This is a genomic window from Nocardiopsis sp. NPDC006938 (assembly GCF_042869555.1).
Lineage (GTDB): Bacteria > Actinomycetota > Actinomycetes > Streptosporangiales > Streptosporangiaceae > Nocardiopsis.
This window is the reverse complement of sequence record NZ_JBIAGA010000027.1, coordinates 1-45,226: the sequence shown is the minus strand read 5'-3', so window position 1 is coordinate 45,226 and position 45,226 is coordinate 1. Positions and strand designations below refer to the sequence as shown.

Genomic DNA, 45,226 nt, shown 5'->3' with positions numbered 1-45,226 from the left:
GAGCGCGACCGGGCGGCCGGCACCGCGCGCCTCGAGGACGAGCCCGTTCGCGAACTCGTCGAGCGCACGGTGGTGCGGACCCGTGCGGTGCGGGCCGCCCCGTGGGAGAGGCCCGGCATGCGGGTCGGCGGCCAGGCCTACCCCACCCCCGAGTCCGTCCTCCAGGACCACGAGGAAGACAAGGACGGCGAGGTTCGCCCCCGGGAACTCCAGCAGCTCCTGGTGCGCACCGCGGCCGCCATCGCCCAGGGCAAGTTGTCCCGTCGGGAGGTCGAGCGGATCACCCGGGGCATCGAGGCCGTGCAGACGGCGACGCACCGAGCCCGCAGCGCCGGGAAGCTCTGAGAGCGCCAGAGAGCCCCGTCCGGCCGTGCGGGCTTTTGTCCATGGAGACCGACCCCCACGGCGCGACAGAGGGCACCCAGGGAGGCGGGGTGCGGGGTCACTCCCCCCCCGGGGGTCCAGACCACCGAGACGGTGCTGCCGCTAGCTCCGTGTACGGGTCTGGGGATCTTGAGGAGCGGCGACCTTGACGCTGTACAGGTTCCTGACCTGGTCTGATCTCAAGAGAAGCACCGGGGGTGAGTCAACCCCGGTGCTTCTCTTGAGATCGGGAGGGGAGTGGTGGATTACCAGCGGAAGTAATCCACCACTCCTGACCTGCTAAAACGTGCAGTAATCCACCACTAATCCACCATGGCGATACGTACTCTGACCTGCGAATATGCATGGAGGTGGTGGAGTGGTGGATTACTTCTAGGTACTCATACGCACACAGGCACGCACACGAGTGATTCCCTAGGTGCTGAGAAGTGATCCACCACTCCACCATATGGACTATTTTCCCAGTTCAAGTGTGGTGGGTTAGGTGGTGGGTTAGTGGTGGAGTGGTGGTGGAGTACAGGCCGTGCAACCCACCACTTGGCCACGAGAAAGCCCCGGTGGTGGATTACGATCCACCACCGGGGCTCCGAAGTCTTTACCTGTTGTCCTCGGTGTCCGAGGCCGCTTCGAGATGGTAGTAGGTTCGCCCGCGGCTGATACTTCCCACGATCCGGTACCCGCCGATCCATCGACCTTCGTTAGCGGACAGGACACTACCGAGCTTACGTGGCGACGGCTGGCCTGATGCCGTGGTGGCGCCAGGGGGCAGAGCTTCGGAGGGGAACGCGGTGAGCATCTCCCTCGCGGTGACCTTCTTGTCCCCGATGGTCTTCTCCCACATGTCGAAGACCTCAGCCCACTCGCTGTCCTCTTGACTCACGGAGTCACCCCAGGAGTCTGGGAACCCCACGATTCCAGCCCAGTCCAAGAGACCTGCGGTAGCCGACGCCCACCGGCCGAACGAGGCCATCCTCACCGGGCGCTTGGGAGCCCCATCCCCGATCCAGCCTCGAATGATCGTAAGGAAGGCAGCCATGAGGCGCTGCACGTTCTCAGGAGAGTCGAGCCAGGTCTCCAGGTCCCCCACCGCGTAGGCATCAGGATCGCGCTTTTCAGGGTGCCGTTCTTCGTAGCGAAGGGTGATCGGGAGTGCCCGCCGCTTCATGTCCTCCGTGGGTTTGATGTTGTTCCCGTTCAGTACGACGACCTTTGTGATGGGTACCGAGATCCCGCTGTTCGTGCCGAGAATCCGTGCCATCCAGGTCTCCAGGGTCAGGAACTGGGCGAGGATGCCGCTTGCGATACTGAGCCCGTTGGGCACGTTGTCGAACATGATCACGGGCTCGACGGCTTCGCGCATCGCGGTGGTCAGCCGCTTCTCCAGCTCTTCCTCGGAGTAGGACGGCCAGCTTGCGTTGTGCTGGCCGTACAGCGCCGCGAACACCTTGCACAGCGCGCTCTTTCCGACTCCGGCCTGGTTCGCGCTGATGAACGGTGCGGGGACTCGCCAGCCGCCCCCTCCCATCCATCGCAAGGCAGGTGCCACGAGAGCTCCGATGTAGGCCGCGAAGCTGGCCTGATCAAGCCACGGGAAGTCACCGAACACGCTGGTGACCAGGGTGACGGCGTCGGTGACCTGCTCCTGGGTGGGATTTTCGGGAACGGTGACACCGGGCACGTGGGGTGTGATGAAGAGGCCGGTTTCGTCGTGGTAGCCGGAATCTGTCACGATCTCGCCAGTGGGCATGACAAGCGGGTGTGTCGCGGTGCCGGTGAGCTCTGGGACGAGTTTCTCTGTGTCCCCGCAGAGCATCCCCGCAACAGTTCCTGGCGTCAGTTCCCTGTAGGACTGCCGACCGTGCTTGTCGGGCTTGTCCCTGTAGGCCACTACATCGATGCGGTTGTGGAGGAAAGCCTTGAGGGCGTCGGTGCTGAGGTCTCGGATACGGGCCTTGGTCACGCCTCGTTTGGTCGTGACAGCGACAGTGCAGAACACGTCGTCTCGGTGGTAGATGTCACCGAGACGCGGCAGCAGCCTCCGCAGTTCTTCGAACAGCTCCACGTCGTTGGTGTGAGCGATCTCAGGACGGACGGGGGGGAACTGGACCACGTTGTTGGTCGAGTTCGTAGGGTCAGACACTGTGTGGTCTCTCTCTAGGTAGAGGAGAGTCACCGTGGCTAGAGTCCTCAGGTCAGTGCAGGTGGCTACACTGTGCGTGTATCGGTTGAGGTTCTTCCGCCAGGTCGACTCTCGATTGGGTTCCGGGGTTGCAGCCCCGGGATCGTGACCGCCGATCTGCTGAGAACGTCGAGATCTCAGCAGGTCGGCGGTCTTCTTGTTCTACAGGACGACCACGCCAAACCTGCCAACTCTCGGGCTCGGGGAGCGGCGGGGCGTCATCTCACGGTCCGAGTCCCGAACCGGACCGGGAGACCGGACTCCACCAGGGCGTTGTCCCAGGCTCGCTCGAAGTCCCCCGGCCGCTCCCCGAGACGCCCCGCGGCTTCGGCCAGGGCGTGGAGCTGTTCCCCGGTGGCGCAGTCGCGGCCGCATGTCCCGGCGTGGCGCCGGACGATCCCTCGCAGGACGCCGTACACCTGGGCGTGCACTCCGCCGCCGGAGGGGTCGAGGTGGGAGAGCTGCTCCACCGCCATCTGCACGCCCCGGTCGAGGTAGCCGGGAGCGTGCGTGCACCGCCCGGTTGCGGCCGGGGCCGGGCCGGTCGGCTCCGGCCGCCGCGTGGAGGCGTCGAGTCGGGCCTGGCGGGCCTGGAGCTCGTCCTCCAGGGCGACGGGGACCGGGGCGAGTGGCCGGTCGGTGGCGACCGTCCCGGTCCAGCGGACGTAGGACCCCTGCGACTTGATGTCCACCGGGATGTCGTCGGCGGTCCCGGCGAGCGGGTGGGTGGGGGCGAGACGGAGCGGCCGGGATCGCAGGGTGCCCTCGTAGTAGAGGTGGTAGCCCTCCCCGGAGGACGACCTCATCATCAGGGTGGGGGGGAGCACGCCGCGTCGGGCCAGGCCGGTGACCCACTCGTGCCCCTGGGGGCCGTCGACGTCGACCACCACCAGGTTCGACGCGCCGGTCGCGATGCCGACGCCGTCAGCGGCGTGCGGCCAGTGTCGCTCCAGGACCTCGACGTCGACGATCGCGGAGTAGAACCCGTGGCACCACCGCCCCGGCGTCCTCGTGCACTCGCAGTCCGCTCCGTGGTGCCGATCCCGTCGGCAGGGCGAGCAGTTCCTCACCGGCCCCTTCCCCGTGAGCGGCATGACCGCCCACCCACACCGGGCGACACCCACCGCCACCTCGGACGCCGTCATTGTGTCTGTCATGCTGGTCAGGACCTCTCTCGTAGAGCCGGGGTGGTCATCTGCCCGGGGCGCTGCACACGCCCCGGGTGCTTTTCTTCATGGAGCCGGTCGTTTTCCTGCGGTAGAGCAGGAGTCACGGGGAGGGTGTCGCCGAAGGCGTCCTTCTTGCTCTTGAGCCACATCCCTGCGCAGAAAGAAACCCGGGCGCGGCCCGGGCTTCCTCCTGCTATTCGGGGACGGGGAACTGGTAGTCAAAGGCGGCCATGTCTCCCCTGATCACGAACTTGGTGACGTCCATCGGTCCGTCCTCGCAGTGATACGTCCGGATGACGTCGAAGACCGGTGTCCCGGTTGGGATCTGGAGTCGACTGGCCTCAGGCCCGGACGGCATCCGTGTGGTGATCTCCTCCTGGATCTCCAGCACAGGGGAGAGCGCATTGATCCTGGCGATGTGCCCGCCAGGACCCTCGCCCGCCACGATGGCCGGTGACCGCTCACCCGTGTTCAGGCTGAAGTATGAGTCGGCGGACTGGTTGATGACGCCGTCGAGCTTCGTGATGCGACGCCGGGTGTAGACCAGGTCGCCCTCGTTCACGTCCGGAAGTCGGTCGACCACGAACTTCGGAGCAGAAGTTTGCTCGGTAGAGGACTCCTGTCCCACACCCTTGCCCTGCCTCTCACCTTCGGCCTTGAGCAGCGGCTTCGGGCTCTTCCCGCCCCACACGGACCGGCTGTACCGCTGGAGACCATGGCGCCGGATCGGAACCGCTTCGCGGACGAACGTTCCGCTCCCCTTCCGACTGATGACGGCACCCTCCTGCCGGAGCAGCTCGACTGCGCGTCGGGCCACCATCTCACTCACTCCGTGCTGACTGGCTAGGGCTGCGAGAGTCGGCAGCTTTTCGCCCGGAGCGAGGTTCCCTCGGTTGATCTGGTTTCGCAGGTCATCAGCTATGCGGACCTGCATCGGTCGCGCGTCAGTGGTGTCGTTGTCCATGCCGCCACCATACACAAACTTCGTGAGTTCGTATACGAGATCCTTGCCATGTTCCGAGTTCTGTGTTCTTATGTTCGTAGCCGAAGATACGAGCTTCGGGAACACGAAGAAGGCCCCGACGGATTCCGCCCGTCGAGGCCATACGGATCACCTGTGTGGAGGAGACCCGCATGACCATGATGCCCGCCCCGAGCAGCGGCTACGCCGCCCCGGCGCCGCCCCCCGACGTGTTCGACCTCACCGTCCTGGCCCTGCTCTTGGAGGCCACTGAGCCCGAGCTCCACGCCCCCGGCCAGCTCCCCGGCGAGACCCTCGCCGAGACCGCCGCTCGCCGCCAGGCCGCCGCCGACATCGTCGAGGACCTCCTCAACGAGCTGAGGAGCGCCGCCTGATGCTGGAGTTCCTGTTCATCGCCGCTCTCGGAGCGCTCGCCCTCCTGGTCGGCCAGCGCCTCGCCGCGAAGGCCCGCCGCACCCGCAAGGCCGTGGCTGCCAAGGCCACCGCGTCCGTCCGCCGGACCCGTGCCGCTCTCGGCACGCAGACCGTCGCCACCACCCGCCGCAAGAAGAACAGCCGGGGAGGTGCCCGCCGATGATGACCTTCACCTTCCTGATGCTCACCGTCATCCCGATCGGCCTCATCGCCGCCGCGATCCTGCTCTGCCGCCTGCCCGACGAGGCCGGGGACCTGGCCCGCCTCCAGCAGATCCGGGACCGCCAGCAGGCCCGTCAGGGCGGTGAGTCCTGATGACCACCACACACCTGATCCAGACCGCCGGCGTGCTCACCGTGCTCACCGTTCTGGCGCTCACCCTGGCCGTCACCCTGCTGCGCCTGGCCGCCCTGCCGCTGGCCGCCGCAGCGCTGGCCCTGGACGCCGCCGCGAACCTGGCGGCCACCCCGCTGTCCCTGCCCGCCACCGCTGACGAGGAGGCCACCCGATGACCAACACCGACCTGGGCACTGCTGCCCTGTTCCTGCTCATCCTCCCCGCGGGGACCGTTCTCGCGGGCGGCTTGCTCCTGGACTCCTGGGTCGCGGGCGGTTTGGCCGGGTTCTTCGTCTTCCTCCTGGGCATCGCGTTCGCTCAGGTCTTGGACCTGGGCACCAGCGCGGGACAGGAGGAGAACTGATGACGACCACCACCACGACGGTGACTCCCGTCGAGGACACAGACCCGACCGGCGACAAGCTCTCCACCCGCCTGGCCAGCCGCCGCACCACCCGCAAGATCAAGCAGAAGCACCGCCAGACCGCGTTGAAGGAGAGCATCGCTCACCAGGGCGAGCTGGCCCGCATCATGCGCAGCGGCAACGCGGTCGCGCTCCGGTTGGAGTCGACCCGCCGACTGGTCCTGCGGGTCCTGCTTCCGGCCCTGCTGGCCTTCGGGGCCTGGTCCACGGCCGGTGTCCAGGCCGGTGCCACGGCGATGACCGGAGCCGAAGACGGAAGCCCGATGTGGTGGGCGCTGTGGGCGATGGAGCCCGCGCTCATCGCGATCGTCGCGGTCGTCATCCTGGTCCGCTGCCGAGTCCTGGGAGTGGTGGAGGAGGACAGCAAGCCCAAGATCCGCGCACTGCTGACTGTGGCCGAGTACCTGATGTGGGGGGCTCTCCTGGTCTCCCTCGTGCTCAACACGGTGGGGCACTGGCCGGACTCTTGGGAGGGTGCGGGAGGTCTGCTCTTCCACGCTCTCGGACCGATCGGAGCGGCCGCGACGGTCCACCTGATCGGAGTCCTCCTTGAGGCTCTCGAAGCGGTTCCCGTGCCGAAGACGGAAGAGTCCCCGGCCCCGACTCAGGAGCCGGTTCAGGAGTCGCCTGCGCCGACTCCCGAGGAAGCTCCCGAACTGCCGGTTGTCGACTTCTCGCGGAGCCCGGACCGCGCGTTCGAGATCCCGGCCGGGGCGATCCGTCTGGCGGTCGTGCGCTGCTGCTCCGAGCCGGTCCGCAAGACGGCTCCGAAGTCCTCGCGTTCGACCGATGACCAGGCCAAACCCCAGATTCAGAAGTCGCCTGCCAGCGACTCCCGAAAGGGCCGTGCGGACAAGGGCACCAAGGTCCCGGCAGCCGCGAAGGCGACTCCCGAGCCCGTCTCTCCGCGCCGCCTCACCGACGCCGACCTGGCCGTGCTGCTCACCGAGCGGATCGACTCCCGCGAGGTCGACTCCGACCCCACGGTGAAGGCCGTTCAGGAGTCGCTGAGCATCGGGTTCGAGAGGGCCAAGAGGGTCCTGGCGATCCACCAGGAGCGCACCGAGACTGTGCTCCTGAGCGTGGTCGAGGACGACTCTCAGGAGGTGGCCGCATGACCCGCCTCAGCTCTTGGTCCCGCCCGACCCCGCCGACCTTCGACCACGACTCCTGGACCCGCCGGAACTCTTCGCTCTCCCCCCAGCAGTGCGAGTCCATGGGCCTCTGCCCGGCCTGCGGAGGCCGGGGCGGCTGCTGGTGGAGCTTCGGGGACGAGTACGGCTACACGCCCTGCCGCCACTGCCAGCACCAGCGGCTCTGACCAGCTGACCTAAGAACCTAGCTAGGAGTGTCATGACCACGTTCACCACCACCGCTCTCCGGATCCTCCACGGCGGCTACCACGTCTCCGCTCGCGACGGCATCCTCCGCGCGGCCGTCCTGATGTTCTGCCTGGCCACGACCCTCGTCATCGAGGACCAGACCTTCGCCCTCCTGGCCGGACTCCTCACCGGGGTGATGGCGATCACCGCCCTGTGGGAGCTCCACGACGCCGGGGTTGAGTGCGAGCGCCTGGACGACGAGGACCAGGACGACGAGGGCGAGACCGGCTTCGGGACGGCGGCCTGACATGGGACTCAAGAGCCTCTTCGGCTTCGGCAAGACCCACGACGCCGCCACCGACTCCGCCTGGACCCAGGCCTACGCCCTCGCGGACGGCAGCTACCTCTACCAGGCCCGATGCTCCTGCGGCTGGCACACCGACGTCTACGTCGAGGAGCAGCAGTTCGTCCGTGACCTGCGCCAGCACCACGCCGACACCGGCCAGTAGCCCACCACCACCCATCGGGGCGGCGGCCTCACCACCACAGATCCGCCGCCGCCCCTCCCCAGCCAGACCAGCTCGACCAGGAGAAACCAGCATGACGCACCCCAACCCGACCGAGAACAGCCCCGAGACCGCGTCCGAGGAGACCGCGACCAGCGGAACCGGTGGTCAGGTGCTGGAGTTCCCCAACGTCATCGGCGCCCCGACCGCTCCCGCCGCCCGCGAGGAGGCCGCTCCCCAGCAGGGCGAGATCGAGCACGTCGACCCCGCCGACGTCGAGCTCCTGGACGAGGAGGACCGGCCCGCCCGCGTCGACACCCAGGTCGAGAAGTGGGCCGACCAGTCCCAGTGGCTCTCCCGGATCGCGACCGCCAAGGACACCGCCCAGCCCGTCGTCCCGCTCTGGCTCCGCGACCGCCAGGAGGCGGAGCAGGTCGCCCGCTGGGTCGCCTCCTACTACGCGCACGTGGCCCTCTACCAGGCCACCCGCTCCCCCATCTACATGCTTCGCCTCATGGGCCGCTCCCCCCGCGGCTTGGGCCGTCTGGTCGGGGCCTGGGGCAAGTGGGCCTTCGACACCGAGTCCAACGCCCTGCGCGCCTCTGCCGCAGGGTCCTCCCGCACGGGCGAGTACATGATGCTGAGCAGGCAGCACTCCTCCCGGATCAAGACCCGCGTCGGTTCCTCGGTGGCGCTTGCCGTGGCCACCCTCATCACCGCCGCCCTCGTCCTCCCCGCGGCTCCGGCCTGGACGGTGTGGGGCGGCATCTGGGCCGGGCTCTCCCTCCTCGGGATGCTTGGACGCCGCCCGGACCAGCCCCTCATCGACCGCGCCGTTCTGCCGACCCAGGTCGAGAAGCTCACCTCGGAGAGCGTCCTGGCCGCCCTCGGGTCCCTGGGCATCAACGAAATCAACCGCGCCTTGGCGGGCAAGACCGGCGAGGAGATCGGCTTCACCGCGCCGATCACCCGCGACGGTCCCGGCTGGCGTGCCGAGATCAGCCTCCCCCGGGGCGTCGTGGCCACCGACGTCATGGAGCGCCGCGACAAGCTCGCCTCCGGCCTGCGCCGCCCGCTCGGGTGCGTGTGGCCCGAGCCCCTCAACGAGGACCACCCCGGCAAGCTCGTCCTCTGGGTCGGGGACGAGGCCATGAACAAGGCGAAGCAGAGTGCGTGGCCCCTGCTCACCAAGGGTTCGAGCAACCTGTTCAAGCCGATCCCGTTCGGTGCTGACCAGCGCGGACGACTGACCGAGATGATGCTCATGTTCGAGGGCGTCCTCATCGGCGCGAAGCCCCGCATGGGCAAGACCTTCGCCCTGCGCGTGCTGCTCCTGGCCGCCGCCCTGGACCCGCTGGTCGAACTGCGGATCTACGAGCTCAAGGGCACTGGAGACTGCGGGGCGGTCGAGAAGGTCGCGCACGAGTACGCCTCCGGCCCCGACGACGAGACCATCGAGAACTGCCTGGATTCCATGCGCCAGCTGGTCAACGTCGAGCTGATCAAGCGGTCCAAGACGATCAACCGGATCGCGAAGGAGAACCCCGCGAGGTGCCCGGAGAACAAGGTCACCGAGGAGCTGGCGAACGACAAGAGCCTGGGCCTGCACCCGATCCTTTTCGGAGTTGACGAATGCCAGGAGCTGTTCACCCACCCTGAGCACGGGAAAGAGGCCAAGGCCCTGGCCGAGAAGATCGTCAAGCGCGGACCCGCCATGGGGCTGATCCCGATCTTCGCCACCCAGCGCCCGGACAAGGACAGCATGCCCACCGGCGTGTCCAGTTCGATCGGGATCCGGTTCTGCCTGCGGGTCATGGGCCAGACCGAGAACGACATGGTCCTCGGAACGTCGAGCTACAAGAACGGCGTGAGGGCCACCACCTTCACCGCCAAGGACAAGGGCATCGGCTACCTCGCCGGAGTCGAGGACGACCCCATGATCGTCCGCTCCGCCTACCTGGACGCCCCCGCGGCCGAGAAGGTCTCCGAGCGTGCCTACGCCATCCGTAAGGCCGCCGGCACTCTGTCCGGCCACGCCATCGGCCAGGCCCCCGAGGTCACCGACACCTCCACGATCATCGACCACCTCATGGCCGTGTGGCCCGGCGACGCCGACGCCGTCTGGTCGATCCGCCTCATCGACGCCCTGGCCGCCTACCGCCCCGACCTCTACGGCAAGTGGCTGGAGATCGAGAACGAGACGACCCGCGCCACTCAGCTCAAGTCCGCACTCACCCCGTTCAAGGTGCCCACCCGACAGCTCTACCGAGAGGGCTCGAACAAGCGCGGCGTCGACCTGGAGAAGCTCATGGAGGCGGCCGGGCTCTAGCAGGGCCCGCTGCTAGGCATAGCACCCCTGCTAGCACCCCATCGCCCTCCTGACCTGCGATATAGCGCCTAGCACCGCCACCCAGCCGCACCCCGAAAACGGCCTCCAGGGCACTCCTGGAGGCCCCCGAGAGGAAGAGGGAGACCCATGCTCGACACCCACCGCCCCAGCGCCCTGGAGCTCGATCTGAAGCGCATCGTCCACTCCCACCCCGAGTCCGAGGTCCGCTACGAGTCCCCGTCCGGGCCCTTCGTCCGCGCGGTTCTGTGGGGCGCTGGCGACGACGGGGAGATTGTCGGCCAGACCTACTGGTGCACCGACAGCTCCCGGTGGGTCACGAGGGCGTTCGACACCACCATCGGTGAGGCCTCGATCGTCATGGAGCACCCGGCCACGCGAGAGGACCTGTCCGAGTCGATCACCCGCGTGATCGCCCGGCTCCAGAACCCCCGCCTGTTCGCCCTGGAAAACGTCGCCCCGGACCTGGCGGACGTGGTGCGCTCCCTGGGCGGGTGATGCACCCCGACCCACGCGGCCCCCGGCAGACGCCGGGGGCCGCTCTGCGTCCGGGAACCTAGGTTCCTCGGTTCGTAGGTAGGTAGGTAGGTGAGATGATGCCACCATGAGACCCACGATCATCGCGGTCTACTCCGGCAAGGGCGGCATCGGGAAGAGCACCACGGCGACCAACCTCGCGTGGCTCTTCGGCGATCCGGCCCGGCCCGAACGGACCGTCCTCATCGACGCCAACGCCAGACAGCGGTCCGCGACCGTCGTCTACGAAGACCTCAAGGTTGACGCCCCCTACTCGGTGGCCACCGAGGAGGACCCCACGAAGCTGGCCTACGCGGCCCGGCTCAACGCCGATTGGGTGGTCATCGACTGCCCACCCTCCGACCTCGAGGCCGCGGCCGCGCTGGAAGCGGCGGACCTGATCGTCGTGCCCTACGAGCCCCGGTTCCTGGAGACCCGCGCGGTCATGATCACCCTCAAGGCGCTCAAGGGCCGGCCCCACGTGCTCGCGTTCGTGCGCATCAAGTCGAACAAGCAAGGCGTGGCCCGGGAATCACGGGCGGCCCTGGCGGGGGTGGGCGTGCGGATGCTCACCAACGAGATCCGGTACTACGACGCGCATGAGAAGGCCCAGGCGTCCGGCTACCCGGTCTTCCTGCCCGAGGCCCAGTCCAGCATCGTGCACGCCGACCGCGGCGCCGCCGACTACACCGCCATGCATGCCGAACTGCTGACCCTGCCGGAGCTCAAACGATGACGCCGAAGAAGTACCAGGTCAACCTCGGTGCCGACATCACCAAGGACCTCACCGAGGACCAAGACCACAAGCCCGCTCCCAAGAAGTCGAAGGCCAAGGAGACGGCGCCACCGGCCGGGAGCGTGCCGGCACCGATGACCCTGGAGCAGATCGCCGCCGTCGGCCCGGACCGTCGCCGCCAGCTCAACTGCGGAGTGCCCGAGGACCTGCTGCTCCACAGGCGGACCGCGCTCTACCGGGAGGACCACGGCTTGGGCGCGACGAGGCAGAACGTGGTCGCGCTGGCCGTGGACGAGTGGCTGAGGGCACGCGGGTACTGACACCACGTCTGACCAGCGAATCTAGGGACCTCAGAAATGAGGTCCCTAATTCATGTGAACTTGATGTTGACATCGGGTGGGGCGGCGTGCACTATGGAGATGGGAACAAAAAGTTCACCGACTCTAGATACCTAGGAGCGCGCATGGCCGTCACCTTCACCACCCCGGCCGACACCCTCACCACGATGATCATCAACGGCAGCGACGCCGACGTGGAGGTGCGCACCAGCGCGGGCCTCACCGAGGCGCGCATCGAGATCTTCGGCCCGGAGCACCTCATCGCTGACGCCAGCGTCGAGAGCCTTGGCTCCCTGTGGGTCCTGGACCTGCCCCAGACCAGCGGCATGACGACGACCACCTTCCGTAGCAGCGGCGGCGGGATGATCGTCCAGGCCGGGCGCGTGATGGGCGGCGTCATCATGAACGGCGGCGACATCGTGGTCGGCGGCGCCAGTCTCGGCTCGACCCACGTCATCACCCCCGACGCCCAGGTGCGGGTCGTGGCGCACCTGCCCCAGGGCACCAACCTCACCACCTCGCTGACCTCGGGGAGCCTGACCACCAGCAACGCTCGCCTCGGGGCCGTGGAACACACCTCCTCCTCCGGCGACATCACCCTCGGGCACGTCCAGGAGCTCAGCGCCCGCACCTCCTCCGGGTCCGTCGTCGTCCACCGGGTTCAGGGGCTGGCCACGGTCCGCACCTCCTCGGGCCAGATCATCCTCGACGGCGGCACCACCCTCAGCCTGCGCTCCTCCTCCGGCGCCATCTCCTACACCGCGACCGGCGACTGCTCGGTCTCCGCGCGCACATCCTCCGGGTCCATCACGATCCGTCGCGGCGGCCACCAGGTCCAGACCCAGGTGCGCACCTCCTCCGGCCGCGTCTGGGACCACTAGCCAGCCCCGCGGTTCTGGGGCCGGGGACACTCCGGCCCCAGAACCTAACTTCCTCACTTCCTAACTTCCTCGCGAAAGGACGCTCGTGCAGCCTGCTGACCTCGCCCTCCTCGGAGGCCTCGCCCTCCCCCTCTTCGCCGCCCACAACCTCGCGGACCACCCGCTCCAACCCAGTGAGTGGGCCGCAACCAAGAGCCGGTGCGACCACGAGGGCCGCGTGGCGTGCGCCAAGCACGTCGTGGTCGTGGTCCTGGCCCAGGCCCTCGCGGTCCTGGCCGTCGTCGGCCTCACCGGCACCACCGTCTCCCCGCTCGCCGTCCTCGCCGGAATCGGGTTCACCGGCTGGTCGCACTACTGGTTCGACCGGCGCTTCACCGCCGCCGGCCTCTACGAGGCCATCGGGAAAACCGGCTTCGCGCGGCTGGGTACGCCCCGGCCCGGGACAGACGACGCACCGCACCTGGGGACCGGCGCCTACCGGATGGACCAGGACTGGCACATCCTGTGGCTGGCCATCAGCGCCCTGATCATCGCCTCCACCGGCCTGCTCCTGGCCGTCCTCGCCAGCGCCGCCACCATCCTCATGGTGTCCGCGATCCTCGCGTCCCGCTACGGCCGCCGGGTACTGGACCAGCAGGCCTGACCGCCTGGTGCCCGTGCTGCCCCGCCGTCCCGGGGTGGTGCGGGGACCAGGCGGAAGGAGAGCCATGGACTTCCACTCCCGTACCGACGAGATCCGTACCGCGGCCGAGTCCGGTGACATCGACCGGGCCGCCACCCTGATCGCCGCTCTCGCGGACGAGATGGACCTGGCGCAGCGGCTGGAGTTCGCCGCGAGGCTGATCGAGGCCACGGGCCCCCACCAGGACTAACTACATAAGGACCTAATTCCTGTGAACTATCTGTTGACATTCGGGTCTGGGCAGGAGACTATGGAGATGTCAACACGGAGTTCACAAACTCGCTCGGAGGACCTCATGCGCCGCTTCTTCGCTCGCCTCACCGCCGCCCTCGCCGCCTTCCGCTCCGCCCCCGCCGCGCAGCAGGCCGACAACGACAACGCGGTCTCGGGCGACGTGAACGGCACTCTGGTCCAGGCCCGCGAGATCGGCGACCTGACCATCGACCGCAGCCAGCGCGTCGAGCGCCAGGCCGTGGTCGTCAGCGGCGTCATCACTCACGGAGCCAACTCCGTGATCCACACCGGCAACGGCGACCTGACCATCAACCGCTAACCAAACCTAGGAGAGTCATGGCCCCGAAGATGTTCTACGACCCGGACACCTTCTTCCAGCACCCGAATCCCACCACCGGCGACAACCCGCTGAACCCCACCAGTGGCGGTAGCCAGCTGTACCAGGGCAGCCTGAAGATCGTCTGGCGGACCCCCGCGAGGGCCGTCTTCGGGGAGCTCTTCAGCACCCAACGCGCAGAGGCCAGCAGCGTCGAGGAGTGGCTGGAGCGCTACCCCCACCCGGTCAACCGGGTGCCGCACGCCACCTACCGGGCCTCCACCGGCCAGGTGAGCACCTGGATCGCCGGGGGCGGAGGCCCCTACCAGGAACTCCTCTCTCAGGTGATGGCCGGCCAGGTGGTCGCGCCGTTCACCGGCACGTGGGTGGCACCCTGGCCCCTGGAGCGGGACTTCTCCCACCTCACCCAGGACGCCGATCCCCGGCTGAGCCTCTGCCAGCAGAAGGTCTACAAGGGCGGCGGGGGCGGGTCCGGAGAGCGGCCCCTCTGCCCGGCCTGCGCCGAACAGGCCTAGACTCGACCGGCTCCCCCACCGGTGAGGTGGGGGAACCTACTACCTGAAATGGAACGATGAAAAACCCGACGACCCCGACGACGATGCAGCGGACCCTGGCTGCCCTGCGCGAGATCAGGCAGCTGCGACACGAGGTCGACGTCATCGAGCGCGACCGCATCGCCGCCGCCCGCGCGGCCGGTGCCCCCTGGGAGGAGATCAGCCGCGCCCTGGAGCTGAAGAGCCGCCAGGGCTCGCGGCAGCGGCACCAGCGACTGAGCGCCGCCATCGCCGCGTTCGAGGACGAGGCCACCGCGACGCCCGAGTAGGAGTAGCCCTGGCGGGGGCCTGCTCCCACCAGGGCTAACTACATAAGAATCTATTTTTTGTGAACTACTTGTTGACATTCGGGTCTGGGCGGGAGACTATGGAGATGTCAACACGGAGTTCACACTCGGAGGACCTCATGGACTGCATCTTCTGCCGCATCGCCGCTGGCACCGCCCCCGCCGAGATCGTCCGCGAGTGGGACGACGCCCTGGCCATCCGCCCCCGCTCCGGCGGCTGCACCGACGGCCACGTCATGGTCATCCCCCGCACCCACGTCCAGGACGCGGGCGAGGACCCCGCCGTCACCGGCGCCACCATGGTCCGCGCCGCCGAACTGATGGCGGAGATGGACGCCGCGAACATCATCACGAGCAAGGGCGTGGACGCCACGCAGAGCGTGTTCCACCTCCACGTCCACGTGGTCCCCCGCGCGTCCGGCGACGAGCTGCCCCTGCCCTGGACCCCGCAGCACGCCGCCCGCGCCGCCACGCAGGCCCAGCAGTAGAACCCCACCGACATCCCCTGAGGAGACCCCCTGATGGCGACCCAGCTGATCATGGCCCGCGAGACCTACGACCCCACCGCACCCTCGGTGTTCCTGGCCGGTCCGACCCCCGACCGCAGCACCCCCGTCGCGTCCTGGCGGCCGACCGCGCTCGCCCTGCTGGACGAGCTGTGGACCGGCCCCGAGACCCTGACCGTCCTGAGCCCCGAGTCCCGGGGCGGGGTCCGAGCCGCCCGCTACGAGCACCAGGTCGACTGGGAAACCGCAGCCCGGGGCGACGCCTGCGCGATCCTGTTCTGGATTCCGCGAGACGTGGCGAGCATGCCCGGCTTCACCACCAACGTGGAGTTCGGCCTCGACGCGCCCTCGGGCCGCGCCATCCTGGGAGCGCCGCCCGAGTGCGCGAGCCCCGAGCGCAACCGCTACCTGATCTACGTCGCCGGACGCCACGGGGTGCCGGTCAGGGAGACCCTCCGCGACACCGTCCAGGCCGCCCTGAACACCATCACCTCCGGTTGATGCCTCTGCCCCTCCCGCCGAGGGAGGGGCTCTGGGACCACCCGGCCACTACAGGAAGGACACCAGTGACCTACACCGACGACGACCTGGACGAGATCCGCGACAGCATCTCCCAGCTCGTCCTGTCCATCGAGACCATCACCGAGGACTGGAGGACCGACCGGCGCTCCACCGCGGCCGACGAGATCGCCGAGGCTCGCCAGCGGCTCGACCAGATCGAGACGATCAGCCGAACCGCACGGCGTGAGCTGCGAGTCGCTGAGGTGCGTGCTCGGGTCCGGTCCGTCTGGTCGTCGGCATTCGCCGCTGGGGACGTGCCCGACCACGAGGACGACGACGAGTACCGGCACCTGTACGACCTCCTCACCCCCCACGGGATCGCCGAGATGCTCGTCCGGGCCAGCGAGGCCGTCGACCCGACCCGGGAGGAGTCCGAGCGGTACCAGGTCCTGGAGCACAGCCAGGACATCGCCGGTGTGCGGGACCAGGTAATGGAGCGCATCCTCACCACCGAGGGCTCCACCTGGAACGACACACCAGACAGCGACGACGAGCTCTTCGCCGACCCCCGGTGGAAGCGCGCCGAGAAGGTCATCATCGAGTTCGTCGACGCCCTCTACACGGAGGACACGTGACCGACGACGAAGTCCGCGACGCACTGCTCCCGGAGGAGCCCGGCGACGCACTGCTCCTGGCCACCCTGGCCGCGCTCCGGGCCGCAGGACACACCATCGAGGTCCTGGAAGCCGACGGGGTCGGCCCCGACACCGCCACCGCGGTCATCAAAATCGGCGGCCGCACCATGCGGCTGACCTCCGGAACGTGGTGAGACAGACCAGAAGGACGCCTTCGGCGACCGTTTCCCCGTGACCTCCGGGCTACCGCTCCAGGAGCCCGGAGTCAGGGGAACAGGAGAAAAAGGACGCCTGGCGGCGACGTCTTGACCGTGACTCGCGATCAGCACCGTCTCCGCCCGGCCTCCGGAGCCCACTCTCAAGAAAAGCACCTGGGCGCTGCACACGCCCCCTGGCAGATGACCACCCCGGCTCTGAGGAGAACACTTATGGCCATCCGCACGTCCGCCTGCTGGACGCTCCACTGCGACATGCCTCACGACCACGACGAATGGGAGAACGCCGACGGAACCCCGCACTTCGAGACCCCCGAGGCTGCCCTGTCCTACGCCACCAGCGCCGGCTGGACCCTGGAGGCCGGCGTGCTGCGGTGCGACGTCTGCGCGGCCGTCCTCCAGTGCGCCCAGCAGGGCCACCAGTGGCGGTCCTGGCCCACCGAGACGGGAGCCCAGGTCAGGAGTGAGTACTGCGCCCGCTGCGATGACAACCGGCTCCTGGCCATCGCGTGCGACTGATCCGTTCGCCTGCGGGTGGGGCCTGCGTCATGCTGGTCTGACCCCCCGCTCTGACCCCAAGGAGGCGGGGTGCACGGACGCGCACCTGTCCTACCTGTCCGCGATCGTGGACCGGATGTACGGCCCCAGCCGCTGACCCGGCGGCGGGAAGGAGGAGGAGATGGCGGTTGAGTACACCGGTATGGGGGTGCGCCCGGTGGGCACGCTCACCTGTGAGCGGTGCGGCGCGACGTGGAGCGACGGCATCGCTGAGACCGAAGCGGGCGCGGCCGGGCTGATCCACCGCCGCGCCCACGAACGGGCCGGGTGGCGGCTCTACCGTCCGGTGGAGCACCCGGGCCGGGCTGATGAGGTGTGCCCGGACTGTCCGGCCAACTACTGACCCTCGCCCCCGCAACGGATGGTTGCGGGGGCTTTCTCATGCCCGCCTGGCGAGACGGGCCGTCTCGGCGGAGTGGCTGGCTTCCTAGAACACTGGGTTATCGGAAGTCAGGATCGGCGCGAGGAAATGTCAGAACGCCTGACGTTTTCATCAATGTCAGGTAGTATGACATTAGTCAGCCGCATCCGACTGCCCGAGGAGACCACCCGTGTCCGAACCCATCACCCCCCACGACCACGCCGAGATGGACGACCGGTCCCGGGTCGTGCTCTACGACGCCGTGGACGGCGCCCTGCGCACCCTGACCCGTGAGCTGTTCGGCACTCCGGAAAGCGTCCTGAGCCTGGAGGAGGCGCCGCCCGCCGTCCAGCGCGACGTCCGCCTGGCCCGCATCGCGGCCGCCGCCATGATCACCGAGTACCTGCGCACGCACACCATCGCTGAGGGCTACCAGGCAGCGGCCGTGGACGGCGCCCCCCTCACCTACGCCGACCTGGGCCGCGCGGCCGGGATCTCCCGGGAGACCGCCACCAAACGCTGGCCCGGCGCCATCCCCGACGCCAAGCCGGGGCGGCCGAAACAGCAGGTTGTCGTCGCGCTGGAGGGCGGCCACCCGCAGTGGGACGGCACCACCCTGGAGTTCGACCGGGACGACGTCTACGGCTGCGACCTGGCCGACGTCGGCGGGCTGCTGATCATCCCGGACGGATCGGTCCCCGACCACCTGGCGGCCCAGGGCGAGGGCCCCGACTGGCGCGCCCACTACGCCCCCGAGTCCGAGGACACCCGCACCACCTGGGTTTTCCAGGGGTGGGTGCCCTCCTGATGCCCACGGGCGACGACCAGCACGCCCTGTTCTGACCTCGACCCCGAAGCCCCCACACCGCGCGGTGTGGGGGCTTCGTCATGTCCAGACCTCCTCACGCCGGAGGGCGATCACCCGGTCGAGGGAAGACGACCTCCTGGCGGTGCTCCGGCGATCACGTCCACCGGCTCCTGCTCCGGGACCGGAGGCCGCCCGCCGCCCCAGTGCGCCGGAGCGGACGGCCCCGGCCGGGACAGCGCACCGCGGATCGCCGCCTCCCACCCACCACGACGCGCAGCGCCACCCAGGTCTCGTTCCTCACCCATGAGGACATCCTCACCACCCAACAGGAGCAGGAGGCAGCGAACCGAGGAACCCACTCAGGAAGAAGTCACGATCAACGTCACTGATGAAGCACACCGAGGCACTACGAGTGATCCAGGTCCACACGCCCGTGCATTCCCCAATATCGTCACTGGCGAAAATACTCTTGAGTGAGCCTTTGTATCTCTTCGAGATACCGTCCGCCGAACTGCCGCACGACCCTGAGGAGACCCCCATGGAGCACCCCGCCGACGAGGGCCAGGACGACGCCGACATCGTCCACGAGACGGTGCGCGAGAAGGTCATCTCGCGCACCTGCGAGTGGTGCGGCAGGCGCATCGCCCCCCGGACGAAGGGGCGGGGGCGTCAGCGCCGGTACTGCTCCCCGGCGCACCGGCAGCGGGCCTACGAGGTCCGCACCGCGCAGGCCCGGCTGGAGCGCGACCGGGCGGCCGGCACCGCGCGCCTCGAGGACGAGCCCGTTCGCGAACTCGTCGAGCGCACGGTGGTGCGGACCCGTGCGGTGCGGGCGGCCCCGTGGGAGCGGCCCGGGATGCGGGTCGGCGGCCAGGCCTACCCCACCCCCGAACCCGTCCTCCAGGACCACGAGGACGACGAAGGGGAGATCCGCCCCCGGGAGCTCCAGCGGCTCCTGGTGCGCACCGCGGCCGCCATTGCCCAGGGCAAGTTGTCCCGCCGGGAGGTCGAGCGCATCACCCGGGGCATGGAGGCCGTCCAGGCGGCGGCGCACCGGGCCCGCAGCACCGGGAAGCTCTGAAGGCGGGCGCCTGGTGGTACCCGGGGCTCGCCACCCCACCCTGATCCGGTGGTGCCGTAGGCACGTCAGTACGTCATGCCGTAGCGTCATGCCTCATGAGAGCTTCCATCGCGTACACCAACACCAAGCCCGGAACGGGCAAGACCACCACCAGCGTGCTGGTGGCCCAGGCCCTTCACCAGCGCGGGTTCGACGTGCTCCTGGTCGACGCCGACCCCGCCCAGTCCGCGCTCGCCTGGTCCGATGAGATCGGCGGCTTCGACTTCAAGCTCACCGGTCTGGCCACCAAGGACGCCGGACGCCGCCTCGGTGACTTCGCCGGCCCCGACACCCTGGTCATCGTGGACCTGCCCCAGGCCGAGGACCACGGCGCCATCGTGCGCAGCGTGCTGCGCCACGTCGACGAGATCACCATCCCGGTCGCACCCTCCACCATCGAGATCGACCGCACCGGCGCGATCACCGAGCTCCTCGAGGAGGTCGCCGAGGTTCGCCAGGCCCCCGCCCGGATCGCGGTCCTACTCAACCGAGTGGTGAGCGGTGCCCGGTCGGGCCGCGACGCCCGCGAGGGCTTGGAGGCCATGGGCTACGACGTGCTCGACTCCCAGATCCCCCGGCGCGAGGCCTACGCCCTGGCCTACGGCGCCGCCCCGGAGGTCCCCGTCGGCGACCCCATCGAGATGCTGGCCGACGAGTACCTGCGCCGCGCCGGGATCGAGGTGACCGCGTGAGCGCTGCGAAGTCGAAGTCGTCTGCGGACCGGTTCAAGAAGGCGGCCTCCGCCCGCCGCGCGGCCCCCCCTCCGGCCGCACCCGAGGAGGCCCAGCCGCGGCCGGAGAGGGGCCGCACGGCGGTGCGGTCCAAGCCGTTGCGCACGACCGTGGACCTGTCGCCGGCTGACCACAAGCGGCTGCGGAGGATCGCGGACCGGCTCGCCGACGACCTGGATGTGGGGGAGGTTCCGCGCCGGGCGGTGTGGCTGGCGCTGCTGGCCGAGCTCGCCGAGGACGACGCCCTGTACGAGCGCGTGCGTGACCGTGTCAAGGAGTCCAGGGACGACGTAGACACGGCATGACGTAGATACGTCTCCCTTTGAACTGCGTCAACTCTTTCAGGTGACGCGTGTCGCCTCCGCCTGGCCCGCGCTACAAGAACACTGGCGGGTTCGAGTTCGCGCTCCTGCGGGCATCTCGCAGGCGCGGTTGCACGCCACCCCGGGCCAGGGTGGCCCGGGGTATTCCTTATGACGTATCTACGTCATGCCGTACACACGTCACCGTCTGTTCAGTTACCCCCTTTTTTTGGAGAAGACGTGAGCAGTGCCGAAGACCGGTACCGAGACGCGGAGAAACTCGCCCAGGAGGTAGATGAGGAAGCGCGCCACCGTCGCGAGAGCCGCGCCCGGGAGCTGGAGCGCCTCAAGCGCCTGCACGCCGAGGAGGCCGAGGAGGACCGTCACCTCTCCCAGTACGCCCGGGCCATGCGCGCGGTGCGCCAGCACCAGCTCCGACAGGAACCCGCCCAGATGCGCCGCTCCCTGATCGGGTTCAGCGGCGGCTTCGTACTGATCGCTCTGGTGGGCGCGGTCATGGTGTGGATGCTCCTCGCTCAGATGCTCATGGACCAGGGCGCCCCGGGGTGGGCCGGCCACGGTGCGGGGGCCCTCTACACTGCGGCCTTTGGCGCGGCGATGGCCGGGTACTCCCGCAGCTGCTGGGCCCGCCCGACCCCGCCGCGGCCCCTGGTACTCACCGTGTGGGCCTTGGTGCTGTTGCCGGTGCCGGTGATGGCGGCCGCCGCCTGGGTCGGGTGGATGGGATGGACGGTGTTGGTGTTCCTGGTCCCGATCCTGCTGTGCGGGTATGGCGGGATCTTCGCCTGCGGGACGCTCCCGAAGCAGTACCGGCAGATCGAAGCCCAGCGCGAGACGTAGGTACGTCATGACGTGAATACGTCAAGCTCACACAACGAAGCCCTGCACCCCCTGGACGACTGGGGAGTGCAGGGCTTTTCACGTTCCGGGGTCCCGGCAGTTCTGGCGGAAAATCCAACGCTACCTAAACCGCACCCCCTTCCGGGGCGGCCGAACAAGATCGCGTGTTACCTAAACCGCACGGGTGGATCCAGGAAACTACTTACCTAAACGGCACGTATGGTTTAGGATTGCAGGTGTTGCGCACCCCGCCTACCACACAGGAGCCCGTCATGACCGACCGCCAGCCCACGCAGGAGGCCTGATGGCGCGCGGAGCAGGCCTGCCACTGGACGGAGCCAAGCTACGGGCCACCCGGGAGGCGTCTGGGCTGAGCCAGCGCCTGCTCGCCGAGCGGCTCAAGACCACCCGTCAGCAGGTGATCCGCTACGAGCAGGGCCAGGAGCGGCCGGAGGTCAAACGCCTGGCCCAGCTCGCGGCCGCGGTCGGGGTGGGCGTGGCTGACCTGGTCGAGCCCGGGTCCCTGCCGGGCGGACTGGCCGGGCTGCGGATCGGCGCAGGGCTCACCCTGGCGGTGGCGGCCGAGAGCGTTCGTGGCCAGCTCCCTGCCGGGATCGCGTGTTCGCGCCCCGTCCTGGCCGGTGCCGAGCGCGGGGAGCAGCCGCCCACCTGGGTGCCGTTGGAGGCGGCCGGGGCGGTGCGCTCTGCGCTGGGTGCGGCCTACGGCGCCGGCCAGGAGGCGGTGGTCGCCGCGTGGGAGGCCACGTTCGGTCCGGCAGCCACCCCTGCCGGGGAGGTTTCCCAAACCACACCCCCGCTGGCCGCTGAGGGGAGCACACCCCGTGTGGTTTCGGAAAATCCCTCGCAGGAAGAACCCGAGGAGTCGGTGCCTCCGCCGGTGAAGGAGGTGTCGGTGCGGGTGCGGGGCCAGGCCGGGGTGGGCGGGCGCGTCTTCTGCGTGGTCTACACCGACACCGAGACCATCGGTCACCTCGAGGACCGCCACCACTGGGACCAGCGGGAGGGATGGACGCTGCACGGGCTGTTGTCCGAGGAGGAGCGTGAACGTCTCACCCCGCAAGAGCAGCTCGCCCCGGACGCGGTGACCTCCGAAACCGACATGGCCGCCGCCCTCCCCGAACTGCTCTCGACCCTGTTCGGCCACCCGGTCACCGTCAAGAGCCTGCACGGGGAGCGCACGGACCTGCCGATCCGCCCCGCCGATATGGAGCGGTGGGAACTACGGCGGGGCCGGGTGACGGGCCGCAACGACATCTACGTGCGCTCCCGCTGCTGGGGCTGGTTCCAACGCGCCGAGGGCGACATCACCGTGCACACCGCCGACGGGCCGGTACCCGGCGGGCCCTGGACCACCCGGGAAGAAGCCGCCAGCGCACTGTGGGCGCACCTGACCGCACCGCTGCCCCCGCCCCAGCTCACTAAGGCGGCCTGGACCAAGCGGCGGATGCGCGGCCGCCCCACGCAACGGCCGCTGTGCCCCTACACCCCGGCCGAGCTGGGCCGGGTGCGCCTGGTCGAAACCCCGGACTCGGCCAAGGGCGCCCGCCAGTACCAGGCCCAGGGGCCCGACGATCAGGTCATCGGGTTCGTGTGGAAGCGCCAGCACGTACCGGCCCCGCGGTCCTGGGCCTACTGCGCGGCCGACGCCTCCGGGGAGCCCGTCAACACCGCCGCAGCGTCGGCTGTGGCCACGCGCGCCGAGGCAGTGGAGCGTCTGCTGGCCCAGCCCGGCCCGGTATGGGCGGACCCGGCCGAGGCCATCGTGCACTGAAACCCGCTCTGAAGGCCCGCTCCCCCAACGAACGGGGGGCGGGCCTTTCGTGGTTCTGCGGCGTCGATGCCCGGAGGGTTTTGCTAGGTTCCTGCGGGCCGTAGGTACGTCATTGTTGACGCGGTGCGTGCGCAAGCTCGTGGAGGAGGCCCCGGTAGGCTCGCCAGGTCGATCCGCATGCGGATCGTCGTGGTGGAGGACCCGCGCCCGGTTGTCCAGACATGACGCGGGCCCTCAGAGGGTCCCGGCGGCCTACCGGCCGTCGGGACCGTCCCCGCTTTCGCGCCACAGCCACAGCAGGGTGCGGATCGCGGCGAGGAGGGTGCGGGCGGCCTCAGCCGCCAGGCGCCACAGCCACCACCGCGGGCCGCCGCCCTCCTCGCGGGCGCGCTTCTTCGGGAACTTCATGCCGGACCTTTCCTGTTCGGGGGCGGGGCCGCGTCACGCTCAGCGGCGTGACGCGTTCAGGGGGTGGAGGGGGGCGCCCGCCCGGCCGGCACGAGGCGAATGTACCGCGAACCCAAAAGCGTGCACGTGCAAATGCACGTGCACGCTTTTGGCCGGATGCGGTCAGACTCCCCGGCTGACCGAGGTCAGGAGGGGGTCTGGCGGTAGTGGCTGATGGTCAGGATGCGGTCGGCCCAGACCAGCACGGGCAGACCGGTCTCGGTGGTCACCATGAGGGCGCGGCAGGGCATGGACTGCAGGACGCGGCCGCCCAGGGTGTCCAGGGGCCAGTCCAGGACGAGGTCCTGGGCCAGGCGCCCGGTCATCCTGACCGGTCCGTGTGCGGTGATGATCTCCAGGTCGACCTGCCACCCCTCCATCAGGTGCTCCGGCAGGGTAGCGGGGGTGTGGGTGCGGAGGCGGCGGAGTTTGCGGTGGAGACGCTCTACCGCTTCGGGGTCGCGGTGGTCGGCATCCCCGGATGTGCCGACCAGGTCCCAGGACCGGATCCATGATTCGGTGGTGGCGGTGATGGCGGCCAGGGGCCAGCCCGCGTCGTGGCCGTCCAGGATCTCGGACCAGGAGGCCATGGGCTGTGTGTCGTCGGTGGTGGTCATGGCCCTGACCGTAGTCGCCGGGTGGGGCCTGGTCGAGGCCGGGCACTCTGGAGGGGTGGGCGGAGTGAGAGTGCGGAGTGTGGATGGTGGTGAGGTGGGGCAGCTGTGTGCTCTGGCCCGGCGGGCCGGGGTGTCCTACGCCCCAGGCGGGGACGTGTTCCTGGCCGCTGTGGTCGACGGGCGCCTCGTGGGGTGGCTGTCGGGGACGCTGACGGCGATCTACCCGGGCCCGGGAGCTCCGGTTCGGCCGCCGCACGGGTACGTCCAGGCCGTGGTCGTGGACCCCAACCACCGGCGGGTGGGGATCGGCAGACGGCTGGTGGAGGAGTTCGTCTCGGCTGCGGGCCGGGCGGGAGTGGGGTGGGTGTTCGCCGCCCCGGACGAGGACGCCGGCATCGAGCAGAGGGTGGAGTGGCTGGCGGCGTGCGGGTTCCGTCCGGTGGTGGACCCGGGTGAGCGGTGGCCGGTGATGGGCCGCCACCCCGTCTAACCTGGGCATATGGCAGAAAAACGGGTGCCACGCGGGTGGGAGGGGTTGCCGTCTCCGGACGAGCCGGGGTGGGCGGGGTGGTGTCGGCACTGGCTGGCCGCGCACAGCCCCCCGCACCTGGTCCAGCAGGTGACCGCGAGACGGGCCTCGCCGCGGGCTCACGGGCGTGCGCTGTGGCGTCACCTGACTGAGCGGCGTGCGGTCCTGGAGGAGCACCTCGCGCAGGAGCGGGCGGACGGGATCACGGACCGGGCTCTCGCTGTTCGGGAGGGCGACCGTCTCCAGGAGCTCGACGAGGTCGACGACCTGGTGCGCATCCTGGAGACCATCGGCCCGCACCTGCCCGAGCGGTGACGTGCGAGACGTAGCGCTCCTCGCACGTGTGCGAGGGGTGCTACGTGCCGGGCTCCCCGTTGAGCACGAGGAACGGCAGGCGAGGCATCAGATGCCGCGCACCTGGACCTCGGAGGCTTCCAGCTCCAGCAGTTCCTGCTCGACCTCCTGGAGCTCGCGGACTCGAATCCGGACTCGGTGCGAGGTGAGCTGGGTTCCTTCGTAGTGGTGGGGGTCCCATCCGGTCACGATGATCCCGTCCTTCCCGAAGTCCTTGCTCACGACGAACCCGAGGTCTTCCAGGGCCTGCCGCATGGGACGGGGAGTCTTGTCGCTGTACTCGGAGGAGTAGCTCTTAACGAACCCGCGCACGATCAAACCGCCCCGGGTGAGCTTGGCTTCTCGCAACGCGATGTGTTGGATGGCGTACCCGATGTCCGCTGCCTGGAGAGCCGACAGGCAGATCTCCTTGATCTCCTCGATGTCGGCGGCGGTGACACGCACCTGCCGCACCCGGCGGGCCCGGGCTTCCTCGGTCTGGGACTGCGGGGTAAGTCCTGGGGACACGGTTTCTCCTCGTCCATGGGGGTGTACTCACCGTAGCGATCTGGTGCTGCGAACGTCACGAAAACGGGCTCGGGAAGCTTCAGGGTGGGGTAGTAGCTGGGTGTTACTCCCCCTACCTCCTGGAGGACCCTTGCCCAGTCGTGAAGACCGCTTCGATGAGGTCGATGAGTTGGCCCGGAACGCGGAAGATGCTGTTCGGATCCGGGAGGAGCATCGCGAACAAGAGCGTCAGCGGCTCCTGCGGATGCACACCGAGGAATCCACCGAGGACAACCGCCTGCTGGCGAAGATCCGTGAGATCCGCATGGTCGAGTTGTTCTACCGAACGCAGGGCCCGGAGAGGCATCTCAACCTGGCTCATGTGGCGCACCGGTACGGCTACCTGATGCTCTGGTTCCCTCCAGCGATCGGATGGACCGCTTCCCAGGAGATCCTCCAGCAGAGCCTGGGGATGGGCTTGGCGGAGGCGAACATGTGGTGCGGGCCCTACTTCGTCGCCGTGATCGCACTGCTGGTCTGGCACCATCACGCCACCTGGGCTCGCCCGCGAACCCCACGACTGTTGCGTATCGGGGGATGGACGTTGGCCGTACTGCCGGTGCCCTTGACCCTCGCCGTCATCGCCTCTTCAGGGCAGTGGGGCGCGCTGCCTACAGCGGCCCTCATCCTTCTGAGCGCGGCAGTGGGGGTACTCGCCGTGAACATGGCCCAGCGTGCCGTGACCATGCGTGAGCTGGCCTACGAAGCGATGCGGGAACGCGACGAAAGGCTCTGAGTCACCTTTACGGCATAGATTTCCCCTGGGCACGAAGAAGGGCCCGCACCAGCGCAGCGGCTGGTGTGGGCCCTTTCTGTGTGCGGCTCCGGTCAAGGACCGGCGGGAGCGGAGTGCTTCAGGACACCGTCCAGATCGGTGGGGAAGAGCCTCACGTCATGGTCCGGGTGCCCCCAGGACTTGTCCAGGAAGTCGAATTCGTTCTTGGAATCCATCTCGATGGGGATGGTCTCAAGGATGACGTTCAACGCCGCCTCACGCAGTTGACGCAGCCACTCATGGGCCAGGCCTGAAGAGGCCCGGCCCAAAGCAGGGCTCAGCGCCTTCCTCAAGGCCACGAGCTGCTGGTCTGACAGCTCACCGAAGATGTCGAACAAGCGCTGAGCGAGCCACCGTGTCGATACCCGAAGGCGGGATAGAGGGGAAGCGTCCTCGGCTTCCAAGCCTGCACGAAGGCCGATGATCCCCTCTTCGATGAGAGCCCCCGCATGAACAGCCGGTGTGCGGATCTGCCCTTCCGGACCGCGCACGGTGCCCAGGTGGTCGGACATGGTGTTCCAGAACGTGCGGGCCCGCCGCACGTCAACGTCGTCACCCTGCCTTCGGTCCGGCGCGGGCAGCATCGTCAACAGCCGCAGCATCTTGCGCTCGTTGGGGGTGAGTTCGCCGTTCTGGGAGGTCGTGGTCATCTCGCTCCATTCCACGGGGCCAGGAGGGGGTTCCAGCTTCCCACCAGCAAGGCTCACATGGCGGGTATGTCCGGGAACCGCTGGTAGTGCGGCTGGCGGGAAGACCACGGTGCACCCGTCCGCAGCTCTCGCGGTTCTTGGAGACCACCAGGTCGACCTCCCCGGCACGCTCGTACTCGGTGATTCTTCAGGGGCTATCCCGGGGCCATGTCCACGAAGCGGGAGTAGTGCCCCTGGAAGGCCACCGTCACATCGCACGTGGGCCCGTTGCGGTGCTTGCCGATGATCAGGTCGGCCTCGCCCGCACGTGGGGAGTCCTTGTCGTGGACGTCCTCGCGGTAGAGCAGGATGATCACGTCCGCGTCCTGTTCCACGGCTCCGCTCTCGCGAAGGTCCGAGACCTGGGGGCGCTTGTCAGGCCGGTCCTCGGGCTTGCGGTTGAGCTGGGAGAGCGCGACCACCACCACACCGAGTTCCTTGGCCAGGAGCTTCAGGGCTCGGCTGGACTCGCTCACGGCCTGCTGGCGGTTCTCCGCCGTGGCGGTGGAGGGGATGAGCTGGAGGTAGTCCACGACCACGAGGTCCAGCCGCCCGTGGCGGGCCTGGTGGCGGCGGGCGTTGGCTCGGATCTGCGCGACGGTGGTGCACTGGTCAGCGATCCAGAGCTGGTAGTTCTCCTCCTGGGCGCGGGTACGGGCCTGCGTCACCCTGCCCCAGGCCCCTTCGTCGATCATGTCGCGGCCGCCGGTGCGGATGCAGTGCAGGGGGACGTTGGCTTCGGCCGCGATCCACCGCTGGAGGAGTTCCTTGTTGGTCATCTCCAACCCGAAGAACAGCGCGGAGTGTCCGGCCTTGACCGCTCCTCGGGAGAAATCCAAGGCCACGGTGGACTTGCCCACGGATGGCCTGGCCCCGACCACCACCATCTGGCCGGGCTCGAACCCGCCCCCGGTGATCACGTCCAGGTCAACAAACCCAGTCGGCACCCGGCGCCCAACCTGGTCACTTCCGTGCTCCATCTCCTCGGTGACACCCGACCACAGGTCTCCGTCGAGGATGTGCACGAGGTCGCCCTCACCATCGGCGCTGCTGACGACGGTCTCGGCAACCGCAGCTCGGGCGGCGTCCACGAGATCGTCAACCTCGCCCACGCCCTCGTAGCCGAACTGGGCGATGCGGGTGCCGACCTGGATCAGACGGCGCAGGACGGCCTTGTCCGCGACGATCTTGGCGTAGTAGCCCGCGTTCGCGATCACCGGCCGTGCGGTGCACGTATGCAGGTAGGGGCCGCCCCCGGCGACGTCGAGTTCACCGCGCTTGGACAGCTCCGCCGAGACCGACAGCGCGTCCATGGGCTCACCGCGCTCGGACAGACGGCACAGGGACTCGTAGATGATCTGGTGGCCGGGCCTGTAGAAGTCCTCGCCGCTGTGCAGGAGCGTCTGCACGTCGGCCAGGCGCAGACCCTGTTCGATGACGGTGGGCGCGATCATGATCGCGGCCAGCAGGGTCTGCTCGGTCTCGATGTCGTGGGGCGGAGTGCGGTCGGTCATGATGGGTGTCCATCCTTTCGGGGGTGGCCAAGGGGTGGGGACGCGGGCTTGCAGGCGGCGTCCCCACCCCGCTTTCGTGCAGGCCAACCGGCCCGCTGTCAACGGGTTGGGAGCAGGGCGAGTTCAGGCGTGGGCGGGTTCGGGGAACCGGCGGGCCAGGTCCGGGCGCCGGACGGGGCCGTACTCGTTCAGGAGGCCACGCACGGTCTCCTCGGACAAGCCAGCGCACACCGGGCAGTCCAGGGGCACGTGGTGCTTGAGGCAGGTGCGGTCCGCTCCCGTGACCCCAGGGGCCTCCGTGCGGGCCTCAGGCGCACGCTGAGCACGGACAGCCTTCAAGTGCGGGTCGAGGTCCTCGGGGTCGAATCCAGACAGGTAGCGGCGAACTGAGCCGATCTCGCGGCCCGTGAGGCGCTTGGCCTCCACTCGGAGGCGGGCGATGACGGCCTGGGCCTCCTCGACGGTGGCGCCGGTCATGTCCTGAAGCAGGGCGACACCAGCGCCGACACGGCGGGGTTTCTTCGCCGAAGGCGTGCCGTCTTCTTCTTCAGGTTCCGCACTCTCACCTGAGGAAGAAGAAGACCCCTCTTGACTAGAAGAGGTACCGCCGCACCCATGCGGCCACCCTGGCCGCACCCATGCGGCCACCCTGGCCGCACCCATGCGGCCACCCTGGCCGCACCCATGCGGCCACCCCCCACAGTCCTCTCCGCAGGGGTGATCAGGTCCGGTTTCGGGTGCTTCTTCCTGCTGTTTCTCGGCCTCAGCGCGGTCCCTGGCGGCCTGCTCTCGCTTGGCCTGCTCGGCTTCCTGCCGCTTGCGCTCACGTTCGGCGCGTCGCTTCGCGGCCCTTTCTCCGGCGCGCTCGTCCCACCGCTCCCGGTCCAGGAGTCGGTAGACGCTGGGGATGTTGCTGCGGGGGTTGGTCGGGTCCTTGCGCCGCTCTACCTCCAGGAGGTGGATCTCCTCGAGCTTCTTGATGGCGCGGTCGACGGTGTCCACGGACTTGCCGATGCACTTGGCGAGGCGCTTGCGGGTCGGGATCTCGTCTTCGTCGACGGTCTCGTCGGTGTCGCGGCTGACCTGGTCAGCGAAGCTCGCGAGGGCGGCGTAGAGGGCCTTGACGACGGGTTCGACGGATCCGTCGCGGGCGAGCTCGGCGTCGAACTTGATCCAGTCGACGTCCGGCGCGCGAAGGACTACGGGGTAGGGGACGGTGTCCTCGGTGGTCACGGGTCTGCTTTCTAGGCAGTCCTCGCACAGGTCACGGCACTAAGAGGTACCCAAAAGGTGCCCATCCGCTCGTCCGTCGGCTACAGTGGCCGGTGTCTACTATGGCGAGCTTTAGTGTCGCTGCTTTGCGAGAGCAGCCGCTTGTCTGGACGAGGCCCGGTTGGTCCCGGGCCTTCGTCATGTCTGAGGTGGGGTGGTCAGCCCCACCGTGGGACGACCATACAGGGAGCACCCGTGTCACGGGGGCGCTGTGGAGGCTCTTGGGACACACCTGAGAGCTGGAAAGACCCCGAGCAGCTTCTGCTGCTCGGGGTCTTTCTGATGTCGGCTAGCTACGGATGCGCCTGGACCGCTCTTCGTCGGTGTCCTCCCAGGAGCTGTTCATCGAGCCCTTGAGAACTGCTACGTGGTCGACTACGGGCTCAATTCCGAAAGATCGGAGGAGCAACATCGCGGCGTGTTCCGGCTTCGGGTCGTCCTGGGCGATGGGTTCGAGGCCCTCCCGCTTCAGGAATTCGCCCACTTCATGGACCAGCTTGTTGCGGTCGTAGCTCTGATACATGCTCACGCCTCCCAAGTCTTGCCAGTGATCCGCTCGTAGACCTCGATGTACCGGGCTCGGGTCGCGTCCACGATCTCGTCGGGGATTTCTGGGCCGGGTGAAGTTCGGTCCCAGCCAGTGATGGTGCTCGACCAGTCCCGGACGAACTGTTTGTCGAACGCGTGCTGAGGCCGTCCCGGCTGCCAGTCGTCGGTGGGCCAGAACCGGGAGGAATCTGAGGTCAGCACCTCGTCAGCGAGCACGAGCGTACCGTCCGCCGCGCGGCCGAACTCCAGCTTGGTGTCGGCGATGATGATGCCCCGCTCAGCAGCGATCTCCGCGCCACGCTTGTAGACGTCCAGGGTCACTGCACGCAGGCGGTCGGCGGTCTCTTGGCCGATCTCCTCGACGACGTCCGCGTAGGTGATGAACTCGTCGTGGCCCTCAGACGCCTTGGTGGTGGGGGTGAAGATCGGGTTGGGGAGCTTGGAGGCTTCCACCAGGCCTTCGGGGAGTTTGATCCCGGAGACGGTGCCCTGCTTCTCGTACTCCTTGAGTCCCAGGCCCGCGAGGTAGCCCCGGGCGATCCATTCCACGGGGAGCATGGTGAGCCTCTGGCAGCGCACGGCCCGGCCTGCCCACTCTTCAGGCACGTCGGTGGCGGAGATGATGTGGGTGGGCACCATGTCGGCAAGCTGCTCGAACCACCACAGCGAGAGCTGGGTGAGGATCTTGCCCTTGTCGGGGATGGGTGTGGGCAGCACGACGTCGTAGACGCTCACACGGTCCGAGGCCACCAGGATGAGGTCATCCCCGTCGGCGTAGACGTCGCGCACTTTTCCTGAGTGCAGCAGCTTCATAGGTCCTACCTGGAGATTTCGTAGGTGTAGGTGGCCCAGCGGCGGGCCACGGAGACGGACTGGCCGAACTCGATCACTTCGCCCGCAGAGTTGAACACCCAGTTCTGCTTGCGGAGGATCGGGGAGCCCAGGGGGATGCCGAGTGCGGCGGAGTCCTCCTCCGAGGCGATGTCGGCGCGGATCTGGTCTTTACCGGCAGCGGGCATGAGCCCCGTGCTCTCTTCCACGTACTTCGGGGTGCCTTGACGGATCCGCGCTGCCTCAAGCAAAAGGGGGGCCGATTCGGCCAGGTCCCCGCTGTACCAGGACGTACTTGCTGAGGAGGGCACCTCGTCCCGGAGTGTGACCCGCCGGCGCCGGATCACAGTAGTTCCAGCCGGGATTCCCAGTGCGTCCGCCACTTCTTCAGGAGCCGGCATGAGTTCGGCCCCGAGGATCTCTGCTCGCTCGTTGGCTGCGTAGATCTGTCCGCCGAGACTGCGCATGAGCCGGTCTTTGGCGCTTGCCGTTGCCTGGTCTCGAGTGACGATGCTGCCCCTGCCCGGTTCGCTGCGCACCAGGCCCTCGGCCTTGAGCACTCCAACAACCTTGGTCGCGGTGGCGAGCGAGATCCTCCATTTCGCAGCGATCGCACGCACGGAGTCGATCTTCTGCCCGTCCCGAAGAACCCCGGACTCGATGTCGGCCTTGATGTGCTTCACGACCTGAATGTAGGGCGGGTCGGGACGCTGGATTTCTGGGGACAAGGGAGCTCCTTCAGCTGATGCCCTAAGCGTACTAGTACGCATGAGCCGGTGATCTAGCAGGTTGGTGCCTATTTTCCGAGTGGTGCTTGCGTGCTAGTACACCACAGTGTACTGTCATATAACAGTTGAAGTCCACAGCACGGCGCAACCGCCAGACGAGGAGGACGTGATGACGTCGACGCAGGAGATGCTCGCCCAGGTCACCACGACCACCGGCGCCACCCGTGCTGACGTCATCCGCGTCGCCACCTCCGGCGGCACCACCCGCGCCGACTGGGAGATCGCCGTGGCGATCGAGGCCGCCGGCGGCCGCCTCGCCGCCGACCTGATGCTCCAGCCCGAGGCCTCCTGGCGCTCCGACCACACCCGCCTCCAGACCGCCCTGTGGCACCAGACCCGCGATGAGGACGTCGAGTTCCTCCGCTACCACGCCGCCCAGGCCGGGATCGACGACATCGAGCCCCTGCTCCCCGCGGTGATCGAGGAGGCCCCCGAGTTCACCCCCACCGCTCCCGCCCTGGCCCCGGACGTCACCGTCTACGCCGAGGACGCGAACGGTCTGGTCACCGACATCCCCGAGTCCCGCCCCCGCACCCCCGAGGAGGTGGACGAGGACCAGGCCGAGGAGGACGCCGCTGGCGAGACCGGCGCCGCGATGTTCTCCGACCTGGCCCACGTCACGGACCTGGACACGGCCCGCCTGGCCACGGGGTGGCTCACCCGAGGCGAGACCCACCGCGCGGTCCGAGCGGCGCTGCTCATGCACCCCGCCACTAGCAAGCGCGCCCGCTACCGGGCCCGCCTCCAGCGTCACCTGGCCACGGTCGCCTGACCTCGAAAAATCTATGCCGTAAAGCTCAACACCCTTCTTCACCTGCGAAAGGACAGCCACATGAGCCACCACGAAGCCGGGATCGCCCGCCTGACGAAGCGGAACAAGCAGCTGGAATACACCAACCGGGCCCTCTCCTCCCAGGTGGCGCGCCTCGCATGTGAGGTCACCCTGCGGACGGAAGGCGAGCGCTCGGCCGAGCTGGCCCTGGACGAGGTCATCGCCGCCTGCCAGTCCCTGGACTACGCCCGCGAGGACGCGTCCATCCCGGAGGTGCTCCGGGACGCGCTGATGCGCCTGGCCGCCTACGACCAGGCCGCCCGCGAGGCCACCGACTACCACGACCCGCTCCTGCAGGCCCGGATCGACGCCCTGACCGCCGAGCGCGACGCGCTCCTGGACGAGCTCCGCGCCGACCAGCTGGCCACCACGGTCGGAGCGCTCTGATGGCCTCCGCGCTGGTCGACCAGCTCGCCGCGATCGACCTCGCCGACACGACGAACGGCGGGGTCGCCGCCCGGGTCCAGGAGGCTTCCGAGCTGATCCGCGCTGACCTGGAGGCCTACTCCGAGGGCCGTCTCGCGGACGTCGTCCCGATCACCACCACCACGACCACGAGGAGCGCCGCCGCATGATCCGCTTCACCCACCGCCGCTGCCGGGCCGAGATCGCCGCCCTACACGCCGAGGCCGACCGGCTGTCCGACGACCTGCGGGCCGCCGAGCACGCCCTGGACGAGGTCATGGAGGCCTGCCGCGACCTGGAGTACGCCACCACCGACGCCGCGATCCCGAACGTGCTCCGCGACCGCCTCCTCCAGCTGCGCGAGTACGAGCTGGCCGCCCAGGACCACGTCGAGGTCCTCACCGCGTGACCCCCGGGTGCCTGTGCTGTCCGGCCCGTCGTGGCCGGACAGCGCGGGGACCACCAGGGTCCACACCCGCTGACCACACACCGAACGGAGAACCCCCGTGGACGCCCTGCTCGACCTGATGGCCGCTCCTGAGTTCGGCCTGTACGCCATCGCCGCGATGTTCGTCTCCGGCGCGGCCCTGCTGATCATCGCGGTCCGCGCCGCGAACCGCTGACCAGCTCCTACACAGAACGAGCCCGCCCGGGGCCGTAATCCCTGGGCGGGCTCTCGCACAACTGCTCACCTGAAAGAGAGACCAGCATGTACGACCCCGAGCCTACCCCCGAGGACTACGAACTCGCCGCCCTGGCCGACCTGGAGGACGCGCAGATCGTCCAGGCGCACAGCCCCCGCTTCTGGGACCCCGACACCGCCGAGCTGCTCCCCGCCGACCCCTGGGAGCACCCCTCCTGGGACGTGCACGAGGCCCTGGCCCTGGCCGAGGGCGGGTGGGACGACCCCGCCATCGCGGCCCGGGTCCTGGAAGACACCGTCATCGCCGACCACCGGCTGGTCGGGCTGGCCGAGACCCCCACCGGCCGCCCCCACGTGCGCCCGGTCCACGAGGCCCTGGCCGAGGAGCCCGACCCCGAGGAACTCCTCTACGAGCAGGTCCTCGCCCTGGTCCCGGTCTCCGTGGACGGGTCCTGGCCCGCCGACGAGGCCCGGGTGGTGAGGGCGGCATGACCCTCATCCAGCGCCTGATCACCCGCATGACCGCCCCCACCTGCTGCGGCCGCGCCATGGACTGGGACGTCTACCGGGCCTCCTACGTCTGCGGCGTCTGCGGGGCCGCCCGATGATGCCCATCGACCTGATCGCGGTGGCCGCCCTGGTGCTCTGGGGCGCCATCACGCTCGTGCTCCTCGCCAAAACGGACCACGCCGAGGCGCACCCGGTGGTGCGACCCCGCCGTCCCGCTGCCGACAGCGAGGACGCCCAGTGACGCCGACCCGACTGCTCCTGGCCGCTGTGACCACGCTGACGCTGCTGGCCCTGAGCTGAGCGCGCCGCCCCGAACACGATCTGACCTGGAAGGACAACGTCATGCTCTGGAAGAAGCTCCCCGACCCGACCACCGTCATCGCCACCGCGGTGACGGCGGCCTCCGTGGTGTTCACGACCTGGTCGGTCTACGACCTGGCCACCCCCACCGCCCCGGCGCTGGTCGCGCTCGCGGTCGGCGCCGGCGTGGAACTGGTTTGGCTGTTCGTGCTGGCCACCGAGTGGAAGAGGGCCAACCTCACCGGAGACCACAGCCGCGGCCTCACCGCGACCGGGTGGATCCTGGCCACCCTGGCCGCCGTGGTGATCACCGCGCACGGGGTACTCACTTCCCCGGCGCTGGCCATCCTCGCGCTCCTGCCGTTGGCGGCCAAGGCAGGCTGGCACTGGCAGACCCGCCAGCGGGCCGAAGAGACCCGGGCGCGGATTGAGACCGAGCAGGCCGAACAGGACCGTGTCGACGCTGAGCGGGCCGAGCGCGAGCGCGAGCGCGCCCGGGTCGAGGCCGAGCGGGCCGAACGGGAGCGGGCGCTGTCCACCGACCCCACGGACGCCGACGAGCGCGAGATCGCGAAGCTGCGCCGCGAGGCCAACGTCGCCCGGTTGCGGGCCCAGGCGGAGAAGGACCTGACCACCGCCGAGGCCGACGCCGAGCGGATCCGTCTGGAAGCCGACGCCGAGGCCGAGCGGATCCGCCGCCAGAGCGAGTCGCGGATGCGCCGCGAGGCCATCCAGCACAAGACCGAGGAGGAACTGACGGTCCTGGAGGCCAACGCGAAGCTGTTCAAGCGCCGCCAGGAGGTGGAGGTCGAGATGGCCCTGACCCGTCCCTACGCGCTCACCTCCGGCACCACCCCCCAGGTGCCCGACGACGCCTCCGCCCTCCAGCCGGGTGGACCCGGCACCCCCGGCAGCTGGGTGGCCTCTGGTGCCGGGTTCGGCGGGGCGATGGCCCACGCGGGCACGGCTCCCGCGCACGTGGGTGGCCACGTGGGTGGCTCTGACCAGCAGATGCCGCAGGTGCCGGGCCAGGTGCCGGGTGCGGTGGTGCACCACTCCTCCGCCGAAGCCGAAGTCAACCGGGCCCGCGTCGCGGAGGTGTTCGAGGTCCTGCTCCAGGCGACCGGTGAGGCGCCCAGCATCGCGGCGGTTGCGCGTGGTGCCGGGGTCTCCGACCGTGCTGCCGGGCGTCACCTGCGTGCCGCCGGCCTGATCGACTAGCCCACCGTCGGGTGCCCGCACTGACCCTGCGGGCACCCGGGCGCCCCGCCCTCCGGCGGGTGCGCAGACCCACCGCAACCAAACGTTGCGGTGGGTCTGCGCACCACTCCGGTCCGGTGTGTGAACCGGCGACACCCCCTCGGGGGTGAACCGGCGCCACGCGCCCCGACCGTCCTGGTGCACCACCCACTACGCAGCGAAGGAGAACCGATCGACCCACCGTCCGCGCGACTGGCTCGGGCCCCGCCCAGGGGCCACCACACAAGGGCCGCCACCCCACGGGGTGGCGGCCCGCCGCTTTCCCCGTTTTGACCTGAACGAACACGATTGGAGGGGCCGATGGGTGCCCTGCCTGACCACGTGCCCCCACCGGGAGGCACACGCCGCCCGGAGGCGGCACCGCCGCTGTTCGCGGTACCCCGGCCCCCGGCCCCTCCACGTGAGGAGCGGCCGCCGACCACACCGGACCCGCGGCCCCCGGCCCCCAATCCCGTTCCTCCGGCGCCTGAGGCGGTCCCGGCCCCGGTGGTCGAGGACCGGGCGCAACAGGCGGCGGAGGAACAGCAGGGCCTGGAGGACCTCGGTCGGGTGTCCTCGCCCTGGTGGACGCGGCTGCGTCCACCGGATGTGTGGGACACCCCCGCCCCGACCCTGCGCGAGGAGATCGCGCGGGCCCGGCGGGGCGACCACCTGCCCGAGTCCGGCCCCTGGCGGGCCGTCGAGATCACCCGCACCAGCGTCTCGACCGCGATCAACGCGGTCCTGCTGCTGCTGGTGCACATCAACCGCAGTGCCGCCCGCCAGGCGGCGCTGCTCGCGTTCATCGGCGCGATCGCCCTGGTACTGGCACTGCGCTGACAACCCCCAAGAAGAAAGGAGAACACCATGCTCGGGTTCTTGTTCGGCTCTGCGATGTTCCTGGTCATGCTCGGGTCGCTGGCCCTGATGCTGGCCCTGAAGCGGCACAAGAAGTTCCGGAAGTTCACCAAATGGTTGACCTTCGCCTGCGCCCTGATGGCCGGGTCCGCGGCCGCGTTGTGCTTCGTCGGACAGTGGGGCGGCGGGGCGCTGGCCTGGGCCGCTGACTACCTGCTGGGCGCCCCGGCTGCCGTGGGCATCCTCGCGCTGTTCATCACCGGCGCGGCCATCGTTGACCTGCTCGACGGTGAGCCGGACGGGTTCGCCCGCACCGCCGCTCTGACGGTGCCCTCGCTGCTGGCGGTGACCGGCGGCGCCCTGGGCCTGTACGGGTCCCAGGCCACCGGCGCGGTCTCCCAGGCCGGCGCCGCCCTTCTCGGGTCCCTGATCGGACTGTGAGGCCGCTATGGAGCTGTTCATCATCATGGCGACCATCGCGTTCATCTGCCGGGACCCGGCCGGGACGCTCAAGGAGGCCGCGAACTACAGGAGGGCTCAGGCCGAACGAGACCAGCTTCGTGGTCGCGGCGGCCGGGGGCGGCGGCGTCGTCCGGGGTCGGGGGCCATGCGCCGCTACCTGGGCACGGTGTGGGAGGACCAGTGGGACCGGGCCATCGAGCGCTACCCCGAGCGGATGCGGGCCGCCCAGGCCCGGCGGACCAAGCGCAAGGCCAAGCGTGAGGCCACCTGGGGCCGGGTGCAGGACACGGCTGGGAGGCGCTGGGACCAGCGCTTCCCCGATCGTCACCCGGAGCCCGCCGATGTCCTGGACGTCGACGGCGACCAGGCCCCGGTCGACTGGCCTGAGCTGGACCCGTCGCCCGAGCCAGAGCCCAAGAAACAGCCCGCCCCCGAACCCGCCCCCGAACCTGTCGCGGACTGGCCAGCTGTGGACCCCGAGGACCCGGTGGCCCGCCAGGAGCGCCTGGACCGTGAGGTCCGGGATCGTGAGCAGGAGCGTGAACTGCTGGACCGGGAGCGTGAACTGCGGGACCGGGAGCGTGAACTGCGAGAGCGTGAGGACGCGGAGATCCTGCGCCGCGTACAGGAGATCCTCCGAGCCCAGGAGGCCCGGGCCCGGGACGAGGCTCAGGCCCGGGACGAGGCCAAGGACAAGGACGAGGCCAAGGCCCGGGACGAGGACGAGGGAGCCGAACCCGCACCGGCTGAGGAGCCCGAGCCGTCCCTGGCCCAGGACCTGTCCGACTGGAGGGCCCGAGACACCATCTACGAGTACGGGCGCGACCGCCCCTACGAGCCCCTGGCCAAAAACTCCGACTCGGACTCGGACGGGGCGGTGGTCGACCTGGACGCCGAACGCCGGCGTCGGCTGAGCCCAGTCCCCGACCTCGAGACCACACCCGAACCCGAACCCGAACCGAAGGAGATTACCCCGTTGCTGAATCTGTCCGACGCCGCGTCCCTGCGCGCTCACGTGGACGCGCTGAACGAGCACGCCACCTACTGGGACTCCACCTGCATCTCCAAGGAACAGCTCGCGGCGGGGATGACCACCGCGCAGATGGGTGAGGCCACCGTGGCGGCGGTGGACGCCTCCCGCGCCGCCTACACCCACGCCGCGGCCAAGGCCCGTGAGGCCGCCACCGCGCTGCACGAGGCCAACTCCCCCGTGGCCGAGGCCCGCGCCTCCTCCCCCGACGCCGCTCACGGCGACTACTACAAGCCCCGCTAACCACCCCCGCGGAGAGGACCCCGTATGAGCATCGACTGGCACAACCCCACCGACCCCAAGCACGACCCCCACCGTCGCGAGTACACGCCGCTGGACAGGCTCGCGGACACCATCGGTGACGCGATGGAGGGCCGGGCGCCCGAGCCTGAGCCTGAGCCCGTTGAGTCTGGGCGGGGTCGCGAGAACACCGGGCCGTCCACGACGCCCACCTCCGACCGGGACGAGCGGACCTGGGACGGCGAGCCCGACACCGACGAGGTCTCCGAGGACACCGGCGGCGGGTATGCGTCGACGGCTGGGGACGCCACCTACGCCACCGACATCGCGATGATGCGCTCCGAGGCCGACTACACGCGCGGCACGGTGATCCCCCACGTCGAGCTGTTGATCAGCCAGGCCGAGCTGGCCGGCAACGGCCCCAAGACCATGACGGCGTTGAGGGCGGCGTTGGAGGCGGCTCGCACCGCGCTGGGTGCCAGCGAGGACGCGATCGCCCAGGTGAGCGGCACGAACGAGCCGGTGCAGGCCGCCTACGACGACGCCGCCCAGGAGGCGGCCACGGACCCGGCCTACTTCAACGGCGACTGACCAACCACGACATAGCCGAAACGCCGCCCGCACCAGCCACTGGTGGGGGCGGCGTCCGTTGGGGGTGCCGCCCCAGCGCTGACGACGGCAGGCACCCCCACACCCCGAAGGAGAGATCCGTGGCCACGAGACGTCCCCGCGCCCGCGAGCTGGAACAGGCACTGCGCACCCTGGAGGCCGCCAAGGCCGCCCAAGACAAGGAGGACAAGAAGAAGCGGTGGACCTCCGAGGGCATCCCCGGCAAGGTCTGGGCGGCGATCGCCCGCCCGCCCCAGGGCAGCATGCGGGACCTGTACCGGCACACGCTCACCCCCTGGTACTGGGGGCTGTCGGCGGCCGGGGCCATCACCGCCCAGGAGGCGCTGGTGGCCGCCACCGACGTGGGCGGGGCCGCCTCGCTGGGGCTGGTGACGGCCGGTGCGGTGGCCACCGCCAACGCCGTCCCGGCGTGGCTGCGCAGCGCGAGGGCCGCGCAGCAGCACCCGCACGCCGCCGAGTGGGCCGCCCGCGAGAGCGGGCACACCCGGCTGGTGGCGAACGTGGGTGCGGCCGGTGCGGTGGCCGCGCACGCGGTCGGGTTGAGTGTGGGCTGGTCGCCGGACCTGGTCGCGCTCGCGGGTCTGACCGGGCTGGGGGTGTTGGGCACGGCCGCGGCCCGGTACTGGCAGTGGCACCGCCACAACACGGTGGTGCTCAACCCGGCGGCGGCCAAGGCCGCCCGCCTGGCCGAGCTGAAGGCCCGCGACACCCGGGTGGAGAGCACAGTGGTGGACGCCGACGAGCTGGTGCGCCGCCTGCAGGAGCGCTGGCCCACGTTCGTGGCCGCCTCCAACAAAGCCCTGCCGGGCACCGAGCTGTCCGAGATCGAGCGGACCGACTACGGGGCGACCGCGGTGCTGCACCTGGCGGCGGGGTCCCAGGAGAAAGCGACGGTGGACGCGGCTCTGGGGCGGGTGGCCAGCGGCCTGAAGTTGTCCCCGGGGGCGCTGGCGGTGGAGGACATCGAGCCCGAGCCCGGCCAGGAGCCGGATTCGTCGATCGTGCGTCTGCGGGTGGTCTCCCAGGCCACCTCCGACCGCAAGGTGCCCTTGGACGACGGCCGCTCCCGGGTGCTGCGCCAGGGCAACGACATCCTGGTGCGGCTGGGTGAGTACATCGACGGCCAGGGCGACGCCGCCTGGAAGCTCTACGACAAGGACTCGATGTGGGGCGGGTTCGTGGCCGGTAAGACCGGCGCGGGCAAGACCACCGTGGTCGAGACCCTGGTCATGGGGGCGTTCGAGACTGGGTGCACCGTCGTCATCTACGCCAAGCCCCAGAAGGGCCCCTCTCCTCGGATCGCGAAGCACGCGCACTGGACGGTGGAGGCCGACCCGGCGTCCCGGTCGAGGATGATCGACGGCGTCATCAAGCTCATGGAGGTGCGCGGGCTCATCAACGAGCTCCACGACACCTCGGAGTTCGCCCCGCGCCCGGACTGGCCTGGGGTGATGGTGGTGATCGATGAGTTCCACGAGGCCTCCGCGCAGATCGAGGCCGCGGGGAAGGGGCGGCTGAACCGCATCGCCCGTGAGGGGCGGGCGGTCGGTGTGGTCCTGGTCGGCGCCAGCCAGGGGTTCGGGCTGGAGGGGTTCTGCCAGGACGACATGATCCGCTCCAACATGACCGCCACCAACGCCATCAGCATGAAGCTCTCGGCCACCCAGGCCGGGATCTTCAAGCGGGAGATGGGCCTGGGGGTCAACCCCGGCGACCTGCCCGACCCCCAGGCCCACATCCGTAACAAGGGCCTGGCCTACAGCCTCGGGGGGAGGTCGTTGCCGTTCCGGGGCGCGTACGCCCCCCAGGCCGAAACCGAGGAGCTCATGGCCGCCGCCCGGGCCCGGGCCGTGGCGGGTCTGGACCCGGACTCCGAGGCGGCCCTGGATCAGGGGTCGCGCGGTGCGTTCGCCAACCGGCACGAGCGCGGCCGGGGGCGCCGTGAGGAGGTGCAGCGGATGCTGGCCGACATGCGCAACGGGGTGGCCGGCGCCCCGCCGAGTGGGGGCGCGGAGGCCCCTGGCCGGGAGCGGGTCGACCACCAGCGCGAGGCCGCCCGTGGCGGGAGGCCGGTACCGCCGCGGCTGCCCCGCCAGGTCGTGATCGACATCGCCCAGGCCCGCGAAGCCAAGGCCGCCCCGGCCCCGGCGGGACGGCGCCGCTCCCCCGCCATCGAGGGGGTGATGGAGGTCCTCCACGAGCAGGGGCCCACGACCACCGGGGTCCTGCGTGATGCCCTGTCCGGACGCGAAGGGTGCGGCAAGGCAGCGGTGGACACCGCCCTGAAGACCCTCTCCGAGGAGGGGGCGATCGCCAAGACGGACGCCTCCCGCAAGGCTCCGTGGAAGCTCATCTGAACCGATTTCGCCACGCTGCGTGGCCAGGCGAACAGGCAGGCGAATCCGAGATTCGCCTGCCTTGTTCATGCCTGACTGTCATATTTTCGACCGATTCTTGAGGGCAGGCGAACGGTCCTACCCCCACACTCCCCGGTTCGCCTGCCCTCAGGCGAACCCACGACCGCTCACCCACCGTGAAGGAACTCTGATGTCGTTCTCCGCTGTCTTCCTCGCCCTGCTGGCCGGTCACCACGTCGGCGACCGGTGGGCTCAGACCGACCACCAGGCCACCACCAAGGGCGCGCCTACCCTGGCCGGGCGTCTGGCGTGCGGCGCGCACGTGGCGAGCCTGACCCTGTGCCAGATGGTGCTGCTCGCCGCGGTCGCCGCCGCTGAGGGCGGTCTGGCCCCGGTCCAGGCCGCCTGCGGGCTCGCCCTCACCGCGCTCTCCCACTACTGGATCGACCGCCGCCGCACCCTAGCCGGGCTGGCGCGGGCGCTGGGCCGCCACGGGTACTACCAGCGCGACCCCGAGGCGATGGACCAGGCCGCCCACGTGGTGTGGCTGGTGCCGGCCGCGCTGGTCATCACCGCGCCCACCCCGGTGGCGGGGGTGGTGATGTCCGGTGGGTGCCTGCTGGTGCTGGCCGTGATGGAGGACCTGTCCCGGCGCGGCCGCACCGTCCTGGAGGTCAACAGGGCGGTCGCCTCGGCGACCGCCTGACCCGGCTGTTGCCACAAACATCCATAGATGGGGTGGTTCTCCCGAACGCCCGGCAACAGGACAAGTAACTCGTGAGTAGCTTCACCTGGCCGGGCAAGAAGCGCTGACGGACCGGCTGCTGGCTCTGCTCACCCCGCACTCGACGGGGTGGGCGGGGGGACCAGCCGGTCCACACGAAGACGGCCCGCCCGCTGTTTGTCGAACAAGGCCGGGCGGGCCGCGTACTCCGAAGGAGCACCTCCAGTATGGCCAAGCAGTGCTGCAAGACCAGCGTCGGCGTCCTCGTTCTCTCCGAGGACCGCACCCAGATGCTGATGATCCGGCGCGGAACCGCCCCGGCGGGGATCGCGCCGGTCGCCGGTCACGCCCTGGACGAGCACGCCGACTACGCGGCGGCCGCCCGTGAGGAGGTGGCCGAGGAGATCGGCCTGACCGTCACCGAGCTGACCCCGCTGGTGCCGGGCGGGTTCCACCCCGGCCGCTGCCGCCGGATCAACTCCACCGGGCACACGTGGGAGCTGTTCGAGGCCGCCGTCACCGGTGAGCTCGACGCCTGCGAGCGCGAGGTCGCCGCCGTGGGCTGGTACCCGCTCGGCGCCCTCCAGGCCCTGGCCGAGACCACCGCAGCCTGGGCGAGCGGCCGCCTGACCACCGAGGCGTTCACCGCCGACCCCGGGCTCGAGCCCGTCTGGTGCCACTGGCTGACCGAGCTCGGCTACATCACCCTGCCCGCCGGGGACCTGGACGTGATCGAGGCCGTGGCCGCCACCCCGCCCTCCCAGCACTGACCCGCACGCACCTCGATCCGCCGGGCGCCCACCAGCTCGTGGTGGGCGCCCTTCGTCTTCCTTGGAGCGCTCTCATGACCGTCACTGACCGCGTGCTTGATCTGCCCGACGCCGCCGTCTACCGCGCCACCCGCGAGACCACCGAGCAGTGGATGGACGCCCGCGAAACCCTCATTGCCACCCGCGACGCCGCCGAGGACGCGCTCCTGGACCGGTGGGGCATCGACCCGGGCGCCTACCTCGAACACCACCCCGAGGGGTGGGCCATCTATACCGGCGAGCGCCCACCCGGCTGCCTGCCGGTGCGCGTCGATGACGACCCGGCCTGGACCCCTGACCAGGACACCGAGGAGGGCCAGGAGCTGGCCGCTCAGCTGGACGCGCTCCCTGCGGCCGTCTCGACCGGGGACGCCGAGACCATCCTCGGACTCCCGGGGCGGATGCCGCTCACCCACACCCGCCCCGACGGCGCCCCGGTGCGTCGCCAGGGGCTGCTCCTGGACGGCAGGATGTACGTGGCCTGGGAACACCCCATCGACGTCGACGTCGACGTGTGGGAGCGGGTGGACCCCACCTGGTGGCGGACCCAGCGCCAGAACATGGTCCTGGACCAGCTCGTCGCCCGGCTCCAGGGGGCGGTGCGCACCCACGTCCACGGCCGGCACGCCGACCCCCTCCTGGACGAGCTGCTCACCCTGGTCTGGGACGTGGCCCACCACTCCCGCGACCACGACCTGCTCACCCAGACCCAGGAGGCCATGGACCGGGCCCAGGAGCCCATCCGGGAACTCATCATCAGCCACAGGAACGCTGGCCGGTCCATCACGAGCCGGACGATCCCGGACGCCAGCGCCGTCTCCCGGCGCCTGCTGGAGCAGATCCTCACCCAGGTGCGGGCCCTGCACGCCGAGCTCCTGACCGGCGTCTGACCCGACCGTGAACACGGGGGTCGAGCCTGCCAGGCTCGACCCCCGGAGCCCCGGCGACCGTAGGCCGTCTCCCCCGCCCCGCATGCCCGAAATGGGGGGTGTGTCGGGTCGCCTGTGAGGCGCCGGAGGGCTGTGCGGCGCCCAGGCGACCGCTCCCGCACTGACCCCCCGCCCGCGTGTGTCTGGTCGATTTTTGATCATTCTCCCGGGAGGGAGCGTCTGACAGATCCGATTTTCTGATCCGTTCGTCTGCGGGGCGGGTCCGGCTGCGTCATGCTGGCCTGACCCCCGCCCTGACACTGAGCACCCCCTGGAGTACGACCCGATCGACGGCGGCCTGGAGTACGAGACACCGCGCGGGATCACGCGCATCCCGATCGAGGACGCCGCTCGGCTGGGCGTCGCGCTGATCGAGATGAGTCGGGTCGTGCACGGGCGCTGAACGATTCACCCCCCGCCGCTTCTGCGGCGGGGGCTTTTTTGTGCCCGGACACGGAAAGCCCGCCACGGTGCTCAGCACCGTGGCGGGCCAGTCCCTCGAAGGGCAGATGACAGGGGCACCGAAAGACAGGCGCCCGAGGAACCACATGTTGCTACCCCTCGAAGGGGCGATGATGTGACGCTAGCAGGGCCCGGCCCTATGGCCGGGCCCTTTCGGTGTTCGGGGGGCTACTTCTGGGTGAGGTAGACCTGTCCCCAGTCCGCCAGCTCGTCAACGGCGCGAAGGCCCGCCGACTGCTTCACCAGTACCTCGAACCCGGCCTCCTTGAGTCGGGCGAGCATGCGCTCCGCCACGCGGCGCCGCCCGCGCTCGGTCTCCAGGCCGTCTCCGGGCTCGATGTCGGGGACCAGGGACAGGACGACGTGGCCGCTGGTGCGGGCCTGGGCGTGCCAGCGGCCCGCGAGCAGGTCCAGCCCGTCCTCGTGGATGGGCCGGTCCTCGGCGGAGGTGGGAAGCAGGGGGATGAGGGCGCGCAGGGTGTCGGCGGCCTGGAGGGTGTTCAACACCAGGCGCCGGGAGAGCGCGCCCTCGACCATGCGAGCGAGTTCGTTGCGGCTGGGTCCGCCGTCCTGGCGGTCCAGGGCGACCAGGGTGCGGCGCAGCTGGGCCTGGTCGGCGTCGGCCTGGCGGCCGGAGGCCTGGGCGCGCTGGGCGGTGGCGGTCAGGTCGGACAGGGTGGTTTCAGCCACGGGGGTCTCCTCGGGAAGTTGATTCGGTGTTGCTGGTTCACGAGTGCACCGGTCAACAGGTGAACCACCCCTGAGTCCCTGACTTCCTAGAACACTGGGTTATCGGAAGTCAGGATCGGCGCGAGGAAATGTCAGAACGCCTGACGTTTTCATCAATGTCAGGTAGTATGACATTAG

General features: G+C 69.6%; 62 protein-coding genes, 1 other RNA gene and 1 pseudogene. 51 read left to right on the top strand and 13 right to left on the bottom strand.

Features of this window, described 5'->3' with window-relative positions:
- Positions 1-345 (top strand): annotated as a pseudogene (locus tag ACFYL4_RS26285) (hypothetical protein); the annotation flags it as partial.
- Between the two features lie 634 nt (positions 346-979).
- On the opposite strand, the gene ACFYL4_RS26280 reads toward ACFYL4_RS26285, so the two are convergent.
- The 3 genes from ACFYL4_RS26280 to ACFYL4_RS26270 all read right to left on the bottom strand — a co-directional run bounded on the left by ACFYL4_RS26280 (position 980) and on the right by ACFYL4_RS26270 (position 4,696).
- Entirely contained in the window at positions 980-2,557 is a 1,578-nt protein-coding gene (locus tag ACFYL4_RS26280) for a hypothetical protein (RefSeq protein ID WP_387521919.1), read from the bottom strand.
- Between the two features lie 224 nt (positions 2,558-2,781).
- Positions 2,782-3,720, bottom strand: coding sequence for a bifunctional DNA primase/polymerase (locus tag ACFYL4_RS26275; RefSeq protein ID WP_387521918.1), 939 nt, complete (start codon positions 3,718-3,720; stop codon positions 2,782-2,784).
- Between the two features lie 205 nt (positions 3,721-3,925).
- Entirely contained in the window at positions 3,926-4,696 is a 771-nt protein-coding gene (locus ACFYL4_RS26270; RefSeq protein WP_387521917.1) for a GntR family transcriptional regulator, read from the bottom strand.
- 170 nt (positions 4,697-4,866) lie between these two features.
- Between ACFYL4_RS26270 and ACFYL4_RS26265 the strand changes: the two genes are divergently transcribed.
- The 31 genes from ACFYL4_RS26265 to ACFYL4_RS26115 all read left to right on the top strand — a co-directional run bounded on the left by ACFYL4_RS26265 (position 4,867) and on the right by ACFYL4_RS26115 (position 23,018).
- On the top strand, positions 4,867-5,088 hold the full coding sequence (locus tag ACFYL4_RS26265) for a hypothetical protein (protein WP_387521915.1): 222 nt from the start codon (positions 4,867-4,869) through the stop codon (positions 5,086-5,088).
- Entirely contained in the window at positions 5,088-5,291 is a 204-nt protein-coding gene (locus tag ACFYL4_RS26260) for a hypothetical protein (RefSeq protein WP_387521913.1), read from the top strand. The genes ACFYL4_RS26265 and ACFYL4_RS26260 overlap by 1 nt, the downstream gene beginning before the upstream one ends.
- A complete protein-coding gene (locus ACFYL4_RS26255; protein ID WP_387521911.1) occupies positions 5,288-5,443 on the top strand; it encodes a hypothetical protein in 156 nt (51 codons plus the stop codon). Before ACFYL4_RS26260 ends, ACFYL4_RS26255 begins: the two co-directional genes overlap by 4 nt.
- Positions 5,443-5,640 carry a hypothetical protein gene (locus ACFYL4_RS26250; protein WP_387521909.1) on the top strand — a complete coding sequence of 66 codons (198 nt, stop codon included), beginning with the start codon at positions 5,443-5,445 and terminating at the stop codon, positions 5,638-5,640. Before ACFYL4_RS26255 ends, ACFYL4_RS26250 begins: the two co-directional genes overlap by 1 nt.
- A complete protein-coding gene (locus ACFYL4_RS26245; RefSeq protein WP_387521907.1) occupies positions 5,637-5,828 on the top strand; it encodes a hypothetical protein in 192 nt (63 codons plus the stop codon). Before ACFYL4_RS26250 ends, ACFYL4_RS26245 begins: the two co-directional genes overlap by 4 nt.
- Positions 5,828-7,006, top strand: coding sequence for a hypothetical protein (locus tag ACFYL4_RS26240; protein ID WP_387521905.1), 1,179 nt, complete (start codon positions 5,828-5,830; stop codon positions 7,004-7,006). Before ACFYL4_RS26245 ends, ACFYL4_RS26240 begins: the two co-directional genes overlap by 1 nt.
- Positions 7,003-7,209: a hypothetical protein gene (locus ACFYL4_RS26235; RefSeq protein WP_387521903.1), complete on the top strand. Its 207-nt coding sequence runs from the start codon at positions 7,003-7,005 to the stop codon at positions 7,207-7,209. The genes ACFYL4_RS26240 and ACFYL4_RS26235 overlap by 4 nt, the downstream gene beginning before the upstream one ends.
- Before the next feature lie 32 nt (positions 7,210-7,241).
- Entirely contained in the window at positions 7,242-7,517 is a 276-nt protein-coding gene (locus ACFYL4_RS26230; RefSeq protein WP_387521901.1) for a hypothetical protein, read from the top strand.
- Between the two features lies 1 nt (position 7,518).
- On the top strand, positions 7,519-7,719 hold the full coding sequence (locus tag ACFYL4_RS26225; protein ID WP_387521899.1) for a hypothetical protein: 201 nt from the start codon (positions 7,519-7,521) through the stop codon (positions 7,717-7,719).
- A gap of 91 nt (positions 7,720-7,810) precedes the next feature.
- Complete coding sequence (locus ACFYL4_RS26220) at positions 7,811-10,045, top strand: cell division protein FtsK (protein WP_387521897.1); 2,235 nt, start codon at positions 7,811-7,813, stop codon at positions 10,043-10,045.
- 147 nt (positions 10,046-10,192) lie between these two features.
- Positions 10,193-10,561, top strand: coding sequence for a hypothetical protein (locus ACFYL4_RS26215; RefSeq protein WP_387521895.1), 369 nt, complete (start codon positions 10,193-10,195; stop codon positions 10,559-10,561).
- Between the two features lie 106 nt (positions 10,562-10,667).
- The gene (locus ACFYL4_RS26210) at positions 10,668-11,315 is read left to right on the top strand and encodes a ParA family protein (protein WP_387521893.1); all 648 of its coding nucleotides are present in this window, start codon (positions 10,668-10,670) and stop codon (positions 11,313-11,315) included.
- Positions 11,312-11,635, top strand: a complete 324-nt coding sequence (locus ACFYL4_RS26205; protein WP_387521891.1) for a hypothetical protein — start codon at positions 11,312-11,314, stop codon at positions 11,633-11,635. The genes ACFYL4_RS26210 and ACFYL4_RS26205 overlap by 4 nt, the downstream gene beginning before the upstream one ends.
- Positions 11,636-11,778: 143 nt before the next feature.
- Entirely contained in the window at positions 11,779-12,534 is a 756-nt protein-coding gene (locus ACFYL4_RS26200; protein WP_387521889.1) for a DUF4097 family beta strand repeat-containing protein, read from the top strand.
- Positions 12,535-12,619: 85 nt separating this feature from the next.
- Positions 12,620-13,177 (top strand): DUF3307 domain-containing protein, encoded by a 558-nt coding sequence (locus ACFYL4_RS26195; RefSeq protein WP_387521888.1) that lies wholly within the window; start codon positions 12,620-12,622, stop codon positions 13,175-13,177.
- A 64-nt stretch (positions 13,178-13,241) separates the two neighbouring features.
- Positions 13,242-13,406 carry a hypothetical protein gene (locus ACFYL4_RS26190; protein ID WP_387521886.1) on the top strand — a complete coding sequence of 55 codons (165 nt, stop codon included), beginning with the start codon at positions 13,242-13,244 and terminating at the stop codon, positions 13,404-13,406.
- Positions 13,407-13,511: 105 nt separating this feature from the next.
- Positions 13,512-13,769: a hypothetical protein gene (locus tag ACFYL4_RS26185; protein ID WP_387521884.1), complete on the top strand. Its 258-nt coding sequence runs from the start codon at positions 13,512-13,514 to the stop codon at positions 13,767-13,769.
- 17 nt (positions 13,770-13,786) lie between these two features.
- Entirely contained in the window at positions 13,787-14,302 is a 516-nt protein-coding gene (locus tag ACFYL4_RS26180) for a hypothetical protein (protein WP_387521882.1), read from the top strand.
- A gap of 56 nt (positions 14,303-14,358) precedes the next feature.
- Positions 14,359-14,610, top strand: coding sequence for a hypothetical protein (locus ACFYL4_RS26175; protein ID WP_387521880.1), 252 nt, complete (start codon positions 14,359-14,361; stop codon positions 14,608-14,610).
- A gap of 104 nt (positions 14,611-14,714) precedes the next feature.
- A complete protein-coding gene (locus ACFYL4_RS26170) occupies positions 14,715-15,116 on the top strand; it encodes an HIT family protein (protein ID WP_387521878.1) in 402 nt (133 codons plus the stop codon).
- A gap of 33 nt (positions 15,117-15,149) precedes the next feature.
- Positions 15,150-15,635 carry a nucleoside 2-deoxyribosyltransferase domain-containing protein gene (locus ACFYL4_RS26165; protein WP_387521876.1) on the top strand — a complete coding sequence of 162 codons (486 nt, stop codon included), beginning with the start codon at positions 15,150-15,152 and terminating at the stop codon, positions 15,633-15,635.
- Positions 15,636-15,700: 65 nt separating this feature from the next.
- The gene (locus ACFYL4_RS26160; protein ID WP_387521874.1) at positions 15,701-16,270 is read left to right on the top strand and encodes a hypothetical protein; all 570 of its coding nucleotides are present in this window, start codon (positions 15,701-15,703) and stop codon (positions 16,268-16,270) included.
- Positions 16,267-16,464: a hypothetical protein gene (locus tag ACFYL4_RS26155; RefSeq protein WP_387521872.1), complete on the top strand. Its 198-nt coding sequence runs from the start codon at positions 16,267-16,269 to the stop codon at positions 16,462-16,464. The genes ACFYL4_RS26160 and ACFYL4_RS26155 overlap by 4 nt, the downstream gene beginning before the upstream one ends.
- A 234-nt stretch (positions 16,465-16,698) precedes the next feature.
- Complete coding sequence (locus tag ACFYL4_RS26150) at positions 16,699-17,004, top strand: hypothetical protein (protein ID WP_387521870.1); 306 nt, start codon at positions 16,699-16,701, stop codon at positions 17,002-17,004.
- 160 nt (positions 17,005-17,164) lie between these two features.
- A complete protein-coding gene (locus ACFYL4_RS26145; protein WP_387521868.1) occupies positions 17,165-17,386 on the top strand; it encodes a hypothetical protein in 222 nt (73 codons plus the stop codon).
- Between the two features lie 208 nt (positions 17,387-17,594).
- Complete coding sequence (locus ACFYL4_RS26140; protein ID WP_387521867.1) at positions 17,595-18,212, top strand: hypothetical protein; 618 nt, start codon at positions 17,595-17,597, stop codon at positions 18,210-18,212.
- A 538-nt stretch (positions 18,213-18,750) separates the two neighbouring features.
- Positions 18,751-19,293 carry a hypothetical protein gene (locus ACFYL4_RS26135; RefSeq protein WP_387521865.1) on the top strand — a complete coding sequence of 181 codons (543 nt, stop codon included), beginning with the start codon at positions 18,751-18,753 and terminating at the stop codon, positions 19,291-19,293.
- A gap of 95 nt (positions 19,294-19,388) precedes the next feature.
- Positions 19,389-20,024, top strand: coding sequence for an AAA family ATPase (locus ACFYL4_RS26130; protein WP_387521863.1), 636 nt, complete (start codon positions 19,389-19,391; stop codon positions 20,022-20,024).
- Positions 20,021-20,368, top strand: a complete 348-nt coding sequence (locus tag ACFYL4_RS26125) for a hypothetical protein (protein ID WP_387521861.1) — start codon at positions 20,021-20,023, stop codon at positions 20,366-20,368. The genes ACFYL4_RS26130 and ACFYL4_RS26125 overlap by 4 nt, the downstream gene beginning before the upstream one ends.
- A 237-nt stretch (positions 20,369-20,605) precedes the next feature.
- The gene (locus tag ACFYL4_RS26120) at positions 20,606-21,226 is read left to right on the top strand and encodes a hypothetical protein (RefSeq protein ID WP_387521859.1); all 621 of its coding nucleotides are present in this window, start codon (positions 20,606-20,608) and stop codon (positions 21,224-21,226) included.
- Positions 21,227-21,530: 304 nt separating this feature from the next.
- Entirely contained in the window at positions 21,531-23,018 is a 1,488-nt protein-coding gene (locus tag ACFYL4_RS26115) for a helix-turn-helix domain-containing protein (RefSeq protein WP_387521857.1), read from the top strand.
- 252 nt (positions 23,019-23,270) lie between these two features.
- Here the strand turns inward: ACFYL4_RS26115 and ACFYL4_RS26110 are convergent, their stop codons facing one another.
- Together ACFYL4_RS26110 and ACFYL4_RS26105 are read right to left on the bottom strand one after the other, a co-directional pair.
- On the bottom strand, positions 23,271-23,426 hold the full coding sequence (locus tag ACFYL4_RS26110) for a hypothetical protein (RefSeq protein WP_387521855.1): 156 nt from the start codon (positions 23,424-23,426) through the stop codon (positions 23,271-23,273).
- A 185-nt stretch (positions 23,427-23,611) separates the two neighbouring features.
- Positions 23,612-24,082 carry a hypothetical protein gene (locus ACFYL4_RS26105; protein WP_387521853.1) on the bottom strand — a complete coding sequence of 157 codons (471 nt, stop codon included), beginning with the start codon at positions 24,080-24,082 and terminating at the stop codon, positions 23,612-23,614.
- Here ACFYL4_RS26105 and ACFYL4_RS26100 point away from each other — a divergent pair.
- The gene (locus tag ACFYL4_RS26100) at positions 24,081-24,572 is read left to right on the top strand and encodes a GNAT family N-acetyltransferase (protein WP_387521851.1); all 492 of its coding nucleotides are present in this window, start codon (positions 24,081-24,083) and stop codon (positions 24,570-24,572) included. The genes ACFYL4_RS26105 and ACFYL4_RS26100 overlap by 2 nt on opposite strands.
- 9 nt (positions 24,573-24,581) lie before the next feature.
- Positions 24,582-24,926 (top strand): hypothetical protein, encoded by a 345-nt coding sequence (locus ACFYL4_RS26095; RefSeq protein WP_387521849.1) that lies wholly within the window; start codon positions 24,582-24,584, stop codon positions 24,924-24,926.
- A gap of 87 nt (positions 24,927-25,013) precedes the next feature.
- Here the strand turns inward: ACFYL4_RS26095 and ACFYL4_RS26090 are convergent, their stop codons facing one another.
- Positions 25,014-25,472: a hypothetical protein gene (locus tag ACFYL4_RS26090; RefSeq protein ID WP_387521847.1), complete on the bottom strand. Its 459-nt coding sequence runs from the start codon at positions 25,470-25,472 to the stop codon at positions 25,014-25,016.
- A gap of 130 nt (positions 25,473-25,602) precedes the next feature.
- Here ACFYL4_RS26090 and ACFYL4_RS26085 point away from each other — a divergent pair, with 130 nt between their 5' ends.
- Entirely contained in the window at positions 25,603-26,247 is a 645-nt protein-coding gene (locus tag ACFYL4_RS26085) for a hypothetical protein (protein WP_387521845.1), read from the top strand.
- A gap of 92 nt (positions 26,248-26,339) precedes the next feature.
- Here the strand turns inward: ACFYL4_RS26085 and ACFYL4_RS26080 are convergent, their stop codons facing one another.
- The 6 genes from ACFYL4_RS26080 to ACFYL4_RS26055 all read right to left on the bottom strand — a co-directional run bounded on the left by ACFYL4_RS26080 (position 26,340) and on the right by ACFYL4_RS26055 (position 31,824).
- A complete protein-coding gene (locus ACFYL4_RS26080) occupies positions 26,340-26,936 on the bottom strand; it encodes a hypothetical protein (protein WP_387521843.1) in 597 nt (198 codons plus the stop codon).
- Between the two features lie 194 nt (positions 26,937-27,130).
- On the bottom strand, positions 27,131-28,489 hold the full coding sequence (gene dnaB, locus ACFYL4_RS26075; RefSeq protein ID WP_387521841.1) for a replicative DNA helicase: 1,359 nt from the start codon (positions 28,487-28,489) through the stop codon (positions 27,131-27,133).
- A gap of 123 nt (positions 28,490-28,612) precedes the next feature.
- Positions 28,613-29,722 (bottom strand): helix-turn-helix domain-containing protein, encoded by a 1,110-nt coding sequence (locus ACFYL4_RS26070; protein ID WP_387521839.1) that lies wholly within the window; start codon positions 29,720-29,722, stop codon positions 28,613-28,615.
- Between the two features lie 328 nt (positions 29,723-30,050).
- The gene (locus ACFYL4_RS26065; RefSeq protein WP_387521837.1) at positions 30,051-30,284 is read right to left on the bottom strand and encodes a hypothetical protein; all 234 of its coding nucleotides are present in this window, start codon (positions 30,282-30,284) and stop codon (positions 30,051-30,053) included.
- Between the two features lie 2 nt (positions 30,285-30,286).
- Entirely contained in the window at positions 30,287-31,123 is an 837-nt protein-coding gene (locus tag ACFYL4_RS26060; protein ID WP_387521835.1) for a phosphoribosylaminoimidazolesuccinocarboxamide synthase, read from the bottom strand.
- Between the two features lie 5 nt (positions 31,124-31,128).
- Entirely contained in the window at positions 31,129-31,824 is a 696-nt protein-coding gene (locus tag ACFYL4_RS26055; protein ID WP_387521833.1) for a GntR family transcriptional regulator, read from the bottom strand.
- Between the two features lie 214 nt (positions 31,825-32,038).
- On the opposite strand from ACFYL4_RS26055, the gene ACFYL4_RS26050 reads away from it, so the two are divergent.
- The 16 genes from ACFYL4_RS26050 (at position 32,039) to ACFYL4_RS25975 (ending at position 43,858) form a co-directional block, all read left to right on the top strand.
- Positions 32,039-32,701 (top strand): hypothetical protein, encoded by a 663-nt coding sequence (locus ACFYL4_RS26050; RefSeq protein ID WP_387521831.1) that lies wholly within the window; start codon positions 32,039-32,041, stop codon positions 32,699-32,701.
- Between the two features lie 60 nt (positions 32,702-32,761).
- On the top strand, positions 32,762-33,148 hold the full coding sequence (locus tag ACFYL4_RS26045; protein ID WP_387521829.1) for a hypothetical protein: 387 nt from the start codon (positions 32,762-32,764) through the stop codon (positions 33,146-33,148).
- Entirely contained in the window at positions 33,148-33,336 is a 189-nt protein-coding gene (locus tag ACFYL4_RS26040; RefSeq protein ID WP_387521827.1) for a hypothetical protein, read from the top strand. Before ACFYL4_RS26045 ends, ACFYL4_RS26040 begins: the two co-directional genes overlap by 1 nt.
- Positions 33,333-33,575, top strand: a complete 243-nt coding sequence (locus tag ACFYL4_RS26035; protein ID WP_387521825.1) for a hypothetical protein — start codon at positions 33,333-33,335, stop codon at positions 33,573-33,575. The genes ACFYL4_RS26040 and ACFYL4_RS26035 overlap by 4 nt, the downstream gene beginning before the upstream one ends.
- A gap of 300 nt (positions 33,576-33,875) precedes the next feature.
- Positions 33,876-34,301, top strand: a complete 426-nt coding sequence (locus ACFYL4_RS26030; protein WP_387521823.1) for a hypothetical protein — start codon at positions 33,876-33,878, stop codon at positions 34,299-34,301.
- A 112-nt stretch (positions 34,302-34,413) separates the two neighbouring features.
- A complete protein-coding gene (locus ACFYL4_RS26025) occupies positions 34,414-34,560 on the top strand; it encodes a hypothetical protein (protein ID WP_387521822.1) in 147 nt (48 codons plus the stop codon).
- A gap of 101 nt (positions 34,561-34,661) precedes the next feature.
- On the top strand, positions 34,662-35,840 hold the full coding sequence (locus tag ACFYL4_RS26020) for a hypothetical protein (RefSeq protein ID WP_387521820.1): 1,179 nt from the start codon (positions 34,662-34,664) through the stop codon (positions 35,838-35,840).
- Positions 35,841-36,365: 525 nt separating this feature from the next.
- A complete protein-coding gene (locus ACFYL4_RS26015) occupies positions 36,366-36,698 on the top strand; it encodes a hypothetical protein (RefSeq protein WP_387521818.1) in 333 nt (110 codons plus the stop codon).
- A gap of 27 nt (positions 36,699-36,725) precedes the next feature.
- Positions 36,726-37,157 carry a hypothetical protein gene (locus ACFYL4_RS26010; RefSeq protein ID WP_387521816.1) on the top strand — a complete coding sequence of 144 codons (432 nt, stop codon included), beginning with the start codon at positions 36,726-36,728 and terminating at the stop codon, positions 37,155-37,157.
- Positions 37,158-37,164: 7 nt separating this feature from the next.
- Complete coding sequence (locus ACFYL4_RS26005; protein ID WP_387521814.1) at positions 37,165-38,451, top strand: hypothetical protein; 1,287 nt, start codon at positions 37,165-37,167, stop codon at positions 38,449-38,451.
- Positions 38,452-38,475: 24 nt separating this feature from the next.
- Positions 38,476-39,039 (top strand): hypothetical protein, encoded by a 564-nt coding sequence (locus ACFYL4_RS26000; protein ID WP_387521812.1) that lies wholly within the window; start codon positions 38,476-38,478, stop codon positions 39,037-39,039.
- Positions 39,040-39,052: 13 nt separating this feature from the next.
- An RNA gene (locus ACFYL4_RS25995) (hammerhead ribozyme type II) lies at positions 39,053-39,136 on the top strand.
- Between the two features lie 22 nt (positions 39,137-39,158).
- On the top strand, positions 39,159-41,435 hold the full coding sequence (locus tag ACFYL4_RS25990; RefSeq protein WP_387521811.1) for a hypothetical protein: 2,277 nt from the start codon (positions 39,159-39,161) through the stop codon (positions 41,433-41,435).
- A 190-nt stretch (positions 41,436-41,625) separates the two neighbouring features.
- Positions 41,626-42,141, top strand: coding sequence for a DUF3307 domain-containing protein (locus ACFYL4_RS25985; protein ID WP_387521809.1), 516 nt, complete (start codon positions 41,626-41,628; stop codon positions 42,139-42,141).
- 245 nt (positions 42,142-42,386) lie between these two features.
- Positions 42,387-42,929, top strand: coding sequence for an NUDIX domain-containing protein (locus ACFYL4_RS25980; RefSeq protein WP_387521807.1), 543 nt, complete (start codon positions 42,387-42,389; stop codon positions 42,927-42,929).
- Between the two features lie 74 nt (positions 42,930-43,003).
- Entirely contained in the window at positions 43,004-43,858 is an 855-nt protein-coding gene (locus ACFYL4_RS25975) for a hypothetical protein (protein WP_387521805.1), read from the top strand.
- 669 nt (positions 43,859-44,527) lie between these two features.
- Here the strand turns inward: ACFYL4_RS25975 and ACFYL4_RS25970 are convergent.
- On the bottom strand, positions 44,528-45,049 hold the full coding sequence (locus tag ACFYL4_RS25970; protein ID WP_387521803.1) for a hypothetical protein: 522 nt from the start codon (positions 45,047-45,049) through the stop codon (positions 44,528-44,530).
- Positions 45,050-45,226 lie beyond the last annotated feature (177 nt).

What these genes read in the sequence shown, in the direction of transcription:
- ACFYL4_RS26010 (WP_387521816.1), top strand. Translation starts at nt 36,726, where the DNA reads ATGCTCGGGTTCTTGTTCGGCTCTGCGATGTTCCTGGTCATGCTCGGG.
- ACFYL4_RS26200 (WP_387521889.1), top strand. Translation starts at nt 11,779, where the DNA reads ATGGCCGTCACCTTCACCACCCCGGCCGACACCCTCACCACGATGATC.
- ACFYL4_RS26065 (WP_387521837.1), bottom strand. Translation starts at nt 30,284, where the DNA reads ATGTATCAGAGCTACGACCGCAACAAGCTGGTCCATGAAGTGGGCGAA.
- ACFYL4_RS25975 (WP_387521805.1), top strand. Translation starts at nt 43,004, where the DNA reads ATGACCGTCACTGACCGCGTGCTTGATCTGCCCGACGCCGCCGTCTAC.
- ACFYL4_RS26105 (WP_387521853.1), bottom strand. Translation starts at nt 24,082, where the DNA reads ATGACCACCACCGACGACACACAGCCCATGGCCTCCTGGTCCGAGATC.
- ACFYL4_RS25985 (WP_387521809.1), top strand. Translation starts at nt 41,626, where the DNA reads ATGTCGTTCTCCGCTGTCTTCCTCGCCCTGCTGGCCGGTCACCACGTC.
- ACFYL4_RS26150 (WP_387521870.1), top strand. Translation starts at nt 16,699, where the DNA reads ATGGCCATCCGCACGTCCGCCTGCTGGACGCTCCACTGCGACATGCCT.
- ACFYL4_RS26035 (WP_387521825.1), top strand. Translation starts at nt 33,333, where the DNA reads ATGATCCGCTTCACCCACCGCCGCTGCCGGGCCGAGATCGCCGCCCTA.
- ACFYL4_RS26255 (WP_387521911.1), top strand. Translation starts at nt 5,288, where the DNA reads ATGATGACCTTCACCTTCCTGATGCTCACCGTCATCCCGATCGGCCTC.
- ACFYL4_RS26115 (WP_387521857.1), top strand. Translation starts at nt 21,531, where the DNA reads ATGGCGCGCGGAGCAGGCCTGCCACTGGACGGAGCCAAGCTACGGGCC.
- ACFYL4_RS26145 (WP_387521868.1), top strand. Translation starts at nt 17,165, where the DNA reads ATGGCGGTTGAGTACACCGGTATGGGGGTGCGCCCGGTGGGCACGCTC.
- ACFYL4_RS26270 (WP_387521917.1), bottom strand. Translation starts at nt 4,696, where the DNA reads ATGGACAACGACACCACTGACGCGCGACCGATGCAGGTCCGCATAGCT.
- ACFYL4_RS26110 (WP_387521855.1), bottom strand. Translation starts at nt 23,426, where the DNA reads ATGAAGTTCCCGAAGAAGCGCGCCCGCGAGGAGGGCGGCGGCCCGCGG.
- ACFYL4_RS26095 (WP_387521849.1), top strand. Translation starts at nt 24,582, where the DNA reads ATGGCAGAAAAACGGGTGCCACGCGGGTGGGAGGGGTTGCCGTCTCCG.
- ACFYL4_RS26265 (WP_387521915.1), top strand. Translation starts at nt 4,867, where the DNA reads ATGACCATGATGCCCGCCCCGAGCAGCGGCTACGCCGCCCCGGCGCCG.
- ACFYL4_RS26025 (WP_387521822.1), top strand. Translation starts at nt 34,414, where the DNA reads ATGATGCCCATCGACCTGATCGCGGTGGCCGCCCTGGTGCTCTGGGGC.
- ACFYL4_RS26040 (WP_387521827.1), top strand. Translation starts at nt 33,148, where the DNA reads ATGGCCTCCGCGCTGGTCGACCAGCTCGCCGCGATCGACCTCGCCGAC.
- ACFYL4_RS26225 (WP_387521899.1), top strand. Translation starts at nt 7,519, where the DNA reads ATGGGACTCAAGAGCCTCTTCGGCTTCGGCAAGACCCACGACGCCGCC.
- ACFYL4_RS26100 (WP_387521851.1), top strand. Translation starts at nt 24,081, where the DNA reads ATGGCCCTGACCGTAGTCGCCGGGTGGGGCCTGGTCGAGGCCGGGCAC.
- ACFYL4_RS26005 (WP_387521814.1), top strand. Translation starts at nt 37,165, where the DNA reads ATGGAGCTGTTCATCATCATGGCGACCATCGCGTTCATCTGCCGGGAC.
- ACFYL4_RS26050 (WP_387521831.1), top strand. Translation starts at nt 32,039, where the DNA reads ATGACGTCGACGCAGGAGATGCTCGCCCAGGTCACCACGACCACCGGC.
- ACFYL4_RS26175 (WP_387521880.1), top strand. Translation starts at nt 14,359, where the DNA reads ATGAAAAACCCGACGACCCCGACGACGATGCAGCGGACCCTGGCTGCC.
- ACFYL4_RS26220 (WP_387521897.1), top strand. Translation starts at nt 7,811, where the DNA reads ATGACGCACCCCAACCCGACCGAGAACAGCCCCGAGACCGCGTCCGAG.
- ACFYL4_RS26030 (WP_387521823.1), top strand. Translation starts at nt 33,876, where the DNA reads ATGTACGACCCCGAGCCTACCCCCGAGGACTACGAACTCGCCGCCCTG.
- ACFYL4_RS26240 (WP_387521905.1), top strand. Translation starts at nt 5,828, where the DNA reads ATGACGACCACCACCACGACGGTGACTCCCGTCGAGGACACAGACCCG.
- ACFYL4_RS26190 (WP_387521886.1), top strand. Translation starts at nt 13,242, where the DNA reads ATGGACTTCCACTCCCGTACCGACGAGATCCGTACCGCGGCCGAGTCC.
- ACFYL4_RS26210 (WP_387521893.1), top strand. Translation starts at nt 10,668, where the DNA reads ATGAGACCCACGATCATCGCGGTCTACTCCGGCAAGGGCGGCATCGGG.
- ACFYL4_RS26000 (WP_387521812.1), top strand. Translation starts at nt 38,476, where the DNA reads ATGAGCATCGACTGGCACAACCCCACCGACCCCAAGCACGACCCCCAC.
- ACFYL4_RS26080 (WP_387521843.1), bottom strand. Translation starts at nt 26,936, where the DNA reads ATGACCACGACCTCCCAGAACGGCGAACTCACCCCCAACGAGCGCAAG.
- ACFYL4_RS26135 (WP_387521865.1), top strand. Translation starts at nt 18,751, where the DNA reads ATGGAGCACCCCGCCGACGAGGGCCAGGACGACGCCGACATCGTCCAC.
- ACFYL4_RS26130 (WP_387521863.1), top strand. Translation starts at nt 19,389, where the DNA reads ATGAGAGCTTCCATCGCGTACACCAACACCAAGCCCGGAACGGGCAAG.
- ACFYL4_RS26045 (WP_387521829.1), top strand. Translation starts at nt 32,762, where the DNA reads ATGAGCCACCACGAAGCCGGGATCGCCCGCCTGACGAAGCGGAACAAG.
- ACFYL4_RS26275 (WP_387521918.1), bottom strand. Translation starts at nt 3,720, where the DNA reads ATGACAGACACAATGACGGCGTCCGAGGTGGCGGTGGGTGTCGCCCGG.
- ACFYL4_RS26260 (WP_387521913.1), top strand. Translation starts at nt 5,088, where the DNA reads ATGCTGGAGTTCCTGTTCATCGCCGCTCTCGGAGCGCTCGCCCTCCTG.
- ACFYL4_RS26170 (WP_387521878.1), top strand. Translation starts at nt 14,715, where the DNA reads ATGTCAACACGGAGTTCACACTCGGAGGACCTCATGGACTGCATCTTC.
- ACFYL4_RS26235 (WP_387521903.1), top strand. Translation starts at nt 7,003, where the DNA reads ATGACCCGCCTCAGCTCTTGGTCCCGCCCGACCCCGCCGACCTTCGAC.
- ACFYL4_RS25980 (WP_387521807.1), top strand. Translation starts at nt 42,387, where the DNA reads ATGGCCAAGCAGTGCTGCAAGACCAGCGTCGGCGTCCTCGTTCTCTCC.
- dnaB (WP_387521841.1), bottom strand. Translation starts at nt 28,489, where the DNA reads ATGACCGACCGCACTCCGCCCCACGACATCGAGACCGAGCAGACCCTG.
- ACFYL4_RS26205 (WP_387521891.1), top strand. Translation starts at nt 11,312, where the DNA reads ATGACGCCGAAGAAGTACCAGGTCAACCTCGGTGCCGACATCACCAAG.
- ACFYL4_RS26215 (WP_387521895.1), top strand. Translation starts at nt 10,193, where the DNA reads ATGCTCGACACCCACCGCCCCAGCGCCCTGGAGCTCGATCTGAAGCGC.
- ACFYL4_RS26165 (WP_387521876.1), top strand. Translation starts at nt 15,150, where the DNA reads ATGGCGACCCAGCTGATCATGGCCCGCGAGACCTACGACCCCACCGCA.
- ACFYL4_RS26180 (WP_387521882.1), top strand. Translation starts at nt 13,787, where the DNA reads ATGGCCCCGAAGATGTTCTACGACCCGGACACCTTCTTCCAGCACCCG.
- ACFYL4_RS26060 (WP_387521835.1), bottom strand. Translation starts at nt 31,123, where the DNA reads ATGAAGCTGCTGCACTCAGGAAAAGTGCGCGACGTCTACGCCGACGGG.
- ACFYL4_RS26245 (WP_387521907.1), top strand. Translation starts at nt 5,637, where the DNA reads ATGACCAACACCGACCTGGGCACTGCTGCCCTGTTCCTGCTCATCCTC.
- ACFYL4_RS26020 (WP_387521820.1), top strand. Translation starts at nt 34,662, where the DNA reads ATGCTCTGGAAGAAGCTCCCCGACCCGACCACCGTCATCGCCACCGCG.
- ACFYL4_RS26230 (WP_387521901.1), top strand. Translation starts at nt 7,242, where the DNA reads ATGACCACGTTCACCACCACCGCTCTCCGGATCCTCCACGGCGGCTAC.
- ACFYL4_RS26185 (WP_387521884.1), top strand. Translation starts at nt 13,512, where the DNA reads ATGCGCCGCTTCTTCGCTCGCCTCACCGCCGCCCTCGCCGCCTTCCGC.
- ACFYL4_RS26250 (WP_387521909.1), top strand. Translation starts at nt 5,443, where the DNA reads ATGACCACCACACACCTGATCCAGACCGCCGGCGTGCTCACCGTGCTC.